This is a genomic window from Candidatus Omnitrophota bacterium (assembly GCA_014728045.1).
Classification (GTDB): domain Bacteria; phylum Omnitrophota; class Gorgyraeia; order Tantalellales; family Tantalellaceae; genus WJMH01.
On the sequence record WJMH01000018.1, the window covers coordinates 1 to 56798 of the forward strand.

59 protein-coding genes and 4 tRNA genes (1 of these 63 running past the window's edge) are annotated in these 56798 nt (G+C 52.4%); 8 read left to right on the top strand and 55 right to left on the bottom strand.

Annotated elements, in window-relative coordinates:
• Positions 1 to 2978: GNAT family N-acetyltransferase (locus GF409_06575; GenBank protein ID MBD3426880.1), on the bottom strand; the 2978-nt coding region annotated here is incomplete at its 3' end.
• On the opposite strand from GF409_06575, the gene GF409_06580 reads away from it, so the two are divergent.
• Entirely contained in the window at positions 2788 to 4125 is a 1338-nt protein-coding gene (locus GF409_06580) for a hypothetical protein (protein ID MBD3426881.1), read from the top strand. The genes GF409_06575 and GF409_06580 overlap by 191 nt on opposite strands.
• On the opposite strand, the gene GF409_06585 is transcribed toward GF409_06580, so the two are convergent.
• The 10 genes from GF409_06585 to rsxC are packed head-to-tail and all read right to left on the bottom strand — an operon-like array spanning position 4122 to position 11648.
• Positions 4122 to 4625, bottom strand: coding sequence for a hypothetical protein (locus tag GF409_06585; protein MBD3426882.1), 504 nt, complete (start codon positions 4623 to 4625; stop codon positions 4122 to 4124). The genes GF409_06580 and GF409_06585 overlap by 4 nt on opposite strands.
• Positions 4622 to 4897 carry a hypothetical protein gene (locus tag GF409_06590; protein MBD3426883.1) on the bottom strand — a complete coding sequence of 92 codons (276 nt, stop codon included), beginning with the start codon at positions 4895 to 4897 and terminating at the stop codon, positions 4622 to 4624. The genes GF409_06585 and GF409_06590 overlap by 4 nt, the downstream gene beginning before the upstream one ends.
• A complete protein-coding gene (locus GF409_06595; protein ID MBD3426884.1) occupies positions 4879 to 6165 on the bottom strand; it encodes a phosphopyruvate hydratase in 1287 nt (428 codons plus the stop codon). The genes GF409_06590 and GF409_06595 overlap by 19 nt, the downstream gene beginning before the upstream one ends.
• Before the next feature lie 16 nt (positions 6166 to 6181).
• Complete coding sequence (locus GF409_06600) at positions 6182 to 6793, bottom strand: phosphoribosylglycinamide formyltransferase (GenBank protein MBD3426885.1); 612 nt, start codon at positions 6791 to 6793, stop codon at positions 6182 to 6184.
• Positions 6794 to 6802: 9 nt separating this feature from the next.
• Entirely contained in the window at positions 6803 to 7609 is an 807-nt protein-coding gene (locus GF409_06605; protein ID MBD3426886.1) for a 4Fe-4S dicluster domain-containing protein, read from the bottom strand.
• The gene (rsxA, locus tag GF409_06610; GenBank protein MBD3426887.1) at positions 7602 to 8183 is read right to left on the bottom strand and encodes an electron transport complex subunit RsxA; all 582 of its coding nucleotides are present in this window, start codon (positions 8181 to 8183) and stop codon (positions 7602 to 7604) included. Before rsxA ends, GF409_06605 begins: the two co-directional genes overlap by 8 nt.
• A 6-nt stretch (positions 8184 to 8189) precedes the next feature.
• A complete protein-coding gene (locus GF409_06615) occupies positions 8190 to 8804 on the bottom strand; it encodes an RnfABCDGE type electron transport complex subunit E (GenBank protein ID MBD3426888.1) in 615 nt (204 codons plus the stop codon).
• Positions 8801 to 9367, bottom strand: a complete 567-nt coding sequence (locus GF409_06620) for an FMN-binding protein (GenBank protein ID MBD3426889.1) — start codon at positions 9365 to 9367, stop codon at positions 8801 to 8803. The genes GF409_06615 and GF409_06620 overlap by 4 nt, the downstream gene beginning before the upstream one ends.
• Positions 9364 to 10314 (bottom strand): RnfABCDGE type electron transport complex subunit D, encoded by a 951-nt coding sequence (locus GF409_06625; protein MBD3426890.1) that lies wholly within the window; start codon positions 10312 to 10314, stop codon positions 9364 to 9366. Before GF409_06625 ends, GF409_06620 begins: the two co-directional genes overlap by 4 nt.
• Positions 10311 to 11648 carry an electron transport complex subunit RsxC gene (gene rsxC / locus GF409_06630; GenBank protein MBD3426891.1) on the bottom strand — a complete coding sequence of 446 codons (1338 nt, stop codon included), beginning with the start codon at positions 11646 to 11648 and terminating at the stop codon, positions 10311 to 10313. The genes GF409_06625 and rsxC overlap by 4 nt, the downstream gene beginning before the upstream one ends.
• Before the next feature lie 163 nt (positions 11649 to 11811).
• Between rsxC and GF409_06635 the strand changes: the two genes are divergently transcribed.
• A complete protein-coding gene (locus GF409_06635) occupies positions 11812 to 12006 on the top strand; it encodes a hypothetical protein (GenBank protein ID MBD3426892.1) in 195 nt (64 codons plus the stop codon).
• Here the strand turns inward: GF409_06635 and GF409_06640 are convergent.
• From GF409_06640 to GF409_06650, 3 genes are all read right to left on the bottom strand, one after another.
• Positions 11996 to 13261 (bottom strand): MFS transporter, encoded by a 1266-nt coding sequence (locus GF409_06640; GenBank protein MBD3426893.1) that lies wholly within the window; start codon positions 13259 to 13261, stop codon positions 11996 to 11998. The two genes, GF409_06635 and GF409_06640, sit on opposite strands and share 11 nt — an antisense overlap.
• Positions 13262 to 13281: 20 nt before the next feature.
• A tRNA-Thr gene (locus GF409_06645) sits at positions 13282 to 13357 on the bottom strand.
• A gap of 64 nt (positions 13358 to 13421) precedes the next feature.
• Positions 13422 to 13847 (bottom strand): hypothetical protein, encoded by a 426-nt coding sequence (locus GF409_06650; GenBank protein MBD3426894.1) that lies wholly within the window; start codon positions 13845 to 13847, stop codon positions 13422 to 13424.
• A 119-nt stretch (positions 13848 to 13966) separates the two neighbouring features.
• On the opposite strand from GF409_06650, the gene GF409_06655 reads away from it, so the two are divergent.
• A tRNA-Phe gene (locus GF409_06655) sits at positions 13967 to 14042 on the top strand.
• 55 nt (positions 14043 to 14097) lie between these two features.
• Here GF409_06655 and GF409_06660 read toward each other — a convergent pair.
• From GF409_06660 to GF409_06755, 20 genes are all read right to left on the bottom strand, one after another.
• Positions 14098 to 14517, bottom strand: coding sequence for a hypothetical protein (locus GF409_06660; protein ID MBD3426895.1), 420 nt, complete (start codon positions 14515 to 14517; stop codon positions 14098 to 14100).
• A gap of 91 nt (positions 14518 to 14608) precedes the next feature.
• Entirely contained in the window at positions 14609 to 15739 is a 1131-nt protein-coding gene (locus GF409_06665; protein ID MBD3426896.1) for an SDR family NAD(P)-dependent oxidoreductase, read from the bottom strand.
• Positions 15740 to 15743: 4 nt separating this feature from the next.
• On the bottom strand, positions 15744 to 16769 hold the full coding sequence (locus tag GF409_06670) for an SDR family NAD(P)-dependent oxidoreductase (GenBank protein MBD3426897.1): 1026 nt from the start codon (positions 16767 to 16769) through the stop codon (positions 15744 to 15746).
• 106 nt (positions 16770 to 16875) lie between these two features.
• Entirely contained in the window at positions 16876 to 18708 is a 1833-nt protein-coding gene (locus GF409_06675) for a tetratricopeptide repeat protein (protein ID MBD3426898.1), read from the bottom strand.
• Positions 18705 to 19328, bottom strand: coding sequence for a hypothetical protein (locus GF409_06680; protein ID MBD3426899.1), 624 nt, complete (start codon positions 19326 to 19328; stop codon positions 18705 to 18707). The genes GF409_06675 and GF409_06680 overlap by 4 nt, the downstream gene beginning before the upstream one ends.
• A 30-nt stretch (positions 19329 to 19358) precedes the next feature.
• Positions 19359 to 20393 carry a hypothetical protein gene (locus tag GF409_06685; protein ID MBD3426900.1) on the bottom strand — a complete coding sequence of 345 codons (1035 nt, stop codon included), beginning with the start codon at positions 20391 to 20393 and terminating at the stop codon, positions 19359 to 19361.
• 50 nt (positions 20394 to 20443) lie between these two features.
• Positions 20444 to 21409: a hypothetical protein gene (locus GF409_06690; protein MBD3426901.1), complete on the bottom strand. Its 966-nt coding sequence runs from the start codon at positions 21407 to 21409 to the stop codon at positions 20444 to 20446.
• 93 nt (positions 21410 to 21502) lie between these two features.
• A complete protein-coding gene (locus GF409_06695) occupies positions 21503 to 22873 on the bottom strand; it encodes a sugar porter family MFS transporter (protein ID MBD3426902.1) in 1371 nt (456 codons plus the stop codon).
• Positions 22854 to 24305 carry a hypothetical protein gene (locus tag GF409_06700; protein ID MBD3426903.1) on the bottom strand — a complete coding sequence of 484 codons (1452 nt, stop codon included), beginning with the start codon at positions 24303 to 24305 and terminating at the stop codon, positions 22854 to 22856. Before GF409_06700 ends, GF409_06695 begins: the two co-directional genes overlap by 20 nt.
• Complete coding sequence (locus GF409_06705) at positions 23957 to 25594, bottom strand: hypothetical protein (GenBank protein MBD3426904.1); 1638 nt, start codon at positions 25592 to 25594, stop codon at positions 23957 to 23959. The genes GF409_06700 and GF409_06705 overlap by 349 nt, the downstream gene beginning before the upstream one ends.
• Positions 25564 to 27057, bottom strand: a complete 1494-nt coding sequence (locus tag GF409_06710) for a PEGA domain-containing protein (GenBank protein ID MBD3426905.1) — start codon at positions 27055 to 27057, stop codon at positions 25564 to 25566. The genes GF409_06705 and GF409_06710 overlap by 31 nt, the downstream gene beginning before the upstream one ends.
• Positions 27058 to 27104: 47 nt before the next feature.
• Positions 27105 to 28559 (bottom strand): trehalose-6-phosphate synthase, encoded by a 1455-nt coding sequence (locus GF409_06715; GenBank protein ID MBD3426906.1) that lies wholly within the window; start codon positions 28557 to 28559, stop codon positions 27105 to 27107.
• A gap of 88 nt (positions 28560 to 28647) precedes the next feature.
• Positions 28648 to 28881, bottom strand: a complete 234-nt coding sequence (locus GF409_06720) for a hypothetical protein (GenBank protein ID MBD3426907.1) — start codon at positions 28879 to 28881, stop codon at positions 28648 to 28650.
• A gap of 95 nt (positions 28882 to 28976) precedes the next feature.
• Positions 28977 to 29426 (bottom strand): DUF4870 domain-containing protein, encoded by a 450-nt coding sequence (locus tag GF409_06725; GenBank protein ID MBD3426908.1) that lies wholly within the window; start codon positions 29424 to 29426, stop codon positions 28977 to 28979.
• A 13-nt stretch (positions 29427 to 29439) separates the two neighbouring features.
• Positions 29440 to 30093 carry a hypothetical protein gene (locus GF409_06730; GenBank protein MBD3426909.1) on the bottom strand — a complete coding sequence of 218 codons (654 nt, stop codon included), beginning with the start codon at positions 30091 to 30093 and terminating at the stop codon, positions 29440 to 29442.
• 204 nt (positions 30094 to 30297) lie between these two features.
• Positions 30298 to 31353: a pyruvate kinase gene (gene pyk, locus GF409_06735; protein MBD3426910.1), complete on the bottom strand. Its 1056-nt coding sequence runs from the start codon at positions 31351 to 31353 to the stop codon at positions 30298 to 30300.
• Positions 31350 to 31646 (bottom strand): hypothetical protein, encoded by a 297-nt coding sequence (locus GF409_06740; protein MBD3426911.1) that lies wholly within the window; start codon positions 31644 to 31646, stop codon positions 31350 to 31352. The genes pyk and GF409_06740 overlap by 4 nt, the downstream gene beginning before the upstream one ends.
• Positions 31624 to 31824, bottom strand: coding sequence for a hypothetical protein (locus GF409_06745; protein MBD3426912.1), 201 nt, complete (start codon positions 31822 to 31824; stop codon positions 31624 to 31626). Before GF409_06745 ends, GF409_06740 begins: the two co-directional genes overlap by 23 nt.
• Positions 31821 to 32840: a hypothetical protein gene (locus GF409_06750; GenBank protein ID MBD3426913.1), complete on the bottom strand. Its 1020-nt coding sequence runs from the start codon at positions 32838 to 32840 to the stop codon at positions 31821 to 31823. Before GF409_06750 ends, GF409_06745 begins: the two co-directional genes overlap by 4 nt.
• Before the next feature lie 26 nt (positions 32841 to 32866).
• Positions 32867 to 33634 carry a hypothetical protein gene (locus GF409_06755; GenBank protein ID MBD3426914.1) on the bottom strand — a complete coding sequence of 256 codons (768 nt, stop codon included), beginning with the start codon at positions 33632 to 33634 and terminating at the stop codon, positions 32867 to 32869.
• A gap of 195 nt (positions 33635 to 33829) precedes the next feature.
• On the opposite strand from GF409_06755, the gene GF409_06760 reads away from it, so the two are divergent.
• Positions 33830 to 34699 carry a lysine decarboxylase gene (locus tag GF409_06760; protein MBD3426915.1) on the top strand — a complete coding sequence of 290 codons (870 nt, stop codon included), beginning with the start codon at positions 33830 to 33832 and terminating at the stop codon, positions 34697 to 34699.
• A gap of 6 nt (positions 34700 to 34705) precedes the next feature.
• Here GF409_06760 and GF409_06765 read toward each other — a convergent pair whose 3' ends face one another.
• Positions 34706 to 35200, bottom strand: a complete 495-nt coding sequence (locus tag GF409_06765) for a hypothetical protein (protein ID MBD3426916.1) — start codon at positions 35198 to 35200, stop codon at positions 34706 to 34708.
• Positions 35201 to 35381: 181 nt separating this feature from the next.
• Here GF409_06765 and GF409_06770 point away from each other — a divergent pair, with 181 nt between their 5' ends.
• The 4 genes from GF409_06770 to GF409_06785 all read left to right on the top strand — a co-directional run bounded on the left by GF409_06770 (position 35382) and on the right by GF409_06785 (position 40458).
• Positions 35382 to 36086, top strand: a complete 705-nt coding sequence (locus GF409_06770) for a hypothetical protein (protein ID MBD3426917.1) — start codon at positions 35382 to 35384, stop codon at positions 36084 to 36086.
• A gap of 22 nt (positions 36087 to 36108) precedes the next feature.
• On the top strand, positions 36109 to 38337 hold the full coding sequence (locus GF409_06775) for an MMPL family transporter (GenBank protein MBD3426918.1): 2229 nt from the start codon (positions 36109 to 36111) through the stop codon (positions 38335 to 38337).
• A 73-nt stretch (positions 38338 to 38410) separates the two neighbouring features.
• Positions 38411 to 39436, top strand: coding sequence for a hypothetical protein (locus GF409_06780; protein MBD3426919.1), 1026 nt, complete (start codon positions 38411 to 38413; stop codon positions 39434 to 39436).
• Positions 39433 to 40458, top strand: a complete 1026-nt coding sequence (locus GF409_06785; GenBank protein ID MBD3426920.1) for an ATP-grasp domain-containing protein — start codon at positions 39433 to 39435, stop codon at positions 40456 to 40458. The genes GF409_06780 and GF409_06785 overlap by 4 nt, the downstream gene beginning before the upstream one ends.
• Positions 40459 to 40511: 53 nt before the next feature.
• Here GF409_06785 and GF409_06790 read toward each other — a convergent pair.
• From GF409_06790 to GF409_06885, 20 genes are all read right to left on the bottom strand, one after another.
• A tRNA-Asp gene (locus tag GF409_06790) sits at positions 40512 to 40588 on the bottom strand.
• A gap of 92 nt (positions 40589 to 40680) precedes the next feature.
• Positions 40681 to 40758: transfer RNA gene (locus tag GF409_06795), tRNA-Val, on the bottom strand.
• 66 nt (positions 40759 to 40824) lie between these two features.
• The gene (locus GF409_06800) at positions 40825 to 41262 is read right to left on the bottom strand and encodes a V-type ATP synthase subunit K (GenBank protein ID MBD3426921.1); all 438 of its coding nucleotides are present in this window, start codon (positions 41260 to 41262) and stop codon (positions 40825 to 40827) included.
• Between the two features lie 27 nt (positions 41263 to 41289).
• Positions 41290 to 43083, bottom strand: coding sequence for a hypothetical protein (locus GF409_06805; protein MBD3426922.1), 1794 nt, complete (start codon positions 43081 to 43083; stop codon positions 41290 to 41292).
• Between the two features lie 8 nt (positions 43084 to 43091).
• Positions 43092 to 43706, bottom strand: a complete 615-nt coding sequence (locus GF409_06810; GenBank protein MBD3426923.1) for a V-type ATP synthase subunit D — start codon at positions 43704 to 43706, stop codon at positions 43092 to 43094.
• Between the two features lie 5 nt (positions 43707 to 43711).
• Complete coding sequence (locus GF409_06815) at positions 43712 to 45013, bottom strand: V-type ATP synthase subunit B (protein MBD3426924.1); 1302 nt, start codon at positions 45011 to 45013, stop codon at positions 43712 to 43714.
• Positions 45010 to 46794, bottom strand: a complete 1785-nt coding sequence (locus GF409_06820; protein ID MBD3426925.1) for a V-type ATP synthase subunit A — start codon at positions 46792 to 46794, stop codon at positions 45010 to 45012. The genes GF409_06815 and GF409_06820 overlap by 4 nt, the downstream gene beginning before the upstream one ends.
• Entirely contained in the window at positions 46775 to 47299 is a 525-nt protein-coding gene (locus tag GF409_06825; GenBank protein ID MBD3426926.1) for a DUF2764 family protein, read from the bottom strand. The genes GF409_06820 and GF409_06825 overlap by 20 nt, the downstream gene beginning before the upstream one ends.
• Positions 47280 to 47897: a V-type ATP synthase subunit E gene (locus GF409_06830; protein ID MBD3426927.1), complete on the bottom strand. Its 618-nt coding sequence runs from the start codon at positions 47895 to 47897 to the stop codon at positions 47280 to 47282. Before GF409_06830 ends, GF409_06825 begins: the two co-directional genes overlap by 20 nt.
• An 89-nt stretch (positions 47898 to 47986) precedes the next feature.
• Positions 47987 to 48562 carry an orotate phosphoribosyltransferase gene (locus GF409_06835; GenBank protein MBD3426928.1) on the bottom strand — a complete coding sequence of 192 codons (576 nt, stop codon included), beginning with the start codon at positions 48560 to 48562 and terminating at the stop codon, positions 47987 to 47989.
• A 20-nt stretch (positions 48563 to 48582) separates the two neighbouring features.
• Positions 48583 to 49296 carry an orotidine-5'-phosphate decarboxylase gene (pyrF, locus tag GF409_06840; GenBank protein ID MBD3426929.1) on the bottom strand — a complete coding sequence of 238 codons (714 nt, stop codon included), beginning with the start codon at positions 49294 to 49296 and terminating at the stop codon, positions 48583 to 48585.
• Positions 49262 to 50224 carry a dihydroorotate dehydrogenase gene (locus tag GF409_06845; GenBank protein ID MBD3426930.1) on the bottom strand — a complete coding sequence of 321 codons (963 nt, stop codon included), beginning with the start codon at positions 50222 to 50224 and terminating at the stop codon, positions 49262 to 49264. Before GF409_06845 ends, pyrF begins: the two co-directional genes overlap by 35 nt.
• Positions 50224 to 51042 (bottom strand): dihydroorotate dehydrogenase electron transfer subunit, encoded by an 819-nt coding sequence (locus GF409_06850; GenBank protein MBD3426931.1) that lies wholly within the window; start codon positions 51040 to 51042, stop codon positions 50224 to 50226. The genes GF409_06845 and GF409_06850 overlap by 1 nt, the downstream gene beginning before the upstream one ends.
• Positions 51014 to 51517: a hypothetical protein gene (locus GF409_06855; protein MBD3426932.1), complete on the bottom strand. Its 504-nt coding sequence runs from the start codon at positions 51515 to 51517 to the stop codon at positions 51014 to 51016. The genes GF409_06850 and GF409_06855 overlap by 29 nt, the downstream gene beginning before the upstream one ends.
• Positions 51518 to 51530: 13 nt before the next feature.
• Entirely contained in the window at positions 51531 to 52817 is a 1287-nt protein-coding gene (locus GF409_06860) for an amidohydrolase family protein (GenBank protein MBD3426933.1), read from the bottom strand.
• A gap of 74 nt (positions 52818 to 52891) precedes the next feature.
• Positions 52892 to 53848: an aspartate carbamoyltransferase catalytic subunit gene (locus tag GF409_06865; protein ID MBD3426934.1), complete on the bottom strand. Its 957-nt coding sequence runs from the start codon at positions 53846 to 53848 to the stop codon at positions 52892 to 52894.
• A gap of 16 nt (positions 53849 to 53864) precedes the next feature.
• On the bottom strand, positions 53865 to 54416 hold the full coding sequence (gene pyrR / locus GF409_06870; GenBank protein ID MBD3426935.1) for a bifunctional pyr operon transcriptional regulator/uracil phosphoribosyltransferase PyrR: 552 nt from the start codon (positions 54414 to 54416) through the stop codon (positions 53865 to 53867).
• A gap of 257 nt (positions 54417 to 54673) precedes the next feature.
• A complete protein-coding gene (locus GF409_06875; protein ID MBD3426936.1) occupies positions 54674 to 55507 on the bottom strand; it encodes a ParB/RepB/Spo0J family partition protein in 834 nt (277 codons plus the stop codon).
• Positions 55488 to 56318, bottom strand: coding sequence for an AAA family ATPase (locus GF409_06880; protein ID MBD3426937.1), 831 nt, complete (start codon positions 56316 to 56318; stop codon positions 55488 to 55490). The genes GF409_06875 and GF409_06880 overlap by 20 nt, the downstream gene beginning before the upstream one ends.
• Before the next feature lie 438 nt (positions 56319 to 56756).
• Positions 56757 to 56798, bottom strand: the final stretch of a protein-coding gene (locus tag GF409_06885; protein MBD3426938.1) for a hypothetical protein. 162 nt of this gene lie beyond the right edge of the window; 42 of the gene's 204 nt are visible here — the last part of the coding sequence; its start codon lies off the right edge, out of view — the gene reads right to left on this strand; the stop codon is at positions 56757 to 56759.

Genomic DNA, 56798 nt, shown 5'->3' on the forward strand with positions numbered 1-56798 from the left:
ACCCCGCCCAGGGCCAGCTCTGCGATCACGCGATGACGGGGTCTCATTGTGATCATGACGGCCGCGCCCAGACGGAGCGCATGATATAAAAGCAACGGCACGCCTACGAGCAGGGAGACGCCGAGGATCGCATCAATGACGGGATAAAGATCTTCACCGGCCGAGTAAGCGAGCACCACCCCGGGAAAAGCTAGACCGTAGAGCCCCGCGCCTCCTTTGCCGGACTTTTTCCCTGCCTCTTCGCCTTCCAGCGCGAGCCTGATGACCGCGGAAGTATGAGAACGCTTTTTGCGCGCCAGGCGCCTGAGGTATTTTATCGAAGAGGCTTCACCGTTACGGAGCACGGCCCGGACCAGATGAGCGGTAATGGCCCCCTTAAGGGGATTATAGTCAGATTCCTCGGTATCCCCGCAGGTCTCGAAAAGCGATTCCACCAGAACAAGCGAGTCATACATTCCTCTGTCGACATGTTCGGACAGGACTTTTAGGAGCACATTCCTGACCCTGAGATCCTTCTCCATGGGGTCTTCTCCAAGCACGACCCTGCCGATACTGTCCACTATCATACGGTTGTTTTCCCTGATAGCCATTTCCCCGCCCGCGCCCCCCGCAAAGAGAACGCTTCCGGTCGCTTTCTCCATGCCTTTAATAGCGCTTAAGTACAAAGTCCTTGTCCGGATAAGGTCCGCCAGAGTCCCCGCGGCGGCACGGCGCACTTCGACATCTTCCGAATAATTTTCCGAATCCGCTCTCACGACATCCAGGATACCGAAATAGAAAGCCGGGTAAATGAACTCCAGGTCCAGGCAGGATGCGACCTTTTCCGGACGTCTGGAAAAGGCCTTAAGCGCCTCGGCGGTGATCCTGCGGTAAAAAAGCGCCAGCTCTTTCAACGCGGCCTCTCTGGCATCCGCTTTCAGTTTTAGATGCTCTCCCTGGTACATGCCCGGCTGGTATCTCCCCTGCCAGGACATCGCTCTCAGGTCGGGCGTGACAGTGAAATATCCTCTTTCTGACGCGGCCTGGATCACATACAAGGCGCGGCTGGAAGGACCGCGCACTCCCTTTCCGGGCTCATACGCAAAGTCAGCCGCAAGGTCGCCGAGCAGTTTCAGGTACATTTGGTGTCTGGCGGGTGCGCCAGTTCTCACCATATCATGTATGATCGAGTCCACCCTGTCTTCGAAAAGCATGAACCCGGGAAAATAGTGTCCTTGCAGGGCGGGCGCGTCAAGCTTTTCGAGATACGCTCCCATATCAAAACCGGCAAGAGCTTTTTCGGCCTGATAATCAGCGTATACTCTTACAAGCCGCCTTACCGGGTAAAGGTCGCTTATTACGCTCTCGGACAACTCGCGGCCCTTTTTCTTCATCGAACGGTCCATAAGGTGGGTTGCTTCATGGTCAAGCCAGTCACTATAGGCGGCATCTTCATTCTTCTTCAGCCATCTAATGAAGTCGAGTTCCTCACGCGGTATCAGAAGATTAAAACTTCTGGGAGCGCCATCTGCCTCTCTCCATGTCCCCGCGTGGGTTAAAAGCCTGAAATCCTCTCTTGGCGGGAAAAGCCTCTTGCCTTCTCGTTCCCGGAAGGATCTATCCAACTGGTATATCCGATCGTAAAGCTTCTTTTGCGGGGGACACTGCACATGAAGCGGTATATTCTCATCATCCGGACCAAGACGGTCCCGTATATCCCTGACTATATCGTCATCGCCGGGAAGGTCATATTCCTCGTTCCATATTTGTTCCCACGCACTGTTGATCACCCTGTGGTGTTCTTTCTCGTGGGTCGGTATATACTGTAGCCAGTCATACAGGTCCGATTTGGCCATCATCACCGCGGGCATATCCCCGTCACCGGTCCGGTACTTATAAAGCGGCTCCACCTGTTCAAGGTCCACAGAGACCTCCCAGATACTGCCATCAGGATAGAACCGGATATGTATAACCGCATCATGGTGCCGTTCAACAAAGGATCTCGTTATGGCCTGCGCGGCACCGCCCAGGCGCACTCCCGGATGGTCGTTCTCTGTATCGCCTATCCTGAACTCTTTAACTCCCGAACTCTTAAGGTGATCAAGAAGAACTTCCCTGAGGGTTCTTCCCGCTCCCCTGCCCCGGTCGCTTTCGTTAACATAGATGCCGTCGGCCCAGGCGATCGGCTCGGCCGGATCAGAAGAGACCGAAAAACAGTAAATGCCGACAGGTCTGCCTTCCCGGTCCGAGGCTATCATGGCGTTCTTTATTTGCCCGTGATCAGGCCTGCCCCAGATAACATCCAGAGCCATTTTGAAGGAAGCATCCGTCTGGAGGCTCCTCGTGCCGAAATCATCGTTCATCTTTCTTATCAGTTCGAACAGTTCCGAATTTTTCCGCTCATCGGGCAGATCCGTGTAAAGATCGAATCGCAGATCCCTCTTGTTCCCTATAAGAGGGTCTTCAAGCAGCGATCGCGTTCGGTCGTCGAACTTCAGCATGACGGTATCGGGAAAGCTGGCCTTTTCGCCCCGGGCGAAAGAGAACCTGAGAAGCTGCTTCTGCCCGTCCTCTCTCACGTACGGCAGGCAGAAGACCTCACCTTCCTTGTATAGCTTCTGCCACCTGAAAGGGCCCATATCAACGTGGGATAGGTGATCCCTGATAAGGTTCTTGACCACCTCGGCGCTCGTGGCGGGACCGAACCTGTTTAGAACCTGTGTAATCAGCGTGCTGAGATATATAAATCCGGCATCCCGCTGAAAGGAGGAGGTGAAACGTTTTTTTTCTTCATCGTTTTCCAGAAGGATGATCCTTCCGTTGCGCTCCTCAAGGGTAATTACGGGTTTTATGCGTGATACCGGAGAAAGCGTAGATGCGTTCTCCGCGCGGGAGATCTGGCCAAAAGCGAACGAATGCTGGTTGATGAGGAATAAAAAGACCACGCCCAGCGAGATCATCCTGGTCCAGGTTCTGCAATTTTTATATATGTTCATCATAATGATTTACCAGGTACCTATTAATATAATAAAGATTGTCATATATAGTTATCCTTATATAGTTACAGCCGAAGCCAAATTATACCATAAAAAAGTTAGTTATGTCAATAAAAAGCTTGGAATAAGTGTTTTTTGTTACTATGCCCTGCTTGTTATGTGGATATTTGTGTGCTATTATTGCTGGTATATGTCCAAGCCTGAAAAAAAGAAGATCATTTGCTGCGGAGAAGCCCTGTTCGACTTGGTGCTGGATAAAGGCCCCCGCGGCATAAGTCTCGAGGCCTTCCCCGGCGGGTCGGCCACTAACACCTCTATCATCCTTTCCCTTCTGGGGCTTAAGGTCATGCTCATGACAAGGCTGGGGACGGACTTTTTAAGTAACTCCCTCATTGAGATACTCAACAACAAGAATATCGACACTAGCCATATAGTAAAGGACAAGAACATAAATACCCCGCTTGCCATAGCGCAGATAGACCCACGGGGAGATTCCTCATATCTCTTTTACGGTAAGCGCAAACGCCACAAGGACACCGCCCGGCATCTTTGCCGGGTGCCGTTCAAGTCCGCCGCACTGTTCCATACAAGTTCTTTCTTCTCTTACAGCGACGCCTTTTTCGGGCCCGTCATGAAAAGGCTCCGCATGGCAAGAGAAAAAAAGGTCTTCGTAACGTACGACCCCAACTGGCGGGCAAGGAAGATACCCACTAAAAGAAAAGCCCGGGAAAGGATAAAAAAGATCCTTGCCTACGTCGACCTGCTCAAGCTCAGCGAAGAAGACGCTCTCAACGTAACCCAGGCAAGATCCATCGATAAAGCCCTGAAAAAGATCGCGAGAAGCCTCAAGGGCGCAATCATAGTGACCAGGGGCGGGAAGGGCTCTTTTTTCTGGGACGGCACGAAAAGAATAGAACAGCCGGCTTTCAGGGTAAGCGTCTCGGACACCATAGGCGCCGGGGACGCTTACACGGCGGGCCTTATCTACAGCTATACAAAAAACGGCAGTGACGCTTTCGGTAAAAAGATAAAGCAGACTCTGCGGTTCGCTTCAGCGGTTTCGGCGATCATCTGTTCCTCACACGGCGCTACACAGGGACTGGAAGGGATAGACCAGGTCAGGTCCTTCCTTAAAGAGAAAACTTCCTAATCTATAAGGTCGATCATCCAAGGCTTGAGCATTCTCTGTATAAGGGATATGATAATAATACCGGCCATGATCTGGACCAGAGTCATAAGGTCCCATTCGTTAATAACAAGGCCCAGAGCGACTCCCGTGGCAGGTGCATGCTCGGTATTGGTTATCGCCATCATGAACATCGCAAGAGCAACGGCTATCGCCCCGCCCGTTATTTCGATCTCTTTCTGCAAAAGGTAGGTTTCAGCCGGGAAAACCGTCAGATTGCTCAGTATCACCCCGGATATGAGCCCGAGCGCATAGCCCCCTATAAGACACCTTGGGCGGGATATGGACTGGTGGGGCATTGTAAAAGCGATAAAGGCGCTGGCCCCGAAAGAAGCTATGATAACAGGCTTATTGACAACGTCGAAAACCTGCAGGGCAATGCCAACGGCAAGCCCCCCAAGAAGGGCCTGCCCGATATACTTGGATTTATTGTCCAGGAATTTACGGTCCCAGAGTCTCATCATTCCCCGCCGTGGTCTTTCCTGTAGATTATCTCGCCTTTTTTCACTATGCCCAGTTTTGTGCGGGCCTTCCGCTCTATGTAGTCCGGGTCCTGCTTCAGTTTCTGCATCTCCTCCTTAAGCAACTCGTTATGTTCCTCCAGGAGGGATATACGACTTCTAAGCTGGTCGTTATCCTCTTTGAGCCTGTGAAGCTCTGAATACCCCGGAAGGAATATAACGGCTAAAAGAGCAAGAACCGATATCCCGTATATTATTATCCTCTTTTTTCCCATACGGTGCTGCCGTAAAGCGCTTTATCCCCGAGCATTTCCTCGATGCGCAGAAGTTCGTTGTATTTACACACCCGGTCCGTGCGCGATGTCGAGCCAGTCTTGATCTGACCCACCCCGGTGGCTACCGCCAGATGCGCTATCGTGGTGTCTTCGGTTTCCCCGGAACGGTGCGAGATGACCGCCGTGTAGCCCGCCTCCTTGGCCATCTTTATCGCTTCAAGGGTTTCGCTAAGCGTGCCTATCTGGTTGACCTTGATGAGTATGGAATTGGCGATGCCCTTTTCTATTCCCTCTTTCAGCCTTTCGGTATTGGTCACAAAGAGGTCATCCCCTACAAGCTGGACCTTGCTCCCGATCTTTTCGGTGAGCTTCTTCCACCCGTCCCAGTCGTCCTCGGCCATACCGTCCTCCACCGAAACTATGGGATATTTTTCAACCCACTGTTTATAGAAATCCACCATCTTCTCGGGACTTTTTTCCGGATCCTTCTCGGCGTTCAGGACGTAATTGCCGTCCTTGTAGAATTCACTGGATGCCGGGTCGAGCGCTATGGATATGTCCTTGCCCGGCTGATAGCCCGCCTGCTCAATGGCCTTTATTATCACCTCGACCGCTTCTTCGTTTGACTGAAGGTTGGGCGCGAAGCCCCCTTCGTCCCCCACGGAAGTGGCAAGACCCATCGCATGGAGGATCTTCTTAAGGTTATGAAAGACCTCAGAGCCCATCCTGAGGGCCTCTTTGAAGGACGAGGCGCCAATCGGCATAGCCATGAACTCCTGGAGGTCCACGTTATTGTCCGCGTGCTCACCCCCGTTAAGGATGTTCATCATGGGTATGGGCAGTATGCGCGCGTCATCTCCCCCGATGTATTTGAACAGCGGAAGGCCTTTTGAAGCAGCCGCGGCCTTGGCGGCGGCAAGCGAGACCCCGAGTATGGCGTTGGCCCCCATTTTCGCCTTGTTGGGGGTTCCGTCAAGTTCTATGAGCGCTTCATCCAGCGCTTTCTGGTCAACAGCGTCCATGCCTTTTACCTTCGAGGCGATCTGTCCGTTAACGTTACTGACGGCCTTGGTAACGCCTTTTCCCATGTACCTGGTCTTGTCCCCGTCACGAAGCTCGACCGCTTCGTGTTCCCCGGTAGAAGCGCCGCTGGGAACGGCGGCCCTGCCTAAGGAACCATCTTCCAGCACGACGTCCACCTCAACGGTGGGGTTGCCCCTGGAATCCATGATCTCCCGTCCTTTTACTTCCTTTATCTTCGTAGACATATCTGTTCTCCTTTTCTTATTTGTCCTGTAATATAGTGACCTTTCTTCCTTCGACCTTAATGCGGCCTTCAACGAAAGACCTGACAGCGGCCGGGTACATCCGGTGTTCCAGCTCGTGTATTCTCTCTTCCAGCGAGTCCAGGGATTCATTCTCCCTGATCTCCAGGCATTCCTGCATTATCACCGGTCCCGAATCAAGCCCTTCGTCCACGAAATGCACGGTAACGCCGGTCACCTTGACCCCGTAGTCCAAGGCGTCCCTTATTCCGTGGGTACCCTTGAACGAAGGCAGTAACGCCGGATGGACGTTCATTATCCGACCGCGGTATCTATTCACGAACCGCTCGCTCAAAAGCCTCATGAACCCGGCAAGCACGATCAGATCTATTTTTTCTTTTTCGAGATGTTCGGCGATCTGGCGATCGTATTCCTCACGGGATTGGGACGGATCCGCTTCTTTTACAAGTGTCTTTACCCCGGCCTTTTCGGCGCGCTCAAGGGCAAAAGCCTCTTTTTTGTCAGATACCACCAGCTTGATCTCTCCCCCGGAGAGCCTGCCCCGGGAAGCCTCATCCAGCAGGGCCTGCAGATTGCTGCCGTTACCTGATACGAAAACCGCTATGTTCATTGATCCTGCTTACGCTTTTTTTATGACCTTGGTCGGGCATTTGGGCGCTATTTTCTCAAGTTCTTCCCGGTCCGACTGTTTCTCGAAATTCGGATAGGAAAGATTGTCCTTGACCTCGAAATACTTCTCAGGCGAAAGCTTTTCGCAGATACCGCACGCGATACACCCCACCGAGCAGATCTTTCTTACCCTCATCATGTCGTCATGCGATGAGCACGCCACGTAATAGAGATCGTCGTATTTCTTCTGCTGTATGCTTATGATGCCCCTGGGGCAGGCTTCGGCGCATTTCCCGCAGCCTGTGCATTTTTCCGCATCTACGCGCGGGAGGCCCTTCTCCATATGCATCGCGCCGAAGGGGCAGACCTCCACGCAGTCTCCGAAACCCATACACCCGTACTCGCACTCCATGCCTCCGCCGAAAGCCGCGTTGGCGGCGATACAGGTCTTAACGCCCGTATACACCGTATCCGTTTTCTTGTGTTCGTATTCGGCAGCGCAATGGACCAGGGCTATTCTGGGGAACTTTTCCTTTCCTTCCTTGCCCAGGTAATCATAAAGCATCTGCTGGGCTTCCTCCCCGAGGGGTTTGCATTTGGCCGGGTCTTCTCCCTCCTTGATGACATGCTCCGCGAAATCATGGCAGTTCAGGTACCCGCACGCCCCGCAGTTAACATGCGGCAGGTGTTTAAGGACCTCGGCTATGCGCGGGTCCTCTTCCACTCGGAGCTTCTTGTCGGCAAAGGCCAGTACGGCCGCAAAAGCCACCGAAAGACCCGCCATGCTCAATATTGCCGCCAGTATAAGATTATCCACTTATTATCCCTCCGAATCCCATGAAGGCCAGCGCGAGCATTCCCGCGAGTATCAAGGTTATCCCGGCACCCTTAAGAGGCCCGGGTATGTCCGAGAACTCCAGCTGCTCACGGATACCCGCCATCAGAACTAAAGCTATGGTAAAACCTATCCCCGCTCCCAGACCGTAAACAATGGCCTCGATGAAGTTATAGTCCTTCAGCACCATGAAAAGCGTCAGCCCCAGGATCGCGCAGTTGGTGGTTATAAGCGGCAGGAATATCCCCAGAGCCTTGTAAAGCTGAGGCGACATCTTCCGGATGAACATCTCCACGAACTGCACGAAACTGGCAATTACGATTATGAACGTGACATACTGCAGGAAGACCAGGTTATATGGAACGAGTATGTAATAGTAAATAAGCCAGGTCACCGTCGCCGCCATCGTCATCACGAAAGTGGTGGCCATCCCCAGTCCGACCGCGCTGTCCATTTTATTGGAGACGCCTATAAACGGGCATATCCCCAGAAAATAGGTAAGCACGAAATTATTGGTTATGCTTGCCGCTATGAGTATCAGAATGAGTTTTTCCATAATGGATTATTTCCCGGCTGATGCCGCCTTTTTCTTTTTCACGGCTTTGTCTATAATGTTAAAGATCCCCACCAGCAGCCCCAGGGTTATGAAAGCTCCGGCGGGCAGGACCATGACCACCCATTTGGTGAACCCTTCCCACATTACCGGCAGACCGAAAAGTGTTCCCGAGCCCAGAAGCTCTCTCACTGAACCCAGTATCACAAGAGCGCATGTGAACCCCGCACCCATCCCCGCAGCGTCAAGAAAGGACCTGAAAACCCCGTGCTTGGAGGCGAAGGCCTCCGATCTGCCGAGGATGAGGCAGTTGACCACGATAAGCGGCACATAGGGGCCGAGGGCCTTGCTTATCTGGAAAAAGTTCGCTTTCAAAAAGTAGTCCGCCGCCGTCACGAACGTGGCGATGATCACGGTGAACATGGGTATCCTGACCTGGTTGGGAACGAACCGCCTTATGGCGGATACCACGACACCGGAGGAGACCACCACGAAGGTCGTCGCCAGCCCCATGGACAGCCCGAAGATCGCCTTGGTCGTCACCGCAAGCGTCGGGCACATCCCCAGAACCTGCACGAAAACGGGGTTCTCTTTCCATAAACCTTTTAAAAAATCCTTTGTCATTTTTTTCTCAGCACCCTGCGTACTTTTTCCAGTTTCCTGTTGATCGAGCTCACCACCGCCCTCGAAGAGATCGTCGCGCCGGTCACGGCTTCCACCTGGTATTTCTTGGTGGGCTCCTGATTTTTGAGCAGTTCGATCGGGTGCGCCGTAGAAAGCCCGGCGAACTGCTTCCTGAAGTCCGGTTCGGCGATCTCGGCTCCCAGCCCGGGTGTCTCCTGCGACTCGAGGACCTCGATACCCATTATCTCCGAGAGAGAGGCATTGACACCTACGAGAAGCTTGATCACGCCCTGGTAGCCGTTGCCCTCGGCGATGAAAGCGTACCCCAGCAGTTTACCAGTTTCATCTTCAACCCTGTAGATCTTCTCTTCCTTGTCATAGGTTATCCTGGAAGCGTCAAAGAAAAGTTTTCTTATGCCTCTGTCGGTTTCAGCGTTAACGTTGACCTTTATCTTGGGCATGGAATAATTATATACCAGGACCAGCACGGCGCCGGAAGCGATCCCCACCACCGCCAGAGCCAGTATCATCCCGAATACGCTGTCCTTGGAGAATATCTTCACGCCTTTCTCCCTTTTTCAAGCCCGAACCTCCTGGGCCTTGTGAACTTGTTAATTATTGGCGTGCAGGCGTTCATAAGAAGGATCGAGTACATGACCCCCTCCGGCAAACCGCCCCAGATCCTTATAATCATGGTTATGAGCCCGCAGCCTATGCCGAATATCCACCTTCCCCTTGCCGTTATCGGCGAGGTCACCGGATCTGTGGCCATGAAGACGGCGCCTATCATGAGACCCCCCGCAAGCAAATGAAAAAGAGGCGGCATGAATTTATCCGCATCGACAAGATGCAGCACACCCGCGAAAACGAATACCGTCAGAAGATAAGATGCGGGAATGCGGTAATCGATCACTTTCTTATGCAGTAAATACGCAAGGCCCAGTAAAATGGCCAGTGAAGAGGTCTCCCCTATACATCCGCCGATATTGCCCAGGAAGAGATCCGCGTAAGGGGTCATAACCCCGTCGAACTTGGCCAGTCCCAGGGGCGTGGCGGTCGTCACCGCGTCCAGAGTTATGGGCCGGGACCATGTAGTGAGCGCCACGGGGAATGCCGCCATAAGGAACGCCCTGGCCAAAAGAGCGGGATTGAAAATATTGTGCCCCAGCCCCCCGAAAACCTCCTTGCCAAGAGCTATGGCGAAGACACCCCCCAGAAAAGCCATCCACAGCGGGATGGCCGGTGAAAGCACAAGCGCCAGCAATATGCCCGTCACCACCGCGCTCATGTCGTCAATACGTATCTTCCTGCCCCTGAATCTCTGCAGGAGGTATTCGGTGACCACGCATCCGGCGAGCGAGGCGAGAATAACACCCACCGCCCTTAACCGGAAGAACCAGACGCCGGCACATATCGCCGGTAGCAGGGCTATTAGAACACCCTTCATCATGTAGCGGGTATCGACCGGCGAAACTATATGTGGAGAAACACTTATTGCGAGCTTCTTCATCTCATTTTCTTTCTTACGAGGACCTCTTTACCTTCTTTGATATATTGGATCAGCGGTATCCTGGACGGGCAGATATATGCGCAGCTTCCGCACTCTATGCAATCGGCCACGTTAAGTTCCCTGACCTCCGGCCAGTTACCGTTCTTGACGTTGTTCATAAGTTCCGTGGGCAGCAGCCTCACCGGGCAGACGTCCACGCATTTGGCGCACCTTATGCACTTTTCTTCAGGCGGTGTCTTCGCCAGGTTCTCCGAGAGGAACAGTATGCCGCTGGTGCTCTTGAGGACCGACACCTCAAGCGTGGGCTGCGCGAAGCCCATCATGGGCCCGCCGACTATGACCTTCTCGGGGTCCCGGTAAAGCTCGATGCCGTACTGCTCTATGATATCCTTTATAGTCGCCCCCACCCTTATCAGGTAATTCCCGGGCCTGTTTATACAATCACCCGATATGGTTACCACCCTTTCTATGAGGGGTTTACGCATATGTACCGCTTCATAAACGGCGTTGATCGTTCCCACGTTCTGAACGAGGAACCCTATATCCAGGGGGAGCTTCCCCGGAGGGACCTCCCTGCCTGAGATGGCCTGGATAAGCTGCTTCTCTCCGCCCTGCGGGTACTTCGTGTGCAGCGGAACAAGATGTATATCCGATAAGACCTTGCGGGTGGCTTTCTTGATGGCTTTCTGGAAGGCGAAGAAAGCGGCCTTCTTGTTGTTCTCGATGCCGATATATATGTCTTTCGGCTTCAGAACTTTGGCTATTAGTTCTATTCCCTTCAGTATCTCCTGCGTTTTGCGGGTCATAAGAACATGATCACATGTAAGATAAGGCTCGCATTCGGCACCGTTGACTATGAAGGTGTCTATTTTCTTGCCTTCGGGCACGTTGAGCTTTACGTGTGTCGGGAAAGCCGCGCCGCCCATTCCAACTATACCGGCATCCTTGACCTTTTCTATGATCTGCTCCGGGCTCAGAGCTTCCGCGTCGACATCTTCCTGAGTGTAATCCTTCGCCTCTTTCGACTTGTCCCTCTCGATAACAACGGACATGACCGGCCCCAGTGCGGGGTGAAAAGCTTTTCTTATCTCCTTTACAGTCCCGGAGATAGGAGAATGTACGGGGGCGGATATGAACGCGGGGCTGCTGCCGATAAGCTGCCCCTCTTCAACAACGTCACCCTTACTTACAACAGCCTGGTTAGGGCTGCCTATATGCTGGGACAGGGGCACTACCGCAACGCTGGGGAGGGGAGCTTCCCTGAGCGGTTCCCTTATACTGATGTCCTTGGAATAAGGCGGGTGCACGCCGCCCGGAAAAGTAAGTTCTTTCATCTTTTGGTCTTAATATTATTAAAATATTTGAGTTTTAATTATACATATACAGTGTCTTTTGTCAATTGTTACGGCCGGGACTGAAAACTTGATGTTGAAATAATGGTTCTTTCGTTATATAATTATTTTACCGGCTTATTAAAAGACAAATCAGAGAACACTTATGCCACGTAAAAACCCGAAAAAACTCCACTGTTGCGAGAAATGCCAGAACTACTGGTCCTGTGAGACCAAATGGTACAGAGGCGAGCACAATCAGGAAAATATCTGCTGCCCTCTCTGCAATTTTTACCAATCCTGCTGGAAGGAGATACTCAATCCTGCGGGGAAGAACGCCGCAAGAACGGTCAGGCCTTAGTATTTTCTTCTTTTTTCCGCGCAAATACCACACCGATCACGCCTACAAAGGTGAACACCAGACCGCATGTCATCAGTATGATGAAATTTGAAACGACCTTGGAAAGCGCGGCCGTCAAAAACATGAAAACGAGGAACGCCAGATGCACCACCGCCTCCATTGAACTGAAAATGCGCCCGCGCACTTCAGCGGGCACCAGAACGTGTATCAGCGTATTGGCACAAGTAAGTATGGGGGCCGCCGCGGCGCCGACAAGCATTATCAGCACCCCTCCCACCACCAAAAGCGGATCTTGGTTCGCGTAGACCGCGAACAGGCAGATACCAATACCGCAGAAGATGAACCCGGCGGACATCGCCCTGGTCTTGGATATCTGCTGGCCGTATTTGGCATACAGCATGGTCCCCAGAAAAAGCCCGAGGCCGAGGAACACTCCGAAAATACCCAGATCCTCGGTGACCGAACCGAACGAGTTCTGTATAAAGACAATTATGATACAGAAGATCGAACCAGCCCCGGCCATAAGAAGGAAAAAAGTGCTGGTCACCATCTTCATCTTGTCCTTGCGGAACATGTGCCCAAAGCCTTCCACTATCTCGGACCAGACGTTCGTCCTGATGGATTTTTCGATTATCTTTCGGGTCATGTCCAGTTCTTCTTTCACGTTGGCGAGTTTTTCTTTCGGTGTTATCAGCGCGATAAGCGCCGCCGAAACGAAATAACTTATGCTGTCCAGATAGAAGCCCCAGACGTGTCCTATCCACTTGACTATGAACCCGGCCGCTGCGAACCCCAGTACCGTAGCTATCATCCGGGTAGTATTGGAAAGCGAATTGGCGACCATGAGCTTCTCCCGGGATACGATATCCGGGATAAAAGCCAGTTTGGACGGAAGGAAAAACCGGGTGGCCGAGAAGATCAAAAACACCACTATGTAGACCGGGGCCATCACATCAAGGCGAACCAAGAACGGCACCAGAAAAACCAGAATACCTCTTACGATATCGGAAATTATCATCACCCTTTTCCGGTCCCACCTGTCCACGTAAACTCCCGCGAGGGGCCCTATCACGAAAACGGGCACTATGATGAAGAAAAGAAGGTTGGCAAGCGCCATGACCGAACCGGGGTGCTTGGAATATACCAGCGCTATAAGGGCCATCTGGAAAAGGCGGTCCCCAAACTCGGAAATTATCTGGCCGGACCACAGGCAGAAAAAATTCTTCCTGAAAAGGACGTCTCTGAATCGAACCATGGTTTTACTGGCGGAAAGAATGGAGCCTGCGAGAGGAGTCGAACCTCCGACCTAGGCATTACGAATGCCTTGCTCTACCAACTGAGCTACGCAGGCCCCGTGCATGCGATAAATTTTATACTTAATCCTGATTTTTTTCAAGGAAACAATTATTCGGGGACTAGGGCCACCTGTGCTTCTCGGGCCTGATCGTGCAGTCCACATCGGCTATAGCGCCTTCCTCGAAGACCATCCGGTAATCATCCTCGCCCGGCGCCGGACTGCAAGGGCATTCGAACACCGCATCGGCCTTTATATATCCACCTGAAGCCAGTTCTTCCAGTCTGCCCTTCTGCGAACCCGCCCCTTCAAGTGAACGCTGCTCTGCTACCTCATAGAGCGCCGCGACCTCAAAAAGCGTTTTCTGCTGATTCAGGCAGAGTTTCCTTTTGGCTGTTTCAGTCGACCTGAAGTAAGCGGGCAGAGCTACGGCTATAAGTGCCATTATAACCGCAAGAACTATCGCCAGTTCCACCAGCGTGAAGGCTTTTTGCGAAAGATGTTTTGCCATTTTGCTCCCGTGCCAGCAAGATATATTATACATCATCCCGCCCCTGGAAAACACCCCTCTGCGCCCAACCTTTTGAGTGTTCTTTGAGGGGTATTTTTATTTGACTTGGACCTGGTTATGTGTTAACTTATTCAGCACATGAATATTTTGCGTGTGCCGAGGTAGCTCAGCCGGTAGAGCAGGGGACTGAAAATCCCTGTGTCGGTGGTTCGATTCCGCCCCTCGGCACCATGATAAAAAGCCCCTTTTTTAAGGGGCTTTTTGGTTTATTCGGTTAAATTCCGTCTCAAGCCTTGGATGGCGGGGTATTTCTCAAGTATTCCCTGGAAACTTTCCTGAAAGAAAGGTTCTTCCGGTTATACAGGTTGTTTTCCCTGTGAAGCTGGGTGATCTCTTCCACTTCTTTGTCCAGGATGGCCCGGAAATCTTCAGGGGCGTTAAAGAATCTGGCTCCTATAGCGTAGATATTTTCTTTGATCTTCCTGGCGTGGACTACAACCGCCTTGAGGTCGAACATCCTCTCTTTGAGGAATATCTGTATATCCACTTTCTCGTTCTCGGATACCCTCTCCGGGGCGGTGAACGCAATCCCACCCTTGCTCAGATCGACCAGATCGAGCCTTTTCCTCTCATAGCTTTTTCTGCTTTCAAGAGGATATGCGAGAGTATATCTTTTGTGTTTTCTTCTTTCGGTCATGATCGGCATATTATAACACAACTGGATCAACCAGTAAAGTAAGAAAATAAAAAGCTAGACAATTTTACTCCAGTATATCTATATTATGCCTTATCTCTGGTCAATCGACAAGCCCTTTTTCTTTTAACTGCTTTAGGGCTTCGCCGCTTTTGTCTTCACACACCTGTTCTTTCACCCATTCGGTAAGGTCGTCGATCCCATCCTCGAACGGTATCTCGGTTTTGAAACCCAGGGTTTTTTCTATTTTCGAGGTATCCGCGTAACAGTGCCTTATATCGCCCGCCCGAAAGGCATTCTTAACCTCCGGCTGGACCTGCCCCTTTCCGCAGATCTTACTCGCGAGTATGTTGGCCACTTCAAGTATGGTCTTGGGGCTTCCTGTCCCCACATTGAATACACCGTAATCGGCTTCTTTTTTTTCCATCACGATCCGGTTTGCCCTTGCTATGTCCTTGACGTGTATAAAATCCCTCCTCTGGAGCCCGTCCTCGAAAATAACGGGAGCTTGGCCGTTGAGCAGCCTGCTGGAAAATATCGCACATACTCCGGTATACGGGTTGGAAAGCGCCTGCCGGGGGCCATAGGCGTTAAAGTACCTCAAAGCTACGGTCGGTATCCTGTAGGCCTTGCCCACCGCCAGAAAAGCCTCTTCATGGTCCCTTTTGGTGACCGCGTAAATCGAGGTCGGATTAAGCGGTTTCTTCTCGTCTGTGCCGACGGGGGTGAGCTTGCTGCCGCATTCGGGGCACACCAGGTCCCATTGCCCCTTCTCCATCTGGGCCCTCTCCCTCAGGCCAGGGCAAACTGCACCGCATCGGGGACAGGTGTATTTACCCTCACCGTATATCGACATGGATGAGGCGACCACCATCTTTTCCAGGCGATGTTTCCTGTTGGCCACGGTATCAAGTATTACCGCCGCTCCTAGTGAGTTCTGCTCAACGTAATGACGGATCTGATACATCGACTGGCCGACCCCCACGGCCGCGGCATTATGCAAGAGCACGTCCACATCGCGCATGGCTTCGTAGAATTTATCCGCGTCCAATATATCCGCTCGTATGAACTCCGCTTTTTCGCTAAGGTATTCCGGAGCACCGGCTCCCTTGCCGTGGACCTGCGCGGCAAGGTTATCGTATATCCTGACCTGGTATCCGGCGGAGACAAGTTCGTCCGCTATGAACGAACCAATAAAACCCGCGCCTCCGGTTATCAAAACCTTCTTCTTCATTTATCTATACCCCCTCGAAAAGCTCTTTATTGTCGTTCACCCAATCCCAGAGTTTTTCGACCCCTTCGGTTTTATTTATACGGGGCTCCCAGCTGAGATAGTCCCTTGCCCTGGTTATGTCACTAACATATATCTTCTGGTCTCCGGGCCGCCAGTCCTCGAAAGCGGGTTCTATTTTCCTGCCCGAGAGCTTTTCCAGCATATCGACCAGCTCAAGAAGCGACATCTGGTTGCGAGGACCTCCGCCCACGTTGAAGGCCATCCCTCCCACCCTGTCTATTCTTTGATAAGCCGAATCAAAAAGCGCTACAAGGTCATCCACGTGAAGCACATCCCGTACCTGCTTGCCATCGCCGTATATCGTTATGGGTCTTCCCAGGGACACGGCGATGGTGAACCACGCCACCCATCCCTGATCCTCCACTCCGAACTGCCTCGGCCCGTATATGCAGGACTGCCTCATGCAAACCGTCCTCAAACCATATATGCGTGAATAGTCTATAACGTACTGATCCGCGCAGCCTTTCGAGCAGCCGTACGGTGAGTGAAAATCAAGCCCCCTGGCCTCGGGAACCCCACCGGCCAGTTCGCTGTATCTGTACCTTCCTTCTTCGGATACGACCTTAACGTCGGTCATCTCTCCGTATACCTTGTTGGTTGAGGAAAAAATGAAAACCGGGTCTATCCCCAGATCCCTCACCGCTTCAAGGACATTGAAAGTGCCCAGCGCGTTGATATCAAAATCGCTTCTAGGGTCTTTCACCGAGGTGGTCACCGCCACCTGTGCCGCCAGGTGAAGCAGAAGATCGATCCTGCCGCACCCCGAAATCGCCTTTTTCAGGCCCGAATAATCCCGGATATCCTGTTTTATGAACTTTATCCCGCCGTGGCCCTCCAGCCACTGGAGGTTTTTATCCGCGCCCTTGCGCGAAAGATCGTCCACAACCACTACTTCGTCTCCGCGCTCATGATAATATTTCGCGGCATTACATCCTATGAACCCGGCCCCGCCGGTTATCAGCACTTTCATTATGTTCCTTTCGGCGAATAAGTCCTCTCCGTCTTCCGCGGTAAATATATCATATTCCACGAGCTATTTCCAATAAACCCTGAAGAAACTCCGAAGAGAATCTCTATCAATGACCCCGGCGCAGCAGACTGTTGAGACGCTGGCGGTACCGGTCGGCTTCGGGGCGCTGCTTCCTCTCATAAAAACTGGTCAAAAGGTAAAGTGCCTGGATATTCCCCGGCTCAAGCATCAGGGCTTTTTTAAGCTCTTCCTCTGTCTTTTCATCGTCCCCCAGCTTTGAATAACAAGCGGCGAGGTTTATGCGGGTCGTCGCATTCTCCGCCGGGAAGATGCGGATGACCTCTTTCAGCATGCCGACAGCCTTCTCCAGCTTGCCTTGTTGCGCATAGATGATCGCGAGCTTCTCCATCGCCTCGGGGAACCGGGGCTCTATTCTGAGGGCTTGCTGATAACTGGTCCGGGCTCTTTCCAGATCCCCTAGCTTCATATAGGCGTCCCCCAGGGTCTCATATATGTCAGCGTCATCGGGACGCAGGTACAGGGCCGCCTTGAGACGGTCCAACGCCTCCCGGGGCCTCCCCATTTCAAGATAGGCAAGGCCTTCCCGGTAATAGGGCCTTGTGTAGGACTCAAGTTCCCCGGCCATGGGATTTATGTTGGTGAAGAAAAAAAGAGGAGCGATGACCGCCACGGAAACGGATACCCTTGACCACCGGGCTTTTTTCATCTCATTGACCAGTGAAACCAGGCAGTAAGAGGCGAATATCACCATTACCGGTACGACCGGCAGCCTGTACCTAGCAAGCGGCGGGAAAGGCAGAAGCGACAGAATGTAAAACCCCGCAAAGAGTAATAGCGGCATCATTTCCCGGCGCCGCATGGTGAAGGCTATTGCCATACCGAACACGGCCAGGGCCGCCACCCATCCGAAATCAGCAAGAGGCAGGGAAAGAAAGGCCGACTTCTTCCGGAAAAAGTTTATGTTCTCATAAGGGGCGAACTCATACCGATTGAATATCAGGTATAGCTTTTTCATCAGGTTGCGGAGGGCACCGGCGGGGTCCTGGGCATAAACACGTTTGATCCGCTCCGCCCAGTATAGGTCCCTTTCGCCCCTAGAAACAAGGTCCTCCTCCAATAGCTCGCGCATCTGGGCCCGCCAGGCCGAACCAGGTCGCATCTCATCCACCAGAGCCAGGTCTGTCCCCATGTATACCGTAACCGCGTAATTCTGCTGGACTGGTATGATCTCTTTTCTCTGCGAATAATCCATCAGGACCGCCAATGCCATCACCAGGGAAAACCCCAGGAGCATGTAGCCGGCCCTCCCTAGGGCCTGCTTTATATTACCGGACGGCAGTGCGCCCATCCAGATCGCGAAGACCGGCACAAGAATAAGAAAATTCGGCCTGGTGAGGCTCGCCAGGGCGAACATAACGCCGGCAGCAAGCGCCCAGGCCCTTCTCCTCTCCCGGTAAAAAACACAGACGGAGAAGACCGCCAAAAGACCGAAGAATACCGCCAGGTTAACCGGAAGGGTCTTTGCGGTGAAGGCGATCAGGGGCCAGTATATAGAACACACGGCTCCGGAAATAATCCCCGCCGCCTCGCCGGAGAGCTCTGTTGCTATCAGGTAAACCAGCACGCAGCCAAGAGCCCCGATAACTGCCTGGACAAGCGTGGCGAAATATATACTAGGCATGCCCCAGCTGTAAAGCAACCCCAGGAATTTTTGATAAAAAGGTATTCTTATATGATCGTAAGGGCTTTCCTTTATGATGGACCACCCGCTTGCGCGCATGCCAGAGGCATGATGATCCCCGGAATCCACAAAAGGCCGCAGGAAGACGGGTTCGTCCTTGACCTGGCCAAGGTAGACGACCCTTGCTGCCAGAGCCAGGAAGAATATTAGAACGGTTATTATGATTTTCGGTCTCATTCCCTGTGGTTCCCGGGTTTTCCGTTGACGAACATCAAGGGAAATATAATATCACTAATACAGCAGGGCAGCCACACTGCCAGGAACAGGAAGACCAGGACCGCGGCGTACTGCCATAAACCGGCAGGTCCTCCCCTGGCCATAATAATATGGAAAAGCGACGCCCATGTACTGATGAGCACATGGCCCGCATGAGGGAATTTCGTGGTCGGCCGGACAAAAGCCACGCTTATGCCCGCTATGGCAAGCGGATTTACCAGCCACCATTCCTCGATAAAACCCAGATGAACGTGCCTGTGCGGCATATTCAGAAGGACCTCCCCGAGGTAAGGGATCAGCGAATCGCTCAGGGTAGCTATACCCACCGAACCCAGATAACCCACGGTTAAAAGCGCCCAGACGGGGCACGCGTGACCGTTGCTGCATTTATAGTTCTTGTACATCGAGGCGGTTACCAGCGCGCTCAAAAAAACATGTATGGGATGCAGCACGTAAAAGGCCCTGTATGCGGGCTCATACGTCAGGTCGCGGAAAACCGCCATTAAGATGATGCCGGTCACCGCCCCCACGAAGGTGAAAGGGGCGTGGTGCTCCAGTTCTCTGATGAATCTGTTGGCCATATTTACCACCGATCCAGCGCGGGATCCCGGTTAAAGCAGTTTCTCGAAAAGATCGATGAACCTTTTGGCTATCCTTTCGGGTGAATGCCTCTCAACGAATTTCTCCGCTTTCTGTATGATCTGGTCCTTTTTCTTTTTATCGCCGGTAATACTGGTAAGCCTCTTGCTCAATCCGGTCACGTCCTTGTAATGGACAAGCTCGTTCTTCCAGTCATGAAAGAAGTCCGAGAGCATCGGAACGAATATAGGGCATCCGGCGCCCAGTGCCTGGTATACCGTGGAAGAGACAACGGCATGCCCCCTGCTGGCGAATTTATGCAGTATCAGCGCGTCGGAAGCGAACAGATAATCATCGAACTGCTGTGTGGTTATGACCTTCTGGGGGCGGACCATCATCCAGTTGGTCGGGTGCAGCTCTTCCAGCATCTGGTATCCCTTGGGAACCACATGAAGGAGCATGGTGTTCTTCTTCAGCTTCGGCGGAAGGTCCCTGTAATAGGCATGGTATCCCCTGTGCCCGAAAGAAAAAACGATCTTTTTCTTGAGTGGAAGCTCCAGTCTCTTCCTTGCATCGGTCTTGCTGCCCCTTCTTGAAGGGAAACAAGGAAAAGGTATATGCACCGCGTCAGGGTAAACCTTTTTAAGGAACTCTTGCCTTTTATCGAAATATACCACCTTGTCCCAGTCATGCTTGTAGAACCAGGAATGCCTTGTCATCCTGTTCTCGTGCACGACATGAACGATCTTGGCCTTTCTTTTGAGAACCGGGAAAAGGTTGTCCAGCTTGTCAACGGGCAGCATGCCTATATCCTCTATGAGGAGTATGTCGTAGTCCTTCTCCAAAAGGGGTCTTGAATCAAGCGAGTTGGTGTTGTTCCGGGTGCCGAAACACCTGGTAACGTAACTCTCGTCCTTGGCCGTTATGCCCTCGCCGTGGTAATCGGTCTTGAGAAAACTGAATACATGGACCTTATGCCCCATTTCCCTGAGGGCTTTTCCCACGGGCTCTGCGTGCATTGCCACGCCGCTGGTTGTGTTCCAGGCCGCCATAATAGCAATCTTCATCGCGTATCCTTTCCTTTTTTACAAAAGAACCGTTGACCGCCCCCGCCGGATCATAAAAGCGCTTCCGCTTTCCCCAGCAGTTCTTCCATTTTCCCCCCGCTATTGGGTATTATGCACCCGGCCACGTCAGAATGGCCGCCTCCGCCGTATTCCTGCGCGAGACGCGCGACATTGATGCCTCCCTTGGACCTCAGGCTGACCCTGAGCTCTTCCCCGGATTTTTCCCTGAAAAAAACGACTATATCCACTCCCTTGATGGTGCGTATCTCGTCCGCTATGGTATCGGCGTCCTCGTCCTTGCCGTTAACCTTCCTGAAGTCCTCGCGCTTCACGATCGACCAGGCGAGCCTGCCGCCGTCAATGAATTCGCACCTGGCAAGGCATATGCCTGAAAGAACGGCGACCTGCCTTGAATGCGACCAGAAGACCATATCGACAAGTTTATAAAAATCAAGTCCTGTTTTCACCATCTCAGCGCAGACCTCGAAGGTGAAGGGCCTTACATTGGGCAGCTTGAATGAGTTGGTCTCGACGATGAGCGAGGTAAGGATGTTCTGGGCTATGTCCTTGTTTATTTTGACCTTGAGCTCCTTAAGCAGGCAGTAGATCATCTCACCTACAGCCGGGGCTTCGGCATCAACATACCTTATATCCCCGAAAGAGTTCCTGACTTCGTGATGATCTATCTCAAGAAGCGTCCTTGACCTGCGCAGGTCCCGGTAAGCCCCGCCGAGCATTTCCCTCGTGCTGCAGTCAACGGTAACGGCCAGATCCGCGTCATTCTCAAGCTTTCTTGTGATCCTGTCCGCACCGGGAAGAGGCCTGTATCTCCTGGGCACCCCGTCCTGGCTGACCATGAACACTTTCTTGCCCAGCTTTTCCAGTCCAAGCCCCAAAGACAGCATGGAGCCGATTGCGTCCCCGTCAGGATTGACGTGGCATCCCATCGCGACAGTATCCGCCTTTAAAATGGCCTCTTTCGCCTGCGTTAAACCTTTCATATCTGACCTTTGCATGCTTTTGACAGGTATTATACCATACTGGATGCGTTTAAACAAAACCGCGTGTTTTTATTGCCTGCGGGAATACCAGCCGAACGATATATCCGCTCACCTCAGGTCCCTCGGCCCCAGGCCTTTGCGCCAGTGTTCCTCGATCTGCTCGAGGGTGTGCCCCTTTGTTTCGGGAATATAGAAATAACAGAAAACCCACCCGGTTATTCCCAGGATCGCGTACAGCCAGAAGGTGCCCGCCTTGCCGATCTTCTCGATAAGCGTAAGGAACGTCATGGCGACCGTGAAATTGAATATCCAGTTGGACATGGTCGCCAGGCTCATCGCCCTGCCGCGTATCTTGAGAGGGAAAACCTCAGAAACTATCACCCATGCCACAGTGCCCAGACTGAAAGCAAAGGAAGCTATGTAGAGAATAAGGCTGCCGGCCGCGACCCATTTAAGGATATGGGAAAGGCCCTTCATCCCGAAAGCCAGGCCGAGCGCCGAAAGGCTGACCACCATGCCGGCAAGCCCTATGAACAGCAAAGGCCGCCTTCCTATCCGGTCAATGACCTTTATCGAAACGATCGTCATGATAACGTTCACTATACCCACTCCCATAGTGGCCAGTATCGCCACAGAAGCGGAGCCGAAGCCGGCGAACTCGAATATCGTAGGCGCGTAGTAAATGACAGTGTTTATCCCCGTTACCTGCTGAAAGAACATTATCCCTATACCGATGATAAGAGGTTTTCTCATCCACGGCTTAAGAAGCTCCTTCCACCCGCCGGTCTCCTGCTGGAGGGAAGACTCGATATCGCTTAGCTCCTTTTCCACGTTACCTCCGGCCCTGACACGCCTGAGAACTTCCCTGGCCCTGTGCACCAGTGACCTGCTCATCAGCCATCTGGGACTGGCGGGCAGGAAAAATATGCCTATGCCGAGTATGGCCGCTGGAACGACCCCCAGGGCGAACATCCCCCTCCAGCTTTTCTGGCCGGCGAGCAGAAAATCGACCACATATGAAAGCACTATGCCGACCGTTATGGCAAGCTGGTTGAGCGAGACCAGGGCCCCTCTGGCGCGCGCTGGGGAGATCTCAGATATGTAAAGCGGAACCGCGAAGGAAGCTATACCTATGGCCACACCGATCACAAGGCGTCCGGCTATAAGTAACGACACGCCCGGCGCCATAGCGGTCACGATCGACCCCAGCGTGAATATAACGGCGGTGGCGATTATGACCCTTTTTCGTCCGAAAGTATCCGAGACCTGACCGCTCAAAGCAGCTCCGATTATCGCCCCGACAAGTACGGCGCTTACCACCAGCTCCTCCCTTGCCGGGGTAAGGGCGAACTGGTCCTTGATGAACAGTATCGCTCCCGAGATAACCCCCGTGTCGTAACCGAAAAGCAGCCCTCCAAGAGCGGCTATCGCGGCGACAACCCCTATGAACAACCCGCTTTTATTCCCCGCCTGTTCCATTTTGCCTCCTTTTCTCCGGCATTTCTAAAAGTGCTCCGATACTTTCTGTCCACCTGTGGTCACCGTAGCGCCGGGCCCTGTAAAGCCAGAATTCGCATCCCCAGAGAAGGACCGTGCCGAATCCCATCGACCGGAGCATATCAAAGGTGCCGACGGTCTTTTCCCTGCGCCCGGTACGCGGTTGTTCCTTCCCGGTATACACAAGATGTCCGGGTTCCCAGGGTTCGGCCTGGAGCTCTGTAACCCACGGCACCTTGCCCGCTTGCTTGATCCTGTCATGGATCCTACGGAAATACTTCCGGGGTCTCTTCGTGTCAGTCCGAAAGTACAGAGGGAAAAGCCACAGTTTATGACCCACGTCCGGATAAACGTTTATCCCCAGCACGTCGCACAAAGAGAGGTTCTCTTCGATATTATCGTACTTAGAACCAACGCGCCTCAGGATCCTTAGAAAAAGGTTCGGATAAGTAGCCACAGTTAGAACTATCGGCCTTCGGGACCGGTCAAGGCGCCTGACCAGTTCCACTTCTTCTTCGAGGAACCCGGGACCTATATACCAGTTGTCGGGCCCTATCCGGTTAAGCGCCTCGTTCTCCACCTGCCAGTATTTTACGGCGGAATTATCCCTGTACCGGGTCACCACCTTCTCTATGAAACCGAGCGCCGCTTCTCTGAGCACGGGATTGCGCGCAACATCCCCTCCCCTGGCCAGCCGGGCTTTTCGCCTCAGCCATTCCGGGATAAAATATTCGGGCCACCTCGGAGCTTTTATCCCAACGGTAAGGACAACGGGGATTTTTTTTCGATGAGCCTCTTCCAGCTGACGGTCAAGTTCCGTAAAATCATATACACCTTCGGAGGGCTCTATCCTGTTCCAGTAAGAACCCAGCCTTATGATACCGAAGCCCATCCGTAGAACCGCCCGGTATGTTCTCTCCGAGTCCATGTCAAGATAAGCGCACTGGATCTGGCTGAAGGTGGTTCCCACGAGGTCCTCTCCGGCACACGCAAAAGCGCACCGGGAAACGATCAGCGCGAAAACAGCTGTTTTTTTCAATAGATCCATACTGAAAAACCATTTCTTTATTTTTTCACCTTGTCGGTCACCCAGAAGGTCATGTACTTGCCCATCATAAGGCGCGTCTGCGCGTCCAGTGCGGGAAGAGCGCTCAGGAAAACAATGGTAAAAGGCACCAGGAGCCACTGCAGGGCGAACCCCGCCCGTTCCAGAAGGGAATGGCCGCCCCTGTTCTTTGGTAAAAGGCACAGGCTCAGCACGATACTCGTAATAAGGGAGAATGACGCGAGGTTGAAGATCGTTCCCGTAATGCGCGGTACGGTATAATAGAAGACCGAATGCGAGTAATCCTTTGTGGCGAAAATGGCGGGGAGCCAGCCTATGACCGTAAGCAGGAACGCCCAGGTCGTCCATGATATATGCCCCTCGAAAAGCTTGTACCCGGTCTTGAGCTTGAGCAGAAAAGGTATCTTGCCGTTTTTGATGAAGGCCCTCATGACTATGGGAAAGTTCTCCACTCCCCACGCCCATCGTCTTTTCTGCTTGTACACGTTCTTAACGGTCTGCCACCACGTGCCGGCGACGACCGCGTCCATCGACAGCGTCGTGTACATGGGCACGACCCCGTAGTTGCCGTCATAATGGATGAACGCTTTCCAGAAGATCGCCGAATCATCGGATATCATGTCCACCGGCCAGTATCCCACCTCGACAAGAGCCTTGAAGCTCATGCTGTGGCTGGAAAAAGTCACCAGCTTCTCCGGATTGGTGGCTTCGATAAGCTGGAAGAAAGAAGAACCCGTCTCGAGCACACGGGTAATACCCGGGGCTTGCCATATATTATTGTTGTACACCGGAACGGGCTGGAAGCTGGCTCTCTGCCTGTGGGGAGAAGTAAGAAAATAATAAGTAAGGCTGGCGAAATAATCCGGCGCCACCACGGTATCCGAATCAAAACAGGATGAAACGACGTTCTCGAATGGAATGTTCCGGCTGCTGAAGTATTCTGCCGTTTTCTTTGCGGCGTAAGTCGCGTTGGCGCCCTTGGCCTTGGCCTCCCCGACGATACCGTCGGGGTGGACCACTATGAACATGTCGTAAAATTTCCCCGCGTGGGCTTTTACGGTCTCCTCCGCGCCTTTTTTAACTTCTCCAGAAGCCCTCTCCTCCAGCGCCAGCACGACCACTATCTGCCGTGAGGGAAAAGTGCCCTCGGCGAGACTTTTAATACCGGGCTCTATGACATCCTTCTCTTCTTTCGCGACAGGAATGATGACCAGGTGATAAATATCCTGCGAGGCGGGCTTATCGCCTGCCGAAGAAACAAGCTGCCTGACCCTCCTTTTATGCGCCAGGAAGGATATCTTCTGTTTAAGAGTGCCTGTTGCGGGCCTCTTTTCAAGCTCTTCAAGATAGCTGGCGATGTCATCAAGCCCCCGCACCCGCTCCATCCAATCAGTATCCTCTTCGGCCGAGAGCCTGAAATACGACAGAATAAGAAAAAGCGTCATGTATATAAGGCGCAGGAGCCAGTAAAGATAGAAGGCTATGATTATAACCGCAGCCATCAGCGGTTCGAGAAGGGCAAGGATCATCATGCCGACTATTATCGTCCAGCTTGTCGCCCCCGGGACGATCTCGAACGCCCTCTGCAGTTTCGCTTCTTTGCCGCTCAGGTTGTTCCCTGTGAATCTGAACTCCATAACTCCTCTAGTTTAGTCTTTTTCTTGCTGCCTGTTATCTCGGGAAAAGGCGCTTTTATAAGCCCCTTTTCCGGGAGGATCTCCACAGAGCGTAGCGCCCCGTCCGGCGAATCGAGAAAATACATTTTGCCGGCCTCTTCAGAATAGTATACAGCAGTTCCCTCTTTGACCCGGAACACCTCGTTAAGAAAGAACTCCCCGTAGGATTCGGTAGCCAGAAGCTTGAGTTGTGCGCCGTCGCTGAAAAGGATGTGTGAGGCGCCGTACACCCAGAAGCACTGTCGTATATCTCTTCCTTTCGAATATATCCAGGCGAGCTTCGGGCCCTTTTCGAAACCCTCCCCCCCCGTCCTCTCCGCGGTAAAATCGAGAATGCCGATCCTCTCTTTCTGCCAGACAAGAAGCCTTTTGGTTCCGCTGTCGAAGCGGATGCCCCTCACCCCTTCCGGGACGAACCTGTAGGGAAGCCTGTTCGAGATGAGCTGACCTCTCTCTCCCGTAAAGACCAGAAATTCGCGCGAGAGCACGTATATATCAAAAGCCTCCCCTCTTCCGAAGAGCATACCGCCCAGGTCAAAATCCTCCAACACCTTCCTGAGCCTTTTGCCGTCGGAGTCCACCTCAATAATGGTGTTATCTTCATTCAACAGGTACACCCCGTCCTCGGACAGCCCGAACCCCTTCACCCCGATAGCGAACTCCGGATAAACCGCTTCGGAGGATACGTCCACTTTCTTAACGGCGTTCTCCCGGAGTACGTACAGCGTGTTCTCATCAGAAGCCTGCCACCTGATCCGGTCCGGATCCGCGGGCAACAGCGCCGTAATATCCTTGACGGTATTGCTGCCGTCCGCGAAATCTATCCAGAGAAATCTCTCGGACCTATCCAGCTTTACCCTCGCCACCACCATGGAACTTGCTCTTTCGGTGAAAATATCTACGACCCTGGCTTCTTTAAAAGGTGAACCCGCGTCAATCAGGGTCCAGGCCCTTTCCCGCCTGTAATCGCATACGTGTATATTCCCGGGAGTGCGCCCCTCTTCAGCCAGGAAGAAGCCGCTCTTCGGTATAGGCACCAGATCATTGAATTCATCCGCGAGTATCCTCCTGCTTTGCCACTTATCGGGTATTAGCAGTACGCTGTCGAGCACCGTAGCCTTCTCCTCTTCCACCGGGACGGTCCTCGCCCAGGGGCGATAGCCCTCAAGCCGCAGTTCGACCCCATATTCGCCCGGGAGCAGTTCTCTGACGGCCGCCGGTGTCGTTTTATCGCAAGAGGTTCCAGTTACGAATATCTCAGCGCCGGAAGGCGCCGAGGAAAGATAAATAAGGCCGGTTTTGGAATACCCTTCCCTGGCCTGGGGGTTGTAGATGTATCCGAAGGCGTACAGTATGAGCAGGGGACAGGTGCTAACGTATATCACCGCGAAAATATAGAATATTATCTTTCTCAGAAGCTGCATCTTCTGTTCCTCACGCGTTTACTGTCCCGGGGCGAGAGCCCTTCATTTCACGAAAGCTCGAAATTGCGCACGCAGGTATCGAGCCAGCTATTGATATTGTTGGAGCTTACGTTCTTTCTCATTTTCTTCATGCGTTTTCTTCGCTCGTCCTTCGGCATATGCAACCCCTGATAAATGGCATTGGCGATATCCTCTATGCTGTAGGGGTTGACCGGAAGGCAGTTCTTGATCTCCGCTATCGCGCCAGCGAACTTCGAAAGCACGAGGACCCCGTCATTGTCCGAATGAGACGCTATGTACTCTTTGCAGACAAGGTTCATCCCGTCCCTGAGCGGCGTGACAAGCGCCACGTCCGCCGCCGAATAAAGCGCTACCAGCTCCTGGAAAGGCACTTTCCCGTAGTTATAGTGAACGGGCGTCCACAACCCCGTGGCGAAAGCGCCGTTTATCCTTCCCATGATCTGGTCTATTTCTTTCTTGAGATCCTGGTAGGTCTTGACGTCCTCGCGGCTTGGAACGACAAGCTGGTAGTAGAAAAACTGCTCCTTTAGCTCGGGATGCTCCTTGAGAAGGTGTTCCAGCCCCAGAAGTCTCTCTTTTATTCCCTTGGAATAGTCTATCCGGTCCACGCCGATTATGATCTTGGGGCAGGAAGCCTGCTCGATGATCTGTTTTTTTCTTTTGACGACGCTCCTCTGGCGGGAAGTGGCATCGATAAGCTCAAAGTCAATGCTTATGGGGTTAGAATAACCGTGGGTCGTCACCTTCTCTTCCAGGCTGTGCCTGCCGTCGGCCTTTCGCTGTTTTCTGTAGGCTCCCACCGCGCCCATGAAATTCCTGAAATACTGTTTATGATGGAACCCTATGGTATTACAGCACAAAAGCGACTCGAGGATCCTCTCCTGCCACGGAAGTATACTGAATATATCCAGATGCGGGAAGGGAATATGCAAAAAGAAATGTATCTCCTGATCGGGGCGCATCTTACGCAGGTAATACGGCACCATGAAAAGGTGGAAATCCTGCACCCATATTATGTCGTTATCGCCCGCGACCCTGTCCGCATAGCGCGCGAACCTTTCGTTGACCCTGCAATAAGTATCCCAGCAGGAATAGTCCAGAAAACATTTCTCGAAAAAGTAATGGAACAGCGCCCACAATGTGCCGTTGGAGAAACGGTTGTAATACTGTTCGTATTCGCCGGGGGTTATCGGCACATTGCCTATTGTGTAGCTTTTATCGGACGTGCCCCGGTATGCCTCGGGCCCCATTAACTTGCTGGAGTCCACCAGCTTGAAGTCATTTCCGGCCCCCTCGGAAAAAGTGCCGTCCCACCCGAGCCAGGTGCCCTTGAGCTTGAGAAGTATTGGTTCAAGCCCGGTTATAAGCCCCCCGGCGGCCTTGGCCCATCGCAACGAACCGTCTTCAGCCTCGTATTTATGAAAAGGAAGACGGTTGGAAACGACCACCAGCCCGCGGTCTTTTCCTTTCAGGTGAATCATATCTGGTTACCTCGGATAGGCCCGCACGGGATGACCCCGCCTGCGCGAAAGATACCGGCCAAAGTGCCGAAGATGTTAACGCGCTTTCTCACATCTCCTTCAGGGCGTCCTGGATCAAAGGAAGTATCCCTTCCATCTCCTCCTTGGTCACCCTGCCCAGCTTGGCGAACCTGTATTCGCCCTGCGCGTTCTTGTTCTCCCTGTTTATCTGTATTTTCTTCGGCCCGTTGTTATATGAATAAATGCAGACCGTCAGTCTCCCGTCCTCGTTCTCCCATGATTTGGCGAAAAGTTGTTCATCAAGATCCCTGTCGTACGGCATGATCCTCCCTCCAGATTGTTATTTTCCTGTATAAATATATATCAAGGTTAATTGTTTTTCGTAAAAAGTCAAGTTCAACAGGTTATTGTCCCGTACTACTCTATCACCCTGATGCATAAAGGATACCTGTAGATCTGGCCCTTGCTGGCACTTATGGAAGCCTTTATGACCTGGATGACCGCGAAAAGCGCCAGGACCACCAGAAGGAAAAATCCCACTACCAGGAAAACCAGCATCATCCCGATTATACTGTAAAGAAATATGCTTATCTGGAAATTGAGCGATTCCTTACCCTGATCCTCCACCAGAGGATATTCATCCTTCTTCAAAAGCCAGATAAGAAGCGGGACTATGATGTTGCCGAAGGGGAATATGAACCCAGCAAGGGCTCCCAGATGGCACCACATCGCCAGCATGTTCTCATCTCCCCTGAGGTGGCCTATCTTCTGCCTGTCCTCTTCGGTACGGGCCAGGACCTCGCCGCAATATTTGCATTTTATTGCCTCATCCTGTATCTCTTCGGCGCAATAAGGGCATTTCTTCATCGGTTGCTCCTGTTCAGGTTATTTCGGCCTCGATCCTCTCGATCAGCCGCTCGGCGTCCTGGAGGATCGACTGGGGAAGCACCTTGGAGTACTTTATCTCTTTCCTCACGGATTTGAGCGTGCTCACGAATCTTTTCAGAACCGTCCGGCGTCTGCGCATTTTTTCCTGTTCATCGTCAATGTCACGGTTTTCCTTTATCATTTTCGTCAGGTCTTTCCTGACATCGCTGGCATCCTTGCCCTCCTCAAGCACGTACTTCCTGATCTTGGCGTAATCCTTCCGGTCCAGGTCCTTGTTGTCGTTCGCCCGCCTCAAAAGATCCACTGATTCATAGGTCGGCACGCTGCTGGCCTGGGCGCCTTCCACGAAATCCCTGCTCAGATATCTGGGTTCCTCCTTTTCAAGGAACGAATAAGACCGCAAAAGCTTGGCTGCGGTTTGTTTGCGCACTCCGATCTCCTTTGAAACATAGGAATCGAACTGCTGGTAGCCCCATTCTCTGTAAAGCTTGTCCTTCCACACGGAAAAAAGCATCTGCCCTAGAGCGATCCATGATGTTTTGAAGCCTTTAGCCTGCTCAAGGACATTGTATCTGATCGAACCCGGCTCGAGCTCCTCCATCTTCTGTTCGATGCCCCGTATGGATTTTGTCTTGATCTGCGTCACTTGCTTCTACCTCCTCCGAAGTTCTTGTTCACCTCGCTTAGCCGTCCCCGGGTTCACCTGGACGGGAATATCCCCAGGCTCATAAGCAGCATCAGGGCTATACCGAAAGCGGCGAGGATGAATGCGATCATTTTCATGAGTTCTTTGTTCATAGCTGTTCCTTCCTTTTCGGTCAACGCCCCGGGCTTGAGTCTCCGGGACGGTTTATTTGTCTGGGCTGTAGCTTTCAGTGAACTTGATTATCATATCCATCATTTTCACCGCCTCCACGGGATATTTTCCAGCGGCGGTCTCCCCGGACAGCATCACGTAATCCGTCCCGTCAAGTATGGCATTGGCGACATCCGTCACCTCAGCCCTGGTCGGCCTTGAATGCTCCGTCATATGCTCGAGCATCTGCGTGGCTGTTATAACGAATTTCTTCCGTTCGTTGCATTTTTTTATGATCATCTTCTGTATAACGGCTATCTGGTATATGGGAACGGATATGCCCATGTCGCCCCGTGCGACCATCACCCCGTCACAGACATCCATGATCTGGTCTATGTTCTTTATGGCTTCCCGGGTCTCTATCTTGGCAATGACACCGCACCCCGGCAGCCTGTCGCCTATGCGCGACTTGATTATGTCTATTTCCTTGCGGCTGCGGACGAACGACTGGGCGATGTAATCGACCTTGTGCTTGATGCCGAACTCCAAATCCTTTTCGTCCTTGGGGGTAACCCCGGAAAAAGGAACACGCACACCCGGCATGTTTATGCCCTTTCTTTCCTTGAGAGGACCGCCTTCGACCACCCTGGCCTTGACCTTCTTGCCGGTGGCTCCGGCGGACTTGAGTATTATATTGCCGTCATCTATGTATATGAGCTTACCCTCTCTTATGCTTTTGAGAGAACCTTCGTAATCGAACGGTATGATCCTGGGGTCACCGTTATCCTCATCGATGGTAAGCCAGACCGTCGAGCCCTTTTTAAGCTCTTTCTGCTTCGAGCCCTTGAATTTGCGAACCCTTATCCGATACCCCTCCAGGTCCTGGAGTATGTGCACATGCCGGCGGTATTTCTTGTTGATCTTCCTTATCATCCTTATTTTCTCAAGGTGTTCCCCGTGGCTGCCATGGGAAAAATTCAGCCGGGCCATGTTAAGTCCCGACATTACCATTTTCCTCAGCACGGTATAAGTACCGCTTGCCGGCCCCAGGGTCGCGACGATCTTCGTCCGGGCCAGCCTTTCCATTTTCATGTCGAACATATATTTCATTTTTCTATCTCACCCAGTTCTCTTAAGCGCTGTATATATTCTGTTTTGGTAAGGCCGCCGGCCCTGTATTCCCTCTCCAGGTCCCGCCTGATCCTTCTGTCTCTGGGGCTTGCGCGCCGCTCTTTATCGGGAGCGACTTCCCCCGCTCTGCGATCCACATCTTCTTGCTCAGCCTTCGCCTCGACGGGGATTCTCTCCGGCACATCGCCCGATACTGCCCCGGAAGCACACGGTGAAAACACCACTAAGAGCACCGCGGCAAGCAATGTTTCAAGGTTTTTTCGCATCATCATCCTTCCCGCCCGATTCGGAAAGCTGCCTGAACATGAAGGCGGCCAGCAGGCTCACCAGACCCGCAAAGAGGAATCCCTGCTGGTTGTACGCGACAAGCTCAGTAAGCGGCATGAGTATCAGGAATATGCCCGCTACCAGGAAAACCGCCGAAAGCTTAAGGGCCTTTTCCCTGTTCACTTTTCGTTTCCTCCCGCAGTGACGGCATTTTCAGATTCCCGCTGGGGCTCTTTCCTGGGTAAAACTATAACGAACTTCATGAGACTGCCCAGATGGTTCTCCGCCCAGATACGCCCGTCGTGAAGCTCGACCAGGTCCTTGGAGATCGCAAGCGCGAGCTCGGCTTCCCTGTTAGCGAATTCGAGAACCTCTCCCTTGTCGAATATCATGGCAAGTTTATCCTCTGGAAGACACTTGCCCCTGTGCTGTATCTCCAGTCTTATGAACTCGCCCGTGGGAAATATCTTGACCGTGATCTCGCCTCTCTCAGACGAGTTCTTTATTGAATTCCTCAATATGCTGTTAACAACGAGCGCCATCTTCTCCTGGCTGATCCAGGCTGATAGCTGCCTGCCGAATATCTCCCTGTTGAGGATCAGCCCTTTTTTGGCTATTGCCCCTTCCAGTTCGCGCAGCTGTCTTTCCACCAGGCTCACCAGATCGCATTCGGCTTTGTCGATCTTTACCATTCCCGCCTCTATCTTGTATATGTCCAGTAAATGGGTTGAGAGGTCCCACATGCGGTCGGTCCCCTTCCGGCAGGCCTCTAAGGGGTCCTTGATCTCGGCGCCCACGACATCCGGCATGCTCTGGAGCACGCTTTTTATGTTGGATGATATCTGATAAAGCGGATTGCGGAACTCGTGCGCCATGGTGGCCACGAAAGTGGACTTGAGCTCGCTCTGCCTTTTTGCCTGTGCCGCGTAGTACATGATCTTACGCAGCATGTTCTTAAGCACCCCGTATCCAACTATGAATCCGCATAAAGAGACGAAGATCGCAACAGTCATTATTATGCCTATATCCCCCGTCAGAACTTCTGCCGTGAACAATCTGGCCGCCAGAACGTAAAAAAAGGCCAGAAAAGGGATCACGCTCATAAGAGCAAAGGCGGTGTTGAACTTGTGGTAGGGGTTCTCGTGGAACTCCTGCAAAAAAAGACTCTCGTAACCTTTTTTCTTTGTTCTGTTCTCCATGATCCACCTCGGGACGTCAGTCCTTTTTATTTTTCTTTCAGGATGAGCTCTTTCGCCTCCGAATCTATTCTGAGGTGAAAATTCTTAAGAAAACTCATCCCCAGCAAGCCCCGCCGTTCCGGCATCTCCATCGCCACCGCTTCAACGTTCTCCACCTTAAGCCCCTCTACTTCTATGGACCTGAGCGTTATGGGCGTTCCTTCTCTTTCCGTGCCGTCGGCAAGTTTGGTCGTGACCTTTTTTTCCGGCAGGGCGCCTATATCGGAAAGCTCCTCCACCACGGATAAGGGCACAAGGACCGTGGTCGCGCCAGTATCTATCACCATCTTTTCGGCAAGCTCTCCGTTCAGAACGACTTCAACGAGGATATTGTCCTCGTCCTCGAACTTTATTCCGTGTTCTTCTTCTTTCCTTGACCTTTCGGCAAGCTCTGCTTTTTCCTTAAGGTTCTTCTTTATCCTGGCCTGGTGCTCTTCAAGCTTTCTGCTTCTGAGCCTTCGGTTCCTTTCAACGGCCCGGACATGCTCCTGCCATTGCCTGAGAGCCTCGGATTTTTTCTCGCCCGACAGAGGATCGATCCGTTTGATATCCGTGAAGGATATGCTTACAGTCCCGTAACCTACATCTATAACTACGCCCGACTCCATGTGGTCGGCAACAACGCCTTTAATCTTGCCACCGTTATTAAGCACCACCAGGACCATGTCCTTCTCTTGCGCATCACCGTGAACCGGCTGATGGAAAACCAATAACAGTACTATTAAGATCAGTGCGGCACTTACACGCCCGTTCATCCGGGATAAACACCTTCCCCCTGATAGTTAGCGAAAAGTCTCCCCTCCTCAGTTTTTATTTTAACCTCTCCTAATATACATGACAAGAAAATATGCCTCTTTCTTTTTGAACTTAAATTTGCGGACATATCCTGCCGGTCTATGGTATATTTATATATATGCATGGAAAGAACCAAAACCAGGAAAGAGGCTGAAATGTCACCACAAGAAAAAGAACCAAAAAGACCCGACTGGCTTATAAAAGCGTATGATAATTCAGAGTTTTTGCACAGCCCCGCCGCCAGGACGCTGCGCGTACTGGCCGAGCTGATGGAGCCGGCTACGAGGTTCAGGCGGAACAAGGTCCACAATACGGTCGTATTCTTCGGATCGGCACGGTCCTTCCCTCAGAAAAAGGCGAAAAAGAAACTCAAACAGATAGAACAGACCCTGGCTTCACGAAGGACCCCTTCGGCCAAGCTCAAAAGAGAGCACGAACAGGCAAAGCGTGACGTGGTAATGTCCAGGTTCTACGAGGACGCCGTCAGACTCTCGGAAAAACTCACCTCCTGGTTCCTCGGTCTTGAGAAAAAAGATAAATATTTCATGGTGTGTTCCGGCGGCGGACCCGGCATAATGGAAGCGGCAAACCGCGGGGCAACGAACGTCAAGGGAAGATCCGTCGGGCTCAATATAAGCATCCCATCCGAACAGGTGCCGAACCTCTACCAGACAAAGGACATCTCATGCGAGTTCCATTACTTTTTCGTCAGGAAGTTCTGGTTCTTCTACCTGGCCAAGGCCCTGGTCATCTTTCCCGGAGGGTACGGCACCCTGGATGAACTTTTTGAGCTTCTGACCCTCATACAGACAAAAAAGACGAAAAAGAAAATGCCCGTGGTCCTTTACGGCAAGGATTTCTGGAACGAAGCGATAAATTTCGAGGCTCTGATCAGGTGGGGTGTTATCTCCAAACACGAGGTCAAGCTTTTCAAGATCTTCGACGATCCCGATACCGCGTTCGAATACCTTAAAGAGAATCTGACCAAACTATACGTCAAGAACGCCATTATAAAATCAAGGTAAGGGTCCTCAGGCGCTTTCGGGCGTGTCCATCTCGGCTATCTGTTTCATGAGGGCGTCTATGGATTTCTCCATTTCGCTTCCGGAGCACGCCGGCTGCGGGCGGGCGGCGCTTTTTTGTCTAAGCGATTCATTCTGGCGGGTAAGTTCATGGATAACGGTCTCCTTTTCCCTGACCGCCTCAAGCGCTTTCAAGAAAAGATCTTTCATGGCGCGCTGGTTCTTGCTGAGCCTTTCATTCCGCTCCCTGACCTGGCGGACCTCGGTCTGGAGCCTGTCCAGCGCCTGGTCCAACTCCGAATGCAGCCCCTTGCTGCTACGGCGTTGTTCAAGCCGGCCCGCTTCAAAGAAATCCTCCTGGGCCTTCCTGACACCCGAGAGCTGTTTCCTGTAGAAAACGACTTCCTGTTCGAGGCGTTTCATCTGAACATCCATGTAATCCAGCTGCTGGAGTATTTTTTCGATCTTTTTCCCGCCCGGAAGTCTTATCCCTATTTTTTTCATTAATGGTCCTTTTAGTTCAGAGATTCTCGCCTTTTGCAATATCTTACATGCAAATATAGGCAATTGCAAGCTCCGTTTTCCGCCAGGATATACTTTCCTTTACAAATCCACGGCTGAATTATAAAATAATCGATATAACCGTATGCGATACGGCCGTTTCAGGCCTTAACAATAAACTAACATGTTCACAAGATCACCCTTTAGGAACACCATGGCGCCTCCCGGTCGAAAGACTAAGATCGTATCAGCCGTTTTACTGGTAATTATCCTGCTCGCTTCCGCCGGTCTCTATTTCTATATCAAGGTCCTGCCGGGGCTGGACAAGACCAGAACGATCCGGGCGGTCTCTTCGCGCTTAACGGCCGACTCCCGCAAGGCTACGATACAGGTCTCCGGGGTCGTTTTCGACCCCTCTTCGCGAGAGAACGTCACCTCGGTGGAATATACCGAATACGGGGTCAAGGGACGCACCCTCAAATCGCGAACACTGAGCTTTTCGGGTGATGTGATACAGGTCCAGTCCCTGGTAATGGATTTCAGCGGGCTTAATACCAAAAACTCCGAATACCTGAAAGACAGGAAAGCCTGCCTTTTCTGGAAGGCGTTCCTGCCCGAAGGAGACCGGGTAAAACAGGTGGAACTGACAAAGATCAATACTGTCCCCCGGGCCTACGGGATCTCCCCGGAGAAGAATGCGGAAGAGACCGCTATCTGGAAAGCGCTGTGGGATTACGCTCTTGACGGGAAAAGCTCAAGCAAGATCTCGGTCAAGAACGTCAAGATCAGCGCGAACGACAGGATATTCATACCTGGTACGGTTTACACGCTCAGGCTCGGCAGGGACGGCTCTTTAAAGGTGGATACCGATTCACTTATCAGTAAATGATCTATCAACTCATCGGTCTTAAATGAAATTCCAATTTTTCCGGAAATATTCCCCTTTTGCTTATTTTGCCAGGCTCAGTAAAGAGTCGCGCTCTCTATGCGCTTTTTTCGCGGCGCTTATCTTTTCGGCAATACTGCTTTCGCAGCTGGTTAACCTTACCCCCCAGGTAGGAAGCGATTTTTTCTTCTCCAGCGACAACCCGAAATTCCAGTACGCGCGGCTTATCGGGAAGATCTTCCCCCAGGAAGCTACCCAGCTCGTCATAAGCGCTAAAGGGGATATATATTCTGAGGATTACCTTGAAAGGATGCGCGTTCTGACCGACATGACCATACTGCTTCCCGGGGTATCGGGAGTGGTGAGCCTGACCTCTGGGCCCAGGAACATTCGTGACGCCGCCGAGAGCCCCTTATGGAAAAGGCTCCTAATCTCCGACGACGGAGCCTCTTCGAACATGCTGGCTTTTCTCGAGAACGTATCGCCGGAGAGGATCATCCCAAAGTTCGAGACCCTGATCGGCCTCCTGGAAAGCCCCAGGTTCGACCTGCAAATAGCGGGCGTCCCTTACGTGGTCGAAATGATACGGCGCAATCTGGTGCATGACCTGGTCCTTTTCAGCCTCGTGGCTTTCGCTGTTTTCGGTACAGTGATGGTATTCATTTTCAGGTCACTCAGAGTATTCGTCGGCACCTTCATCTCCTGTCTGGAGGCATGCATTCTCACTCTCCTTATCGTGGGGCTTTCGGGCATAAAGATAGGCATTCTTACGGTGAACCTGGCGACCATCGTTTTCGTTCTAACACTCTCGCATATAATATTCCTCACGCATAACTGGCGCACCATCAACCGTACAAGGCCCGGCAGCTACGATACTTCCTCGCGCGAAGCCGTGCGCATGACCTTCGGCGCCTCTTTCTGGTGCATGATGACCACCCTCCTGGGTTTTTTGAGCCTCCTTTTCGTGGAGGCAAAACCACTGAGAGAACTGGGCATATCCGGTGCTGTGGGCACCCTGGTGAGCATCTCCGCCGCTTACGGCATATATCCGCTGTTTTTGAAGACCGTAAGGCCCTCGGCCGTTCCGCGTGAGGGGACCGATCGGGAGAGAGCAAGGGCTTTCTTCATAAGGCGCACCGGATGGATAGCAGGTCTGGTCCTCATTCTGTGTGCTGTCTGCCTGCCGGGTCTGGTCCGGCTCAATACCGACCCAAGTCTTTTCTCGTTCTTTAAAAAGGGGAGCAGATTACGCGAAGGCCTGGAGTATATCGACCGTAACGGGGGTTCGAGCCCGCTTGACATAGTGGTCCGCGACGCCAAAGGCGCGCGGCTCAATACCAATCCCATGTACGAAAGGATGTGGGACCTGCAGGAAGCCCTGGAAAAAGACAGCTCCGTGGGCAGCGTCATCTCCCTGCCCGTACTGATGGCCGAAGGAGGAAGAGCGCCCCTGGCCTTTCTCCTGACCTGGGAAAGCCTGCTTAAATGGATGGACAAGCCCCAGTACAACAAGATCGCCAGGAGCTTCATAACGGATGACCATGTGTCGGGGCATTTCCTTTTGAGGATGAAGGAGTCCGGACGCACTACCTCGCGCATCGAAGTCGTGGAGCGGCTGAAAATGGTCGTGCGAAAGCATGGATTTGTCAACGAAATGGCGGGAGGCCTTTTCCTGCTGCAGGGAGAACTTGCCAAACTGGTCTCATCAAGCCTTGTCTTCGGCCTGGCTCGACTGATAGCCTTTTTCGTGGTTATCTCTTTCATTGTCTCCAGAAGTCTGCGGATATCGCTGGCGATGGTCTTCAGCCTGAGCGTTATCCCCGTCTGTGTCCTCGGCGGCATGGGGCTTCTGCGCGTTCCCGTGGACATTATTTCCGCGCCGGCGGTAAATATCGCCATCGGCATGGGCATAGATTCGATGATCCACCTGGTAACCGCGGTAAGAAGGCGGCGGTCCAGGGGCATGGACCTCCGGGCGGCATGGCTGCAGTCACGCGCGCGCCTGTGGAAACCCATCCTGGGCTCAATGTTCATAGTAAGCGCCGGGTTCGCCATCTTCACTCTCTCTGCCTTTCCTCCCACTCAGCGTTTCGGACTGTCCATCGTACTGGGAACCATGCTGGCTTCGGTCTCTACCGTGTTCATACTTCCGCTGATCGCGAACATAGGTCTTAATAACCCCCGAAAAAACCCTCCCTTCAGGCTCGGCCCCCGGCTTGGGAAAACCCGCCCCGACGAGGTCCTGACCCGCTGATAGAACTCCCGCCAAGCGGCCCTGAGCCTCCAGCGTTTTTTCTTTTACGCATAGTTGTGGTAAAATATCTTTCATGGATCCGAGTATAAAGATCGACATCAGTAAACTCACCGACGAGGAACTGCTCAGCTTGAGGCTCTGCGACCTGCCTATAAAGATCGAGGGCACATGGCTGGAAGGCTGCGTAAAACAGCTCTATAAAGAACTTAGCGACAAAGGCATCAGCCTTCATCCTTCCTGTTATCTTGCCGATGAATGGCTCTGTCCCGACGGCGAGCCTGTTATCGGGGTGGCTTTCTTCCTCGCGCATCCGCGCCTCAGGCAACTGGAGCGGAAAATGATGCTGGAGGTCGAGGGGCAGGAGCGCTCCTACTGCATGAAACTTCTGCGCCACGAGATGGGACATGCCATAAACTACGCCTATCTTCTGCACAAAAGGAAAAAATGGCGCGTTCTTTTCGGGCCTTTTTCGGCCGAATACGGAGACAGGTACAAATACCGTCCTTACAGCAAGCGTTACGTGCGCAACCTTGAGGACTGGTACGCCCAGGCCCACCCCGACGAGGATTTCGCGGAGACTTTTGCGGTATGGCTGGACCCAAGGTCCAACTGGCGGAAAAAATACAAAAAGTGGAAAGCCCTGGAAAAACTCGAATACGTGGACGAATTGATGCGTGAGATATCCGGCAAGAAGCCAAAGGTCCCCAGAGGAAAGAAATACTGGGCCGCCTCCAGGCTTAAAACCACGCTGAGGACCTATTATAAAAAGAAAAGGGCCCTTTACGCGGACGCTTATTACGATTTTCACGATTTCCAGCTGAAGAAGATCTTCCAGGTCCCTTCAAAGAACTCCAAAAGGAAAAAAGCCCATAAACTGATCAGTGAGAACCGCAAAGATATCCTCGAGAAAGTCTCTCTCTGGACCGGTGAAAGAAAATACACCATCAATGAACTTTTGAAAGATCTTATCAGAAGGAGCCGCGAACTCAAGCTGGAGGTGCCCGGAAAGATCTCCGAAAGCCTCCTCGACATAGCCATATATGTCACCGCGCAGATGATGAACTATATATATACCGGAGAATACAAGAGGAAGAAATGAGAAAACTAAAGGTTCTGGTCCTTTTCGATTCGGCGGGAACTCCCCCTGCCGACCAGGATTATGCGGAGCAGTTCGAACATGAGGACTGGTTCACCGAAGCTGCCGTGGCGGAGAACCTTAAATGCCTCGGCCATGAAGTTCGCCTTATGGGGATCTATGATGATATTCGTCCTCTGGTCGATGAGATCGAACAGAACCGTCCGGACGTTGTGTTCAACCTGACAGAGATATTCCTGGGAAAGGCTTTCCTGGACAAGAACATCCCCTCCCTCCTGGAGCTTCTCCAGGTGCCCTATACAGGATGCGGTCCGGCGAGCCTGATGATATGTAACAACAAGATACTCACTAAAAAGATACTTTCCTATCACAGGATCAAAGTCCCGAACTTCCATATCTTCCGCAGGGGAGGCCGCATCTGGCGCCCGAAAAAGCTCAGGTTCCCCCTGATGGTCAAGCCCTCCCAGGAGGAGGCCTCAACGGGCATCGCCCAGGCCTCATTCGTTGAAAGGGAAAAGGACCTGCGCGACCGGGTCGAATTCATACATGAGAGGTTCGAGATGCCTGCCATCGTCGAGGAATATATAGACGGCAGGGAGCTTTACGTGAGCATCCTCGGGAATAAACGGCTCAGGGTTTTCCCTTTCCGTGAAACGAAATTCGTCCAAGTGCCTTCGGACGGACCGAAATTAGCCACCTACAAGGCCAAATGGGACAAGGATTACCGAGCAAGGTGGGGAATAAAGAACGAGTTCGCCGGTCGCCTGCCCAACGGCATACCGGAGAAAATAACAAGAACCGCCAAAAGAGCTTACAGGGCCCTCATGCTGGACAGCCACGCGAGGCTGGACCTGCGTCTCACCCCTCAGGGGGACATATACATACTGGAAGGCAACGCAAACCCCGAGATCGCCCAGGGGGATGAGTTCGCCGAATCCGCCGAAAAAGGAGGGGTCCCCTACGACAAGCTTGTTGAAAAAATGCTCAGGATAGCTTTCCAGAGAGAATCAACGCTTGTCCTTTGATCTACTGCCCTTAAATAGCAAAAAGCCCGGAGATACCTCCGGGCTTTTAAAACTGGCGGGGCGGACGGGGCTCGAACCCGCGACCTTCGGATCGACAGTCCGACGTTCTAGCCAACTGAACTACCGCCCCTAGTGTGTATAATTTTATAACACAGAACAATTGTTTCGTCAAATACTTAGGCTGTATATATATTATATATAATTCCTATTATATAAGGAGCATGGTGGGCGCGACAGGATTCGAACCTGTGACATCTACCTTGTAAGGGTAGCGCTCTAAACCAGCTGAGCTACGCGCCCGCATTACAGGTTCAATATTATAACTTAGTCAGTAAATGCGGTCAAGGAGCATGATCTGCGAACAGGTCATTTAGGCAGCGCGGTCATCACGAACACCATGACAAACAGAGCGACCGTCTCAACTATGCCCAGCACCATGATATAATTACCGAACCCTTTTCCCGTTTCAGCAAGAGCATCAGCTGCACCGGCCCCGGCCCTTCCCTGCATCCAGGCGGAGGCGCCCAGCGCCAGTCCGGCGGCCAGCCCCATGATTATCTGAAAGGGATAGCTCTGCGGGTCGAGGTTCGCGGCCTTTATGGAATTCCTCAGGATCATGCCGTAAATGGTCTGTGAAAGCGGCGCTCCCACGAACGCTATCAGAATGAAGGGCGCTGCCTTGTTCTGCATGAAGGCCCTTTTCCAGGCGCCCACCGCGGCCATTCCCGCGGCGCCTGTACCCAAGGCCGAACCGACCGCGGCTATTGAAAGCGAAAGTCCCATATCTCCCAAACCCTGTACCATTATATCCTCCTTTTCATATCATAATGTTCATTCCGGGATCGTTTCCCCTTCCCTGAACGGGTCATACTTCTTCCCAGACCACTGCATGTCAAGGTGACTGGAGAATTCCAGCATGTTCAACCTTATGCCGTGAACGATGACGGCCATGAAGCCGAGTATTATATTAAGAGCGTGCCCGAGGAATAATATCACGGCGGCGGCGAATCCTCCCAGAAGGCTGTTTATCCCCCCGCCCACGGCCATATTGTTAAAACTGTCGGCGACGATCACCGTCGCGTAGCCCACCGCGAACAGTCTAAGATAGGAAACTATGTCGGAGAACGCACCTATCACGCTTAAAGGCAGGTTCGCCAGAGTGCTCAAAGGTCCTTTCACGGGCCCCTTCTCGGGGTGGGAAAAAAGCAGAACAAGAAGGATCCCGCAGACCAAGGGCCATCCCGCAAAACGCGGGAAAGGCCTGGCTATAACGAGCGTGCCTGCGGCGAAGAACATCCCCCATAATATCATTATCCATCCCACCTGGGCGAGCGCCTTTACCGAATTAATCACCCTTATCGCCCTGAGCGTATGGGCAAGGGTAAGCTGGACAGCGCCGATTATAAAACAAAGGTAGATTATGAAGTTCTGGTTGTCTTCGGCGAAGCTGCTGATCTGCGGTATGACAAGCGTCCTTACCCCGGGCAGCTGGGCTATCCTTTCAACACCGAAATAAGTTCCCGTCAGAACGCCCCAGACCACAGTACATCCGCTCAAAAGGTACATCAGAAGAAAAGGCTCCTTCGGCAGACCGGCGAGTTTTCTCCTGGCCAGGAAAGTGGCCCCCAGAAAAAGCAGGCCGTACCCGGCGTCACCTATCAGCATGGCGAAGAAAATGCTGAAAAATATCAGAAAATACGGGCTTATATCAAACTCATTGTACCCGGGAAGCGTGTTCATGAACTTGAAAACGGGGTTTATTATACGCACCCACCTGGGGTTGGTTATATGCGTGGGGGTCTCTTCCGGCTGGTCGGGATCTTCAATAATATACCCTATGCCGTGTTTTTTCGCCATCTTGACCACTCTCGCGACGAATTTCTCGGGGCAATATCCCTGCAGATAGGCGAAAGCGCCTTCGGGCTTCATCCCGTAGCGCACCTGCAGAGCTTCGTGCTCCTTCCTGAGTTTCTCTTCACAAGCTATGATGCTTTCTATCGAGGCGGCTTTCTCCGCGAGGAAACTCTCTATTCCCGCCTTGATCTCTTCGAGAGCGCGGATATCCTCGTTTATTCCTGCAAGGGACTTCTCCGGGACCTCTTCCTCCTTGAAAGGCAGCTCCTTTTCACCGTCCTTGTATATCGACACCAGATAGATGTATCCCTGTTCTTTTTTTATTACATGATGGGAGCTCTTTTTCTCGACCTCGGAGAACTGGTGTTTGCTGAGCCTGTAGAACTTGATGCTGACACCTCTTGCCCGGATCTCTCCAAGGTCTTCCGGGTCGAACTCTCCCCAGGAGGCGAACCATCTGCCCTGCTGCCGGAGCCGGCTGATATTCTCTTCGCATTCGGCCTTTTCCTGATAAGCCTCGCCCACCTTCTCCGCAACTTCCAGTATGTCCCTCTCACCGCACAGGTCCTCGGCCCCGGATGGACAGACGCCCCGATAAGGTGCCAGCCTGTCTATAAGGCTCTCCATCTTCGTCAGGCGTTGTTCAATGAAGTTTATCTCGTGTGCTGTCGGTGCTTCCACGTGCCTGACGTGGACCACGCCTTCCCTGCGGAGTTTGGAGACGAACTTCGTCCTTTCGTTCTCCGAAACCAGCAATGTGATCTTCTTCATTTTTTCGATCATACCCCTGCACCGGCCCTGTTCTTCTTCTGGATCTTTTCCTTTGCTATCTTGCCCGTCACCACCGCGGCTGTCTGCATATCGCCCAGGAATATCTGTATCTTCCTGATGTTCTCTCTCGTTCTGGGTATCATGACCTTCTCGAATAAGTTGACCCTCTGGGTCGTTATCCTCAACTCTTCACGGACAAGTTCATCCTGTTTTTTCAGAACTTCCATTTTCGCGTTCTCTATCATGACCTTCTTCATGTGCTCTATGCCATAATCAACCCACAGGGGCGTCTTCTCCAGATCATACTCCTTTTCCCTGAAGACGGCTTTCTCGAACACCGGGATATCTATCCCGGCGATATTGCCCTCTGTGGTGACTATGCTCTCGAGTGATATCAGTTCTTCTATCCCGACCTCCTCCGCGAAGACGTCCGCCCACTGGTAGAGCTGCGCCTTGGTATAAGCCCTCTCTTTCTTGATCTGCTCCATCTGGCGGTGGAGTTTCTGAAGCTCCATTTGAAGCTGCTGCTTTTTAAGCATGAGGGTAGGCAGGTACTGGTCGAACCTTTTCAGCGACTCCTTCTGCTTCTTCAGCTCGTTCTTTGTAAGTCTTATCTTGGCCATATCTTTTATTCTGTTTTTTTAGGCCAGAACTTCTTGATGAGTTCTGTCCGGAAATTCGTCTCTTCCGGCTTGAAGCAATCGGCGAGTATCTTCCAGCCGTTATCCAGCGCCTCCTCCAGGGGCACGTTCACCTTAAGGGCCATCATCTGGCTCTCGAAAAGGTCGCCGTACTTGAGCAGCTTCCTGTCCCAGTCGCTCATCCTGAAACCCATTGACCTTTTCTCCTCGGTCTCCTTGTACTTGGCGTAAAGCTGTATCATGTTGTCCATTATGGCCCTGTGGTCCTCCCTGGTGTCCTTGTTGACCTGCTGCTTGAGCCTGCTAAGAGAGCCGAACGGCTCTATCCTTCCGTTGCGGAGGTAAAACTGTCCTTCGGTTATGTACCCGGTATTATCCGGGACCGGGTGGGTTATATCATCACCCGGCATGGTAGTTACCGCCAGCACCGTAAGTGAACCGGCGCCCTCGAAATCGCACGCCTTTTCATAGCGGGAAGCGAGCTGGCTGTAAAGGTCCCCGGGATAACCCCTGTTGGACGGGACCTGTTCCATGGTTATGGCTATCTCCTTCAGTCCGTCGGCGAAATTGGTCATGTCCGTTAAAAGCACCAGGACCTTTTTCCCTTCCAGGGCGAATTTCTCGGCCACCGCCAGGGAAAGGTCCGGGACCATAAGACCCTCAACTATCGGGTCCGCCGCCGTGTGCACGAAGAATATAGTCCTGCTCAAGGCGCCGCCCTCCTCCAGGGTGTTCTTGAAATACATGTACTGGTCGTATTTAAGGCCTATCCCTCCAAGAACGATAATGTCGACTTCCGCCTGGAGCGCGATCCTGGCCAGCACTTCGTTGTATGGCTCGCCCGAGACGCTGAATATTGGAAGTTTCTGGGACTCAACAAGCGAATTAAAAACATCGATCATGGGGATGTTCGTCCTGACCATGTTCTTGGGGATTATCCTCTTAGCGGGATTAACGGCCGGCCCCGCTATCTTTATCATGTTCTCTTCGATGGAAGGCCCGCCATCCCTGGGCTGGCCGCTTCCGTTGAATATCCTTCCCAGCATGTTCTTGGTAAAACCCACTTCCATGGGCCTGCCCAGGAACTTTACCTCATCCCCCGTTGATATCCCCCCGGCACCGGCGAAGACCTGAAGGAAGACCAGATCCCCTTCCAGCTTGATGACCTGTGCAAGCGACATTCCGCGCCAGGTGTTTATCTGCGCGAGTTCTTCATAAGCCACGTCATCCGCCTTCACGGTGACAACGTTGCCGGATATACTGAGTATCTTTGTGCACACCTTCCTCATGAGGCCTCACCTTCCTGTGACCCGCCTTCGGCGGCGGTCCCTTCGGGAACCGGCTTTTTATCTTCTCCGGAAAGGATCCGGTCTATTTCCTCTTCCTGCTTCTTGAACTCGTCCGAGTCCCATTTCTTGTAATTCCAGTCAATGAACCGGTGCCTCAGGTTGTAGAAAAAGTCCCTTGCCTCTTTCTTGTTCTTGAAGGGGAATTCTTTGCCGAGAACTTCCACCACCTTGGCAAAAACGTATTTCTGGCGGTCTTCCTTGGTCGCCGCGTCAACTTCGTCAAACCCGTTCTGCTGCAGATAAACGTTATCAAGGAACTCGCTCTTAAGGTACACGGCAAAGTCCTCCAGGGAAGTGCCCTCCTCGCCTACCACTTTCATCATCTGGCTTACCGCGTTACCCTTTTGCAGGACACTTTTGGCCGTATCGATCTCATCCTGCGGGATAAAGCTCCTGTACTTGCTCCAGCTCTCCAGAGGGTCCACCGAAGGATATTTCCTGGCCTCTGCGCGTTCGCGCGAAAGACCGTGAAAAGCGCCGACCACCTTGAGGGTGCCCTGCGTGACCGGTTCCTCGAAATTACCTCCGGCGGGGCTCACCGTGCCTCCTATAGTAAGGCTGCCAATACTGTCGTCCTGGAGCTTGACGATGCCCGCTCTTTCGTAAAAACTGGCTATGCGCGACTCCAGATACGCCGGATAAGCCTCTTCCCCGGGTATCTCTTCCAGGCGGCCGGATATCTCTCTCATCGCCTGTGCCCATCTCGATGTTGAGTCGGCAAGAAGAAGAACGTTAAGCCCCATCTGGCGGTAATACTCCGCCAGGGTTGCGCCGGTGTAAACCGAGGACTCTCTTGCCGCGACAGGCATGGAGGAAGTGTTACATATGATTATCGTCCTTTCCATAAGGGACCTTCCGGTCCTCGGATCGACCAGCTTGGGAAATTCGCGCAAGGTCTCAACGACCTCTCCCGCCCTTTCCCCGCAGGCGGCTATCAGTACTATGTCAACCTCCGCGTGCCGGCTGGTAATCTGCTGCAGGACGGTCTTGCCGGCACCGAAAGGACCGGGTATGCAGTAAGTGCCTCCCTTGGCCACCGGCACCAGAGTGTCTATTATCCGGATCTTGGTGATAAGAGGCTCTTTCGGTTCGAGTTTTTCCTTGAAAGCCTTTATGGGCATCTTGACCGGCCAGTTAAAGGTCATGGTAAGGTCGATGGATTTGCCTTTATCGTCCTTTATTACGGCTATTTTCTTATCTATCGTGTATTTCCCTTTCGCGGCCACTTCTTCAACGGTATAATCCCCGGAAAGATAGAAGGGTACCATTATCTTGTGCTCAAAGATGCCTTCGGGCACCCAGCCGAGAACACTGCCTGCCTTTACTATCTCACCCTTTTTCGCAAGGGGGGTGAACTCCCATTCCCTGTCGAAGGAAAGAGCGCTGAGCTCGACCCCAACAGGCAGGAAGAAACCGAACTGCTCGGCCAGCTCCGGGAGCGGGTTCTGCAGGCCGTCATATATCTGCGTGAGTATCCCCGGGCCCAGCTGCACCGAAAGCATCTCCCCGGAGAACTCCACCTCGTCCCCCACTTTAATACCCTTGGTATATTCAAAAACCTGCAGGAACGCCTTGTTCCCGGATATCTTAATGACCTCCGATTTCAGCCGCCTGTCCTGGCTCAGCACGTAAGCCACCTCGTTCTGGATGATATTATCCTCGAACTCTACGGTGATCATATTCCCATTGATAGCGACGATCTTACCCGATTGCTTGCTCATAATCTACCTCGCATAATTCGTAAAAATATCTTTCGCCTTTGTCCCTGTCGAAAGAGGCCAGCCTCTGGAGTATCTGAAGCTGGAGATAGTATATTACCAGACTGTTGATATCATAAAAGAACCCGGCGGCCTTCTCCTCCAGAAAGCGCCACCTTAACCTCTCGAACTCCTTTTCCATTAGAAGGGGATTCTCTTGCTCGGTAATGCTCTTAAGAGCGTTTTCGGCACGGAACTGCTCTCCGCTCTTGCGCGCTTTCCTGAAAAGCGCGAGGCTTTTCCTGAGCCGGCGGTCAAAAGAAAGCCATTCCGAGAGCACGGTTCCGCCTCCGGCACTTTCTCCGCCTCCGGAGATGTCCGCACTTTTTACCGTACGCATTTCCTCGTCGCTCAGCCATTTCCGGCATTCTTCCAGGAACGATGCGCTTGAAACAGGCGGCTCGTCTTCGAAGATGAGGTACGGCAACGATGCCACCAGATAGTAATGTTTATTCCGCATTCTCTTCATCCGGGGTCAGGATCTCGGAGATCCTTGGGTTAAGATAGGCCTTGAAGGCTTCGGCGACGGCTTCATCGCTAAAGTCATAATAAGCGCTCCCTCCCTTCTCGCCTATACGGAAACCGTGCTCGACCTTTTCCGACGCCTTTATCACAAGACCCGTTTTCATCCGCTCTTGAAGCTCCTTAAGGAGAACCTGCTCCAGCTCGCGTTTATCCCCCTCACTAAGCAGTACCTCCACGTCGAAATTCCTGTCTTTTGTGATGCTTTCGGCAAGCTTGATCACCATTTTCTTGACGGTATCTGCGTTAAGCTGTTCCGAGACCGATCGCTTCATCACCGCATCGAACAGACTAACAATGCTCTGCCTCAGACCGAGCACCGCGTCGCGCGAAGCCTGCCTGAGGGCCGCCTTGCCGTTATTTAGCAGCTTCTCTGTCTCCTGTTCGGCTTTTTTTATCATGCGCTTTTTATCGTCCTGCGCGGATGTGATTATGGATCCGGCCTTCTGCTCCGCCTGGGCTATAATATCCGCAGCCTTTTTCTCGGCTTCCCCCACGCCTTCTTCCTTGATCTTCTCTATTATGCTTTTAAGTTCCATCTCCATGGGTTTCTCCTTTTGAATGGGCCGTTCTCACGCCTTATTACTTATGGCATGAGTAATATTAATTAAGTCTGGTTCAGCGCTGTGATAATTTATTTTCGGGATCCCGGTTTGACCAGAGGCACACCTTCCTGACAAAGAGGGCATTGGGCCTCTTCAAAAGTGGGAATATCCAATTTTATCAAGCTTTCGCATTTTATTCCACCAAAATCAATCCCGGATGTGCTTCTGTTGACCAGCGAAGCTATCCCCACCGGCTTAATGCTGTCCTGCCCCAGCAGGGAGACGACCTCCTTGACGGATCTGCCGGTGGTGAGAACATCTTCGGCTATAAGCACCTTGTTGCGGGGAGAGACCGAAAAACCCCGGCGTAAAGCCATCTTGCCGTCCTGGCCCCTCTCTGTGAATATCGCTCTTGCCTTCAGGGCCCGGGCAAGCTCGTATGCCAGAACGATGCCCCCCATAGCGGGACCCACTACTACGTCCGGCGCGTCCGGACGGAACTTCATCGCGAGAGTTTCACATAATCTGGCCGCGATAACGGGGTTCTGAAGCACAAGAGCGCACTGCAGGTACGCCCCTGAATGCAGTCCGCTTGATAATTTAAAATGCCCCTGCTGGAAAGCACCGGTCTTTTTGAGCATATCCATTATTTCCATCTGTTGCATGAAAACCTCTTTTCTGGTTTTTAAGAACTCATGTCTTCAATTATCCGCTCCGCCGCGCGGGCCGGATCCTCCGCCTGGATCACGGGCCTGCCCACCACGATGTAATCGGCTCCCTTTTCGAGAGCCTCCTTCGGCGTGACCACTCTTTTCTGGTCACCCGCCTCCGCCCATCCGGGACGCACCCCTGGTGTGACTATCACGAAATCCCTGCCGAACCTTTTCCTTATGGCCTCAGCCTCCCTTGCAGAGGCCACCACGCCATCCATGCCTGCTTCTTTCGCCTTTTCGGCCAGGCTGAGGACCTTCGACTGGACAGATCCGGAAAACCCCAAAGAGGCCATCTCCTGGCTGTCCATGCTGGTAAGCAGGGTAACCCCCAGTAAAAGCGGCTCTTCCTTGCCGGAGGATCTGGCCCCCTCCCTGGCGCCCTCTCTTGCCCGGCGCATCATTTTCGTTCCGCCAAGGCAGTGGAAATTCAGCATGAAAACACCTTTTGTCGCGGCGACATACGCGGCGTTGCTGACCGTATTAGGTATGTCATGGAACTTAAGGTCCAGGAAAACCTTTTTGCCGGCTTCTTCCAGCTTGTCCAGTATGGGAAGGCCGTACCCGGTAAAAGGCGCTATCCCTATCTTGAAAACATCAACAGCCGGTGAAAGCGCCCCTATAAGGCCTTCGGCTTCTTCGATGCTTTTCACGTCAAGCGCGACTATGAGCCTTTCCCGTGCCTGCATTATCCTGCCTTTCCCGTAGTTTTCCCGTAAGATCGGAAGCTCTTGTGATTTCGTGCCTTTGCAGATACATTTCAAACTCGCCGAGCACCCTGATATAAGATGAAGGATCAATTAGGTTACTCGTCCCCAGCTGGACCGCGCTCGCGCCCGCGAGCATGAACTCGGCGACATCGGTACCTGTCATTATCCCGCCTATACCGATAACGGGGATGCGCACCTTTTTGTAAGTGTCCCTGACCGCTTTCAAAGCCAGCGGCTTGATCGCCGGGCCGCTGAGGCCGCCGGTCATATTCCCCAACACGGGTCTCATCGTCTCGGCGTCAACAGACATACCCATGTAAGTATTGACGAGCGCTACCGCGTCCGCGCCGGCTTCCTCGACCGCTTTGGCTATTTCGGTGATGTCGGTCACGTTCGGTGTGAGTTTAGCTATAAGCGGACAGCCTGTTCTCTTTCTGACCGCCTTTATCACGGCGCTGCTCGTTCGGGCGTCCTGCGCGATCAGTGCGTATTTTTCCGTATCATGTCCTATGTTCGGGCATGAAAGGTTAACTTCAAGCGCGTCCGGCTCAAACTCCCCGGAAAGCTCCCCGGCGCAGCCGGCGAATTCATCTTTTTTCTCCCCGGCTATACTGGCGATCACTTTCGAGCCCGTCCCCCTCAGGAAAGGAAGCCTCTTCTTCTTGAAGTCTTCAATACCCTTGTTCTCGAGCCCGATGGAATTGAGCAGTCCCGAAGCGGTCTCAACGGTCCTGGGCGGAGGGTTGCCTTCCCTTTCCCGGAATGTTACCGTCTTGGCAACTATCGCCCCCACTTTGGCAAGGTCCAGAAAATCCGCGAATTCCTCCCCGTAACCGAAGGTCCCTGAGGCAACCCAGAGAGGGTTGTCGAATATCTTATCGCCTATTTTTACCTTTAGATCCGTCATTATTTTTTGCTTTCAGCCTCCCAGTCGATCTCACCCGATATAAAGACAGGACCGTCCTTGCACACCAGCTTGTATCCCGAGCGTGTGCGAACGGCGCATCCCAGGCAGGCTCCTATCCCGCAGGCCATGTAAGCGTCAAGAGAGACCTGGGCGGGAATGCCGCACCCGGCGATCTGCCGTTCAAGCTCGGCCAAAAGGGGCCGGGGTCCGCAGGCGAATATCATCGACCTCGCAGGATCGATATCGCCTTTTTCGATATGTCCCCTGACCGGTTCGGTAACATACCCCTTGTGCCCGCACATTCCATCCTCGGTTGCAATATGCACTTTTATCCCCATCTTTTCCAGTTCCTCCGTGCAGATCACGTGCTCGGATATGCAGGTCCCGAAAAAGACCTCGACCCGGCTTCCTCCTGATAAGAGTTCTTCCGCCAGGGCGAATAGCGGGGCTATCCCGTGCCCGCCCGCCACCAGGACCGCCCTGGTATAATCCCCGCACCGAAAAGCCTCAAGGTCAAAGCCGTTACCCAAAGGCCCCACAAGATCCAGTTCTTCTCCGGAAACCCTCCGGCTTAAAACAGAAGTGGCCGTGCCCACGACCTTGTAGAGAAGATCGATGCCTTTTTTCTTTATCCTGTGCACTCCAAGAGGTATCCTGAGAAGCGGGTCGGTCCCCAGTTCCCTGACCTTGCAGGTGACGAACTGTCCAGGGCGTGAATTTTCCGCGAGAAAAGGCTGCTCCAGTTCCATAGCGAAGTGGTCTGGCGCCACCTGCTTATTGGAGAGTATCCTAGCTTTTACCGTTCTTTTGGTCTTCATCAGATCCCTGTTCCTCTATTCCGTGCTTTTCGAGCCAGCCGGTAACCATATCCCAGTGGCTGCCTTTCCAGAAGATTTTATCACACTCCGGACATTGTTTGAACTGTTTGTGCGTCCGGTATACATATTCGGGAACCCTGCCCTTTACCTTTTCCTTCTCCACCGGTTCAAGAGGACTGTTGCATTCCACGCAGATGCGGAACATATCCTCTTCGCTGAAAGAAAGGCCGAGCGATCCGGTTACCTGTTCGAGCTGGTCCTCCACGTGGTCGTGTTCGATGATCACGTCCTTTATCCCTTTGTATTTTTCAAGGTCCGCCTGCCGGGTGAGGAGGATCCTTTTCTCCCTCAGAGCCCTTATAACCAGACCCGCCACGTCACTATCCCGGTAATAGACGCTGTCGTATCCCAGGATGCGGAGCCATTTGGCAAGCTTGCCCAGTTCTTTCGTAACGATGAACTTTTCTTTGCGCATCTTCGCCTCGGGTTCACGCGGGAACTCCGTCCCTTATCACCACTCTGCCGCCGACGATAACGTCGGTAACGGCCGCTTTCATGGTCTCTCCCACAAAGGGAGAGTTGCGTGAAAGGGACCTTATCCTTTCGGTTGTATACACCCACTCCGCCTCAGGGTCTATGATCGTTATATCCGCCGGGGAACCTTCGGTCAAAGTACCTCTTTGGTATTTGAGGATCTTCGCGGGGTTCGCCGCAAGCTTACCGATAAGCCCCTCCCAGTCAAGGTATCCCTCGTTCACCAGGTTCATGACAGAAAGGGATAACGCTGTTTCCAGCCCGATCATCCCGAACGGCGCATAATCGTATTCCCTCTCTTTTTCGTTATCCAGATGCGGTGCATGATCGGTCGCTATGACATCTATGGTGCCGTCCTTCAAAGCTTTCTTGATCGCGCTTACGTCATCGGCCGAACGCAGCGGCGGGTTGACTTTGGTGTTCGCGTCAAACCCTCTTACATCTTCCTCGGTGAGAGAGAAGTGATGAGGGGTGACCTCCGATGTGACCTTAACCCCTCTTTTTTTCGCCTGCCTTATGGCCTCAACGCTTTCTTTCGCGGATACATGCGCGATGTGCAGCCTTGCCCCGGCAAGCTCCGCCAGGCGTATATCCCTCTCTACCATCGTCGTCTCGGCTTCGGCGGGTATGGGTTTCATCCCCAATACCGTCGAGCAGTAACCTTCGTTCATGACCCCTCCGGCGGCCAGAGCTTTGTCCTCGCAGTGGGAAATAACCAGAAGATCCACCATGGCGGCGTATTCAAGAGCTCTTCTCATAAGTTCAGCGTCCCTTACCGAATCCCCGTCATCAGATACCGCAAGGCAGCCGGCTTTTTTCAGCTCGGCCATCTCGGTAAGTTCCTCTCCCCTGCGCCCCTTGGTGATCGTGCCTACTGGAAGAAGATTGGAAAGCTTCGCCTCCCTCGCCTTATCAAGAAGGAATCTTACATTCGCCTCACCATCACAGGCAGGCTCGGTATTCGGCATGGCGCAGACGGAAGTGAACCCGCCACTTGCCGCGGCCAGAAGACCCGTCTCGATCGTTTCCTTATCTTCCCGGCCAGGCTCTCTTAAATGCGTATGCATATCTATGAGTCCCGGTACCACTAGACGCCCTTTAGCATCAATGATGGTGGAGGGCTTTTCCTTTATTTCGGAGGATATTTTAACTACAATCCCATCTTTTACCAAAATACTGGTCTTTTTCTTTATTCCGCCTGCCGGGTCAATCATCTTTCCGTTCTTTATTAAAATCTTCATCTTTTCTCCATTTAAGTCGTATTTTTAATGCTTTTTAGGGTTTATGTTGTCAGTTTTGCCATTATATCAAAATACTACTCCACTTCCTCGCCCTTTATTTGGCTTAGCAGGAAAAGCACGGCCATGCGCACCGCGACACCGTTGGTAACCTGTGAAAGAATGACGGAATGTTCGCTGTCGGCGACATCCTGACTCAGCTCAACTCCCCTGTTAATCGGACCGGGGTGCATGATAAGAAGTTCCTTCCGGGCGTATTTGGCAAGCACCTGCCTCGTTATCCCGTAGTTCTGTATATACTCCCTTATGCTGGGGAAAAGACCCTTCGTCTGTCTTTCCAGCTGTATGCGCAGCACGTTTATAACATCCGCCTTCTCAAGGGCTTCCCTCAGGTCGTAGGTCACCTTAACACCCATTTTCTCGATCTGGACCGGCATGAAGGTCTTCGGACCGCACACGGTTACCCTCGCGCCCAGCTTCGTAAGGGCCCAGATATTACTTCTTGCCACGCGCGAATGTGATATATCCCCTATTATGCTTACGTTGAGGCCTTTTATTCTTCCAAGCTCTTCCTGGATCGTGAATCCGTCAAGAAGGGCCTGCGTGGGGTGTTCGTGCGCACCGTCACCTGCATTGATCACCGAGGCGTTCACGCATTTTGACAGAAAGTGCGGGGCCCCGGGGCAGCTGTGGCGCATGACGATCATGTCAATGTTCATCGCCTCTATGTTCTTGGCCGTGTCTTTAAGCGTCTCTCCTTTGAGAAAACTGGAGGATGAAGCCGTGACGTTAAGGGTATCCGCGCTCAGCCTTTTCGCGGCCAGCTCGAACGACGACCTGGTCCTGGTGGACGGTTCGCAGAAAAGGTTCACTATGGTCCGTCCCCTCAGGGTCGGAACCTTTGGGATGGGCCGCTTTATGACCTCCTTGAACCCTTTTGCCTGATCAAGGATAAGGGAGATCTCCTGCGGGGAAAGATCCTCTATCCCCAAGAGGTTTTTCTTCGTCCATTGTATCTGTGTTCTCTTTTTCATCGGATCCTGCCCTCGTCTATTTGCTTTCTTCCTCCATGACGACCACTTCTTCCTCTTCGTCTACCTCCCTGACCCTGACCTCAACGCTCTCCCGGGTGGTAGTAGGTATGTTCTTACCCACGAAATCCGGCCTTATGGGAAGCTCCCTGTGTCCCCTGTCGATCAGCACCGCCAGCTGTATGTTGGCCGGTCGTCCGAAATCCACCAGTTCCGACAAGGCGCATCTAACGGTCCTTCCGGTGAAAAGCACGTCATCGACAAGTATTATCTTCTTGGCGGTGATATCGAAGTCTATCTCCGTGGCCCGCAGGACGGGCTGCTCGGCCACCTCCGTAAGGTCATCCCTGTAAAGGGTTATATCCAGCGCACCCACCGGGACCTCTTCTCCGGCGATCTCTTTCAGGTTGGCCGCTATCCGTTCGGCAAGATACGCTCCCCGCGAGCGGATGCCTATTACCACCAGGCTTTCCACCCCCTGGTTCTTTTCGAGGATCTCGTGAGAAAGCCTCTGGAGGGCCTTTTTTATCCCCCCTTTGTCCAGCACGGTCGCTTTTTTCTTAAGATTCATCTCTTCCTGCTAACGTTTATGTTTCTCATTACGAAGGCAAAAAAATAGCCTCCCTGTCGGCTCGACAAGCAGGCTTATATATATTTTTCCCATTTTCTCTCCTTTTCCGGCCTCGCGGGACCGCTTTAAAAGGTCTATCATCTTTAATGATAGTACTACTTTAGGTGGGAATTGTCAAGTTTTTTCACCCCGTAAAAAAGCGCGTGCCCCTTAAGGGCACACGCTTTACAAAAGATCCCCTTTAAGAGACCGCTCCCCTATGAAAGCATTATATTGAGCAGCCTTTCCAAATCCTCGTTCGAGAAATACTGTATCTCTATCCTTCCCCTTTTCTTTCCCTGGTGTATCCTGACCTTGGTCCCGAGCTTATGCTGGAGTTTTTCCTCTATGCTGGCTTTCTCCGGGTCCACAGGCTGCTTTGACCTCGCAGGGGTCTGTCCGATCCTCCTGGCAAGCTGTTCGGCCTCCCTTACGGACATACCTTTGCGGATAATATTCTTGGCCAGCTTGCTTCTAATCTTTTCGCTGACCACCGAAAGCAGAACCTTGGCATGCCCCGTGGATAAACGTCCCTGCTCAAGGTATCCCTTGATCTCTGGCGAAAGCCCCAAGAGCCTTATGCTGTTGGATATGGTGGTCTTGTCCTTTCCCATCATCTGTCCGACCTTCTCGAGGGTATGTTCGAACTTGTCAATAAGCTCCTGGTAGGCCTGGGCTTCTTCTACGGGATTGAGCTCCTCTCTCTGGATATTCTCAATAAGCGAGATCTCAAGACTGCTGGCATCATCTATATCATTGCGTATGATCGCAGGTATCTCCTGCTCTCCCAACTCCTGCGCGGCCCTGAAGCGCCTCTCCCCGGCTATGATCTCGTACCCGGAACCGGAAGGCCTGACCAGTATGGGCTGAATGAGCCCTTTTTCCTGGATCGAACTGGTCAGCTCCTCCATCTTCTTCTGACCAAAGCGTTTCCTGGGCTGGAACGGATTAGGAACTATCTCCGATAGTTTTAATTTTTCTACCTTTTGTTTCGGCTTACTGGCGTCTTCCGATATCAGCGCATCCAGCCCTTTACCCAGTCTCTTCTCCATGATTTTCCTCCGTATTAGTTATAACCCCTTCTTTTCCAACAGCTTCTGCTTCCAGCGACAATCCGAGTATCTCTCTGGCAACATCTGAATATTTCTTTGCCCCTATTGAATTCTCGGCATATAATGCTATGGGTTTTCCGAACCCCGGGGCTTCGGTCAGTTTAACCGTTCTCGGTATGACCGTCCGGTAAACTTTTTCTTTAAAGTGCTCCTTAACCTCGTTTATCACTTCCTTGGTAAGGTTAGTCCGGTAATCCGCAAGCGTCATTAGAACACCCTGTATCTCCAGGTCCTCATTCAAATTCTCTTTTATGAGGCTCAGTGTCTGCATAAGCTGTCCAAGCCCTTCAAGCGCATAATATTCGCACTGTATCGGGATAATCACGGAGTTTGCCGCGGTCAAACCGTTTATGGTAAGCAGTCCCAGCGATGGCGGACAATCGAATATCACATAATCAAATTCGTCCTGCATTTCTTCAAGGGCTTTTTTCAAACGATACTCGCGTCCCATGACATTAACCAGTTCGACTTCAGCACCGGTCAAACTGATATTGGACGGGATTATCTTCAGATTTGCTATATCTGTCTCCAGAAGAGCTTCGCGAATATTGATATGTTCATGCAACACATTGTATATGCTGTGTTCAATCGTGGCTTTTTCGATACCGACGCCGCTGGTCGCGTTCGCCTGAGGGTCGAGATCGATAAGCAATGTTTTTTGGTCGTTCAGCGCCAGGTAAGCAGCTATGTTGATCGCCGAGGTTGTTTTTGCAACTCCGCCTTTCTGGTTACAAAAAGCGATTTTTTTCATGTTGACGCCTTCCGGGTTGATGGTTGGCAGGTTTTTGGAATTTAGAAAAATATAACATACGAACAATAAAATGTCAAGTCGATCGCCCGGGAAACAAGGCGTAGTTCTGGTACCATATCAGCATATCGCTGTAAGGCTTGTAGAACAAAGGGCAGGGCGGGTCGGAAATTTTTTTTATTCGAAAAACTTTTTAATGTTTCCACGTGGAAACTCTCGCTGGTCATCAAAGAAAAATGTTTCCACGTGGAAACCTGGATACCGTAAACGGAAGAGGGGGCCCAACAAATTGTGGTGCTTCTGAATTATCCCCAAAGTTATTAAAGGTTTTAAGCCTTGTAACTGTGATAAAGTAAAGCATTTAAGGGGCTATTCACAAGTTATCAACATTTTGCTCGATGCGTATATCTTGTGCCCTGGAGATGCTTTTGGTGGGTGGGGTTATTCGGTATCTTTCAGTGTTACGCGCACCTTCGCCGGTTC

Coding starts and splice junctions, on each gene's coding strand:
- GF409_06580 (MBD3426881.1), top strand. CDS start 2,788: ATGATCCTTCCGTTGCGCTCCTCAAGGGTAATTACGGGTTTTATGCGT.
- GF409_06585 (MBD3426882.1), bottom strand. CDS start 4,625: ATGATGAGACTCTGGGACCGTAAATTCCTGGACAATAAATCCAAGTAT.
- GF409_06590 (MBD3426883.1), bottom strand. CDS start 4,897: ATGGGAAAAAAGAGGATAATAATATACGGGATATCGGTTCTTGCTCTT.
- GF409_06595 (MBD3426884.1), bottom strand. CDS start 6,165: ATGTCTACGAAGATAAAGGAAGTAAAAGGACGGGAGATCATGGATTCC.
- GF409_06600 (MBD3426885.1), bottom strand. CDS start 6,793: ATGAACATAGCGGTTTTCGTATCAGGTAACGGCAGCAATCTGCAGGCC.
- rsxA (MBD3426887.1), bottom strand. CDS start 8,183: ATGGAAAAACTCATTCTGATACTCATAGCGGCAAGCATAACCAATAAT.
- GF409_06615 (MBD3426888.1), bottom strand. CDS start 8,804: ATGACAAAGGATTTTTTAAAAGGTTTATGGAAAGAGAACCCCGTTTTC.
- GF409_06625 (MBD3426890.1), bottom strand. CDS start 10,314: ATGAAGAAGCTCGCAATAAGTGTTTCTCCACATATAGTTTCGCCGGTC.
- rsxC (MBD3426891.1), bottom strand. CDS start 11,648: ATGAAAGAACTTACTTTTCCGGGCGGCGTGCACCCGCCTTATTCCAAG.
- GF409_06635 (MBD3426892.1), top strand. CDS start 11,812: ATGCCACGTAAAAACCCGAAAAAACTCCACTGTTGCGAGAAATGCCAG.
- GF409_06640 (MBD3426893.1), bottom strand. CDS start 13,261: ATGGTTCGATTCAGAGACGTCCTTTTCAGGAAGAATTTTTTCTGCCTG.
- GF409_06650 (MBD3426894.1), bottom strand. CDS start 13,847: ATGATGTATAATATATCTTGCTGGCACGGGAGCAAAATGGCAAAACAT.
- GF409_06660 (MBD3426895.1), bottom strand. CDS start 14,517: ATGCCGATCATGACCGAAAGAAGAAAACACAAAAGATATACTCTCGCA.
- GF409_06665 (MBD3426896.1), bottom strand. CDS start 15,739: ATGAAGAAGAAGGTTTTGATAACCGGAGGCGCGGGTTTTATTGGTTCG.
- GF409_06670 (MBD3426897.1), bottom strand. CDS start 16,769: ATGAAAGTGCTGATAACCGGCGGGGCCGGGTTCATAGGATGTAATGCC.
- GF409_06675 (MBD3426898.1), bottom strand. CDS start 18,708: ATGAGACCGAAAATCATAATAACCGTTCTAATATTCTTCCTGGCTCTG.
- GF409_06680 (MBD3426899.1), bottom strand. CDS start 19,328: ATGGCCAACAGATTCATCAGAGAACTGGAGCACCACGCCCCTTTCACC.
- GF409_06685 (MBD3426900.1), bottom strand. CDS start 20,393: ATGAAGATTGCTATTATGGCGGCCTGGAACACAACCAGCGGCGTGGCA.
- GF409_06690 (MBD3426901.1), bottom strand. CDS start 21,409: ATGCAAAGGTCAGATATGAAAGGTTTAACGCAGGCGAAAGAGGCCATT.
- GF409_06695 (MBD3426902.1), bottom strand. CDS start 22,873: ATGGAACAGGCGGGGAATAAAAGCGGGTTGTTCATAGGGGTTGTCGCC.
- GF409_06700 (MBD3426903.1), bottom strand. CDS start 24,305: ATGGACGACCTGGGCGTTCCTGCTTACGGTCATAGGCTGGCTCCCCGC.
- GF409_06705 (MBD3426904.1), bottom strand. CDS start 25,594: ATGGAGTTCAGATTCACAGGGAACAACCTGAGCGGCAAAGAAGCGAAA.
- GF409_06710 (MBD3426905.1), bottom strand. CDS start 27,057: ATGCAGCTTCTGAGAAAGATAATATTCTATATTTTCGCGGTGATATAC.
- GF409_06715 (MBD3426906.1), bottom strand. CDS start 28,559: ATGATTCACCTGAAAGGAAAAGACCGCGGGCTGGTGGTCGTTTCCAAC.
- GF409_06720 (MBD3426907.1), bottom strand. CDS start 28,881: ATGCCGTACGACAGGGATCTTGATGAACAACTTTTCGCCAAATCATGG.
- GF409_06725 (MBD3426908.1), bottom strand. CDS start 29,426: ATGAAGAAATGCCCTTATTGCGCCGAAGAGATACAGGATGAGGCAATA.
- pyk (MBD3426910.1), bottom strand. CDS start 31,353: ATGAAATATATGTTCGACATGAAAATGGAAAGGCTGGCCCGGACGAAG.
- GF409_06740 (MBD3426911.1), bottom strand. CDS start 31,646: ATGATGATGCGAAAAAACCTTGAAACATTGCTTGCCGCGGTGCTCTTA.
- GF409_06750 (MBD3426913.1), bottom strand. CDS start 32,840: ATGGAGAACAGAACAAAGAAAAAAGGTTACGAGAGTCTTTTTTTGCAG.
- GF409_06755 (MBD3426914.1), bottom strand. CDS start 33,634: ATGAACGGGCGTGTAAGTGCCGCACTGATCTTAATAGTACTGTTATTG.
- GF409_06760 (MBD3426915.1), top strand. CDS start 33,830: ATGTCACCACAAGAAAAAGAACCAAAAAGACCCGACTGGCTTATAAAA.
- GF409_06765 (MBD3426916.1), bottom strand. CDS start 35,200: ATGAAAAAAATAGGGATAAGACTTCCGGGCGGGAAAAAGATCGAAAAA.
- GF409_06770 (MBD3426917.1), top strand. CDS start 35,382: ATGTTCACAAGATCACCCTTTAGGAACACCATGGCGCCTCCCGGTCGA.
- GF409_06775 (MBD3426918.1), top strand. CDS start 36,109: ATGAAATTCCAATTTTTCCGGAAATATTCCCCTTTTGCTTATTTTGCC.
- GF409_06780 (MBD3426919.1), top strand. CDS start 38,411: ATGGATCCGAGTATAAAGATCGACATCAGTAAACTCACCGACGAGGAA.
- GF409_06785 (MBD3426920.1), top strand. CDS start 39,433: ATGAGAAAACTAAAGGTTCTGGTCCTTTTCGATTCGGCGGGAACTCCC.
- GF409_06800 (MBD3426921.1), bottom strand. CDS start 41,262: ATGGTACAGGGTTTGGGAGATATGGGACTTTCGCTTTCAATAGCCGCG.
- GF409_06805 (MBD3426922.1), bottom strand. CDS start 43,083: ATGAAGAAGATCACATTGCTGGTTTCGGAGAACGAAAGGACGAAGTTC.
- GF409_06810 (MBD3426923.1), bottom strand. CDS start 43,706: ATGGCCAAGATAAGACTTACAAAGAACGAGCTGAAGAAGCAGAAGGAG.
- GF409_06815 (MBD3426924.1), bottom strand. CDS start 45,013: ATGAGGAAGGTGTGCACAAAGATACTCAGTATATCCGGCAACGTTGTC.
- GF409_06820 (MBD3426925.1), bottom strand. CDS start 46,794: ATGAGCAAGCAATCGGGTAAGATCGTCGCTATCAATGGGAATATGATC.
- GF409_06825 (MBD3426926.1), bottom strand. CDS start 47,299: ATGAAGAGAATGCGGAATAAACATTACTATCTGGTGGCATCGTTGCCG.
- GF409_06830 (MBD3426927.1), bottom strand. CDS start 47,897: ATGGAGATGGAACTTAAAAGCATAATAGAGAAGATCAAGGAAGAAGGC.
- GF409_06835 (MBD3426928.1), bottom strand. CDS start 48,562: ATGCAACAGATGGAAATAATGGATATGCTCAAAAAGACCGGTGCTTTC.
- pyrF (MBD3426929.1), bottom strand. CDS start 49,296: ATGCAGGCACGGGAAAGGCTCATAGTCGCGCTTGACGTGAAAAGCATC.
- GF409_06845 (MBD3426930.1), bottom strand. CDS start 50,224: ATGACGGATCTAAAGGTAAAAATAGGCGATAAGATATTCGACAACCCT.
- GF409_06850 (MBD3426931.1), bottom strand. CDS start 51,042: ATGAAGACCAAAAGAACGGTAAAAGCTAGGATACTCTCCAATAAGCAG.
- GF409_06855 (MBD3426932.1), bottom strand. CDS start 51,517: ATGCGCAAAGAAAAGTTCATCGTTACGAAAGAACTGGGCAAGCTTGCC.
- GF409_06860 (MBD3426933.1), bottom strand. CDS start 52,817: ATGAAGATTTTAATAAAGAACGGAAAGATGATTGACCCGGCAGGCGGA.
- GF409_06865 (MBD3426934.1), bottom strand. CDS start 53,848: ATGAAAAAGAGAACACAGATACAATGGACGAAGAAAAACCTCTTGGGG.
- pyrR (MBD3426935.1), bottom strand. CDS start 54,416: ATGAATCTTAAGAAAAAAGCGACCGTGCTGGACAAAGGGGGGATAAAA.
- GF409_06875 (MBD3426936.1), bottom strand. CDS start 55,507: ATGGAGAAGAGACTGGGTAAAGGGCTGGATGCGCTGATATCGGAAGAC.
- GF409_06880 (MBD3426937.1), bottom strand. CDS start 56,318: ATGAAAAAAATCGCTTTTTGTAACCAGAAAGGCGGAGTTGCAAAAACA.